This window comes from Halorubrum amylolyticum (assembly GCF_004114995.1).
In the GTDB taxonomy this organism is placed as follows: domain Archaea; phylum Halobacteriota; class Halobacteria; order Halobacteriales; family Haloferacaceae; genus Halorubrum; species Halorubrum amylolyticum.
This window is the reverse complement of the sequence record NZ_SDJP01000001.1, coordinates 336736-393639: the sequence shown is the minus strand read 5'-3', so window position 1 is coordinate 393639 and position 56904 is coordinate 336736. Positions and strand designations below refer to the sequence as shown.

Sequence of the window (56904 nt, the reverse complement as noted above, 5' to 3'; positions counted from 1 at the left end):
GATCGTCCCGCCGGAGAGGTCCTCGACGGCGGCGATGTCGCCGTCCTCCGGCGCCGCGAGGACGAGCCGACAGGAGCCGTACTTCAGGTCGAGCAGGTCGACGAGATCCCCCTCCTCGGCCTCGCTCGCGGTGTCGGCGACGCCGCCGGACTCCGCGGCCTGATCGAGGCCCGTGATCCCCACGTCGGCCGCGCCGTCGCGGACGTACTCGGGGATGTCGGCCGCCCGGGCGAAAAGTACCGTCACGTCGGGGTCGACGGTGTCGGCGTACAGCTGACGGTCGGCGGTCTCCTCAACGTGGAGCCCGGCGCGCTCCAACAGCGAGAGCGTCGGGTCGTGTAGGCGGCCCTTGTTGGGGACGGCGATGCGCATACGGAGAGCGTCGCGGGGAGGCGGGGAAACGTTTTCGTCCCGTGCGGCGGCGACCGTCGAGGCGCGACGCCCCCGCGGACGCCCTCCGCCGCTCGCTCACGGCGGCGGCTCACTGGGGCGCGTTGAAGCTCACGTCGTCGTCGAGTTCGTTCGACATCCGTTCGAGGTACGAGTACACCGCGCCGTGCGGGGCGCCGTCCAACAGCATCCCGACCGCCCGCCGGACCACTTCCAGCTCCTCGGGCTGGCCGACGGCGCCGACCGTCGACCCGTACACGACGACGTTCGCGCCCGACAGCTCCTCGATGAGCTCGCGCGTGCGGCCGTTCTCGCCGATGATCCGGCCCTTCTTGCGCTGGAGGTCGTTGTCGTTACGGGTGTGCTCGGAGAGGTCGAGCAGGTCGAGCGTCCGGAGGTCGTGATCGAGGATCGACAGCGCCGTGTCCGGTTTGAACCCCCGGCCGATCGCCTTGATCACGTCCGGCGCCACCATCGCGGCGACCGGGTCGTCGCGCTCCTCGATGGCGACGCTCCCCGACTCCGAGTCGATGTCGAGCCGCACGTTCGCCCGCTCTTCGATCTCCCGCATCGTCTCGCCGCCGGCGCCGATGACGACGCCGATCCGGTCCTGCGGAACCGTCACATGTTGCATATCACGGAGTACCCGGCGGAGCCTTTTAAGCGTGTTCCGCCGCGGGTGGTGTGTGGCCGCGTGACGGTGGTCTTCGGCCGATTGCGGACGAGCAGTCGGACTCGGTCTACTCGTCGGACGCGCCGTCCGACTCGGAGTCCGACTGCTCGGTCGCTCCCGGCTCTCCGCCCGACTCCGGCTCCCCGCTCGGATCGGGCTCCGGTTCCGTCACGTACTCGTAGAGGTCGTCGGGGTCGATGTCGATCCCCTCCCGAGTGAAGAACGTCGCCACGTTCTCGCAGTCGCGGTCGAGGAACTCCCCGGCGTTCGGGTGGTGGACCGTCACCGCCTGTCCCATGTCGATGATCACCAGTTCGCCCTCGTGGATGATCATGTTGTACTCCGAGAGGTCACCGTGGATCAGCCCGGCGCGGTAGAGCCGGCGCATGTACTCGCGGACGACCTCGTACGCGGTCTCGGGGTTCTCCACGTCCACCTCGTTCAGCCGCCGCGCCCGGTCCTCGGCGTGGCCCACGAGCTCCATCACGAGGACGTTCCGCTGGACCGCGATGGGCTCCGGGACGCGCACGCCGGCCCTGCGAGCGCGCTCGAGGTTCGCGAACTCCTTGCGGGTCCACGCCAGCACGACCGCCTTCTTGTCGCTCGCGATGCCCTCGAACCGCGGGTCGCCCTCCAGGTACTCGCGCATGTGCCGGAAGTTCGAGGAGTTGATCCGGTACACCTTCACGGCGACCTCGCGCTCGGGAGTGACGCCCTCGGGGCCGCCCCCGGCCGCGACAGATCCCGGTTCCGGCCGCTCGCCGGCCTGCCCGCCGAGCGCCTCGAAGACGCTCGCCTCCTTTCCGGTCGAGACCGGGCCGCCGAAGGCGTCGACGTAGCCGTCCTGCACGAGCTTGTACACCGCCGCCAGCGTCGCGTCGTCGAACACCGACTCCTGCAGCTTGAACTGCTCGGTGTCTTTGATCCGCTTGCGGAACTCGTCGAACTCCCGATCCTGCCGGCGGGCGATCCGGTCCGCCTCCGTGTCGGAGACGTCCAGCTGTTCCCACTCGTCGCCGGGCTGGTCGTCGGGCGCTAGCAGGACGAACTCCTCGCTCATTCGCCTCGACGTTCGACGCCGCGAGGGATAAGCGGGTGGGTCCGCGCACCGCGGCGACCGCCTCTGAGCGCGGCCGACGCGGCGGTCACAACACGTCGAGCGCGTCCTCGACCGGCATGTGTCCGTCCCGAACCGCCTCCAGGATCTCTCGGCGCTCCTTCGTTTCGGGGTCGATCCCGTTCTCGCCGTCTCCGCCGCCGCCGCCGCCGACCTCGTCGAGCGTCACCTTCTCGGTCTCGCCGACGAACTCCGGAAAGTCGGTCCCCTCCGCGAGCGCTTTCTCCTTTTTGACCCGGTAGGACCCGGCGTCGGTGGTGTACAGGTCGCCGGGGTGGAAGAAGTACCAGTCCTCGCGGTCGAACCGGACCGCGATCCGGGCCTTCGCGCCGAAGTTCTGCGCGAAGAACAGCAGCGCCTCCACCTCCTCGCCGGTGAGGTAGATCGGGTCGCCCGCGCTCGACTTCGCCTCGATCGCGTAGAACGTCTCGCCGTCGCCCGCGAGCACGTCGGGAAGCTCCCGCTCCGTGGCCGCGCCGCTGGCCGGGGCGCGCATCACGGCGAACCCCGCGTCGTCGAGGGCGTTCACCAGCTCCCGCTCGCGGCGGTCGCCCTTCCGGTTAGCGGACACGGTCGTCGTCACCCGGTTCGGTCATGAGCGTCGTAGACGCGAGCCGGTCAAAAGCCCGGCGGGTCGGCGTGACCACCGCGACCACCGCGCCGTCACCCCCGCAGCCGCTCCGCGTGCTCGACGACGACGCGCCCAAGCGTCTCCGTGCGCCGCCGGAGATCGTCGTCGGTGATCCGCGGGCCGCCGTCGGCGTCCCCGGTCTCGACGACCCGCGACGCCCTCTCGATCCCGACCTCGTGGGGGACCGTCCACGCGTGAACGTTCCGGAACGTCGACCGGAGGTGTTCGAGCGTCCCGCCGTACGACCCGCCGCCGGCGGTCGCGAGCAGCCCCACAGCGGTGTTCTCGTACTCGTCGGAGCCGCAGAAGTCGTGGAAGCTCTTGAACGTCGAGGAGTACGACCCCCGGTAGACGGGGGTACCCGCGAGCACCCCGTCGGCCTCGCGCACGCGACGTTTCAGCGTCTCGCTGTCGCCCTGTGCGTCCTCGTCGGGGTGGTACAGGGGAAGGTCGACCGCGCTCAGATCGATCAGGTCGGTCTCGGCGCCGGCGTCTCCCGCGGCGTCGAGCGCGACCGCCAGCGCGGCCCGCGTGGTGCTGTCCGCTCGGCGACTGCCGGACACCGCGACGACTCGGGTCATACGTCGCGTTCGCGTGCCGGGCGCAAAAGCGCGGCGAGTCGGAGGACGCCGGAAACTGACCGGGAGACGGACACCGGGCATTATTGTCTCCGCCGCCGACGTAGTCCACATGGACGGGATCTCTTTCGGCACGGACGGCTGGCGGGCCACCCTCGACGTGTTCACCGACGAGCGCGTGCGGATCGTGGGACAGGCGGTCGCCGACCACCTCGCGGCGGCGGGCCGCGACGAGCCGGTCGCGGTCGGCTACGACGCCCGCGAGACCTCGGAGGGATTCGCCGAGAGCCTCGCGGAGGTGCTCGCCGGCAACGGCTTCGACGTGCTCCTCCCCGAGCGCGACGCGCCGACTCCGGTGATCGCGCACGCCATCGTCGACCGCGGGCTCGCCGGCGCGTGCATGATCACCGCCTCGCACAACCCGCCCGAGTACAACGGCGTGAAGTTCATCCCGCACGACGGTGCGCCCGCGCTCCCCGAGGTCACGGAGGGCATCGTCGACCGGCTGGCGGAGCCCGATCTGCTCCCGGAGGCCGAGCGCGGCGAGGTTTCGTGGGTCGACCTCGTGAGCGACCACGCCGACGCGGCCCGCGAGGTCGTCGGCGCCGCGACCGGGGGCGACGGCGTCGACCTCGACGGACTCACGGTCGCGTACGATGCGATGCACGGGAGCGGGCGCGGCGTCACCGACGCCCTCCTCGAATCGGCCGGTGCGGAGGTCGTCCGGCTGCGCTGCGAGCGTGACGTGACCTTCGGCGGCGACTCGCCCGAGCCGTCGGCCGAGCACCTCGGCGAGCTGACCGCTCGCGTGACGGACCCCGACGGCGACGTGGACTTTGGGATCGCCAACGACGGCGACGCCGACCGGATCGCGGTGGTCACCCCCGAACGCGGCGTGCTCAACGCGAACCTCTTCTACGCCGCCTGCTACGACCGGCTCTTGGAGCACGACTCCGGGCCCGCCGTCAGGACCGTCTCGACGACGTTCCTCGTCGACCGGATCGCCGAGGCGCACGGCGAGGAGGTGTACGAGACCCCGGTCGGCTTCAAGTGGGTCGCCGAGGCGATGGGCGACCACGACGCGCTGTTCGGCGGCGAGGAGTCGGGCGGATTCACCCTCCGCGGCCACGTCCGCGAGAAGGACGGCGTGTTGATGGCGCTGCTCGCCGCGGGCACCCACGCCGCGGAGCCGTTCGACGACCGGGTCGGCCGCCTGCTCGACGAGCACGGGGCGATCGCGTCCGGGAAGGTGTCGCTCGACTGTCCAGACGACCGCAAGGCGGGCGTCCTCGACGATCTGGAAGAGCACATCCCCGAGTCGATCGCCGGCCACGGCGTCGCGAAGGTGGTCACCCTCGACGGCTTCAAGCTCCTCCTGGAGAACGGCTCGTGGTTGCTCGTCCGCCCCTCGGGCACGGAGCCGAAGCTCCGGGTGTACGCCGAGGCCGACTCCGAGGCGGCGGTCGACGCCCTCCTCGCCGAGGGCCGCGAGATCGTCGAGCCGCTGATCTGAACGCCCCGAGACGCTGGCCGGCTCCGTCCGAGAGCCCGTCCGATCGCCGACGACTTTCAGTTCCGCCTTGCATTCGGCTCGAATACTTATGAATTAACCTCGTATCGTCGCGTGCGGCCGGCGAGTCGGTCGCAGTGGTTCCATGTACGACGAGACCCCCGCACCCCCGACGCCGAGCGGCACGACCGACGCATCGAGCGCGACCGACGGATCTCCCCCGTCTCGGGACGCACGGGACGAGAGCGATCGAGCCGAACCCGATCAGACCGACCTCGCTCGGACCGACCCCGATCAGACCGACCTCGCTCGGACCGACCCCGATTAGACCGACCTCGATCGACCCGTCCCCGATCGAGACGCCGACCGCCCCCGCGACGGCGTCGACCCTCCCGAGGAGCCGGAGCGCACGCGGTCGGAACGCGATCGGGCCGAAAGCGACGAGGACTGCGATCCCGAGCCGGTCGAATATCGGATCGAACGCCTCCGGCTGTTGCGAATCGCGGTCACGCTCGCGGTCGTCGTCGCCCGGCTGATCCGGTCGCTTTGAGCGTTTCCGTGCCGGTCAGATCGGGTGCCTTTTTAGGTGATACCGCCCTAGCCGAACGTATATGTTCAAGGCCATCGTGGGCGCGTCGACGCTACAGGACGCGCTCGATTCGGTGAGCGTGTTGGTCGACGAGTGCAAGATCCGCCTCAACGAGGAGGAGCTCTCCATCCGGGCCGTCGACCCCGCCAACGTCGGAATGGTCGACCTCACCCTCGAGGCGGCCGCGTTCGAGTCCTACGAGGCCGACGGCGGCGTCATCGGCGTCAACCTCGCCCGCTTGGAGGACATCGCCGGCATGGCCAACTCCGGTGACCTGATCCACCTCGAACTCGACGAGGAGACCCGCAAGCTCCACATCGAGATCGACGGGCTCTCGTACACCCTCGCGCTCATCGACCCCGACTCCATCCGACAGGAGCCGGACATCCCCGACCTCGATCTGGCCTCCGAGATCGTCGTCGAGGGCGCCCAGATCGACCGCGGGATCAAGGCCGCCGACATGGTCTCGGACCACATCCGCCTGCGCGTCGACGAGACCGACGAGGCGTTCTTCATCGAGGCCGAGGGCGACACCGACGATGTCGACCTGCGGCTCGCCCGCGAGGACCTCATCGCGCTCACCGCCGGCCCCGCCGACTCGCTGTTCAGCCTCGACTACCTCAAGGACATGAACAAGGCGATCCCCTCCGACGCCGAGGTCACCATCGAGCTCGGCGAGGAGTTCCCCGTCAAGCTCCACTACGGCTTCGCCGAGGGGCTCGGGCAGGCAACGTATATGTTAGCCCCCCGCATTCAGAGCGACTGAAACGGACGAATTCGCTGTTTTGGGAGCTTCCGAAGATTCGGATTTCTCCCGAGTCACGCCTCATCCACAACCGGGATCGACACCCTCACGCGCGTCCCGCGCGGCTCGCAGTCGGCGTAGTCGACCTCGGCGCCGATCGCCGCGGCGCCCCACTCGACGACCCAGAGGCCAAGCCCCGACCCGTGTTCGAGCGCGGTCTCGCGGCCGGACTCGACCGCCTCGACCTCGTGGTCGGGGATGCCGGGGCCGTCGTCCTCGACGACGAGGACGAACCGGGCGTCGTCGGCCTCCCGCCGGAGCGACGCCCGCAGCCACGGGCCGCCGTCCTCGCGTTCGGTCCCCTCGCCGTCGTGGTGGCCGAGCGCGTTCTCCACCGTGTTCTCCACGATCGCTCGGAGCGCGTCCTCCCTGACGCGGGTGGTCCAGTCGCCGTCGGCGATCGCTGACTCGACGGTCGCGTCGGAGTCGCGCTTGCGCGCGTCGGCGACCGCGGACGCGACGACCTCGTCGACCGCGAGGGGGGTCGCGTCGCCGTCGTCGACGAGGCGTTCGACGGTTCCGGCCTTCTCGCCGAGCGCGGCCAGCGCGCCCGCGCGGCGCTCGATCGCGTCGGCCATCCGGACCAGCTCGTCGTCGTCGAGGCGGTCGCGGAGGATCTCCCCGTAGCCCCGGACGATTCCGGCGTCGTTTCGGAGGTTGTGGCGCAGAATTCGGTTGAGCACCTCAAGCTGCTGGCGGCGACGCTCGCGATCGGTGATGTCCGAGAGCACGACCGTGTACCCGACGTGGGTCCCGTTCGGGTCGGTCAGCCGCGAGGTCGACACGGCGTAGGTGCGCCGCCCGGTTCCGGCCGCGGAGTCGATCTCGACCGTCTCGCGGGAGCCGCCGTTGGGGTCCGGATCATCGGGGTCCGAATCGCCCCCTGAGCCGTCTCCCACGCGGACCGGCAGATCGAGGAACTCGGCGAGCGGGCGGTCGCGGGCGGTCTCGGCGTCGACGCGCAAAACCGTCTCGGCGGCGGGGTTGAGCCGGACGACGCGCCGGTCGAGCGCGAGCGCGACGATGGGGTCGGTCAGGTCGTCGATCGCGGTGCGCTCGGCGGCGCGGCTGGTCGTCGGATTGCGGTCGAACATCTCCGCGCGGTTGAACGCGTACGCGTCGAGCAGCATGTGGGGGACGAACATCAGCGGCGCGAGCTGGAGCTGCGGGACCGGGCCGAGTTCCAGCGTCCACGCGACGAGCGCGAACCCCGGCGGCAGCGAGCTCAGCGCGACCGCGGCGCTCTCCCGGCGGTAGAGGGGACCGTAGCTGAGCAGCGTGTCGACCAGCAGGAAGACGGCGCTGGCGACGAGCACGGTCTCGACGGCGACGACGAGGTACGTCCACGGGCCGAACGCGTACGAGACGGTCGCGACGCCGAACGCGGGGTCGAACCCGAACCCGGTCCAGAACGCGCCGTGGGCCGGGTTCGTGACCAGCAGGGCCGTCGAGAGGAGCCCGAAGCCGACGATCGCCGCGAACAGGTGGCTCCGAACCACGTCACTCCGTCCCGTGTACTCCAGCGCGAAGCCGAGGAAGGCGATCCCGGTCCAGACCACGCCGAGCCACATCGTCGCCTCCAGCGCGGCCCGGAGCGTCGGGTCCGTGACGAGGAGTCCGGCCCCGTAGGAGAGACACCACGTCGCCTGCGCGGCGAACACGCCGAGGAACCAGTCGACGCCGGGGCGACCCCGGTGTTCGCGGATCGCCCACGCGAGGCCGAGCGCGCCGGCGCCGCCGGCGAGCGAACCGACGGCGGGCCACGCGGGGACGGCGTCGAGCATGTGTCGGTTACGAGGTGGACACGGAGCGTAAAGGTGTCGTGCTCAGCGGTGTCGCTCGATGACTCGCTTCGCCGACTGTCCCTTCTCCTTCCAGCCGTAGCCCTCGTCGTACACGTGGCGCTTGGCGTCGACGAGCTCCTCCGGGGTCGACTCCTCGAAGCCGCCGCGGTCCCACGCGCCGGACTCGCGGAGCCATTCGATCACGTTCTCGCGCGTCTCGGGCCACGAGAGCCCGACCATCTCGTACCACGCCACCATCGCGAAGACGGCGTTGTCGTGACAGCCCGGGACGGAGCCGTGATCGTAGACGGTCCGCATCGGGTCGCGGGTGGGTTCGGAGACGAGTTCCTTGAACTCCGCGGCGGTGAGCAGGCGGAGTCGGTCGCCGTCCTCGACCACGCGCTGTTCGCGTTCCAAGGCGCCGAGCGCGGCCTTGTGGAGCCCGCCCCACTCGCCGTGGATCGCCTCGCGGAGCGTGGACTCGGCCATCCCGTCCGGCTCGGCGGTGAGGACGGTGAGGAGATCCGTGTACGCCTTCTCGATGGTCGGCCAGCTCACGCCCTCGAAGTCGCAGTCGGCGTCGTGGAGGCTGTTGGTCGTCCGGCAGCCGGGACACGGGTAGCGGAACGTCGGCACTGGGTGAGCGTGCGCGGCCGCGGGAGTTAGGGTTTTCGCGACGGCCCGGCGGGATCGACGCGGAAAATCGCACGGACGTTTGTGAGGTTCCGAAACGTTTACTCGCCGCCCGACCCCGAGTTCACGGTATGACAAAAGTGAGCGTCATCGGTGCGGCGGGGACCGTCGGTGCCGCGGCCGGGTACAACCTCGCGCTGCGGGACGTGGTCGACGAGCTCGTCTTCGTCGACATCCCGGACCAGCGCGAGACGACGATCGGACAGGCGGCCGACACCAATCACGGCGTCGCCTACGACTCGAACACGACCGTCCGGCAGGGCGAGTACGAGGACACCGCCGGCTCGGACGTGGTCGTGATCACGGCCGGCATCCCGCGCAAGGAGGGCCAGACCCGGATCGATCTGGCGGGCGACAACGCCCCGATCATGGAGGACATCGGCTCCTCCATCGCCGAGCACAACGACGACTTCGTCACGGTCACCACCTCCAACCCGGTGGACCTGCTCAACCGCCACCTGTACGAGGCGGGCGACCGCGACCGCCACAAGGTGGTCGGGTTCGGCGGGCGGCTCGACTCCGCGCGCTTCCGCTACGTCCTCTCTCAGCGCTTCGACGCCCCCGTGAAGAACGTCGAGGCGACGATCCTCGGCGAGCACGGCGACGCGCAGGCGCCCGCCTTCTCGAAGGTGCGCGTGAACGGCCGCGACCCGAGCTTCGACGCCGACGAGAAGGAGGAGATCCTCGAAGACCTCCAGGAGTCCGCGATGGACGTGATCAGCCGGAAGGGCGCCACGCAGTGGGGGCCCGCGACCGGCGTCGCGCACACCGTCGAGGCAATCTTAAACGACACCGGCGAGGTGCTCCCCTGTTCGGTCGTGCTCGACGGCGAGTTCGGCTACGAGGACACCGCGCTCGGCGTCCCCGCGAAGCTCGGCTCGAACGGCGTCGAGGAGGTCGTCGAGTGGGACCTCGACGAGTACGAGTCGGAGCTGCTCGACGAGGCCGCCGAGAAGCTCTCCGAGCAGTACGAGAAGATCGCGTAGACGGCCGGCTCGGCTCTCTCCGGTCGCCGACGGCGACGCGATCTCAACACCCCGATTTTTCCGTGACGCCGGTCGAACTCTGTGGCAGTGACGAGTGTCTACTTACACACCGACGTGCGGTGGCGCGCGCCTCCGAGTGGCCGATAGGCCACGAGGAGCGCGTGCGAGGGAGTCAGTTGCCCGGAGCAACGCGGAGGGCGACTGACGAGGCTGGGGAGGCGTGAGGTGCGGGCGCTGTGCGGGGCGGGACTCAAAGGGGCAGTCACGAGGACGACGGCGCGCGACGGAAGCACCGCAGGGAGCGAACAGAGTGAGCGACCGAGGAGCGCAGCGAGCGCACCGAGTCCTCGCGACTGGGGCTTTGGAGGCGTTCACCGCCGATCCGTCGTCAGTCACGTATAGCCGAGCGACTGGGGCTTTGGAGGCGTTCACCGCGCAAGCAACCTCCGAGTACCCGACCGATCGAAAGCGACTCGGCGCCACCGGCCCAACCGCCACGTATGAGCGAGACGGACGCCTCGGGGACCGTCCCCGTCACGGTGTACACCCGCGAGGACTGTTCGCTGTGCGTCGCGGCCCGCGAGACCATCGAGGGGGTCGCCGCAGGCCTCGACGTGGCGATCGACCTCGACATGGTCGACGTCGACGAGGACCCCGAGCTGGCCGAGGCGTACGGCGAGCGCGTCCCTTACGTGCTCGTCGACGGCCACCCCGCGTTCAAGTACGAGGTCGACGAGCGCGAGCTGCGGCTGAAGCTCCTAGCGGCGGCCTGACCGGAAAAAATCCGCTTCCTCACCGACCGCCGCTCTCCGCCGACCTACTCGGCCGAGTCGACCGCCCCGTCTTACTGTCCCGCCTCGACCGTCTCCGCCGCCGCGCCGGGGGCGTTCCGCTTCACCGACGTGACTCCCTCGACCGCGTTCGACCGGGAGGCGTACCCCTGCCCGGAGTCGGCGACGATGTTCCCGTTGCGGTGGCGGAGCCGCCAGCGCCACTCCCCGCCCGCGTCCTCGTAGATCTCGAAGGCGGCGGTGCCGACCTCCAACACGTCGGCGCCGGGCGCGTACTCGCGGACGCGATCGATCGCGTCCCGCGCGCCCGACTCGGAGGCGTACCCCTCGCCGGAGTCGGCGATGATGTTCCCGTTGCGGTGGCGGAGCCGCCAGCGGTACTCCTCGGCCGCGTCCTCGTACAGCTCGAAGGTCGCGTTGGGGGTCCCGCCGTCGCCTTCTTTGCCGTCCTCCTCGCCGTCCGCTTCGAGGGCCGCATCGGCGGCGTTCGACCGCACGCTGTCGAGTCCCTGCCGGGCCTTCGACCGGGAGGAGTACCCCTCGCCGGAGTCGGCGAGCACGTTTCCGTTCTCGTGGATGAGCCGCCAGCGCCACTCGCCGCCCGCGTCGCGGAACACCTCGAAGGCGGTCGGGTCGACCCGGAGGTAGTCCGCGGCGGCGACGTGCTCGCGGACCCGGCCGAGCGCGCGCTTCGCGTTCGACTTGGAGGCGTACCCCTCGCCGGAGTCCGAGATGACGTTCCCGTTGTCGTGGCGGAGCCGCCAGCGCCACTCCCCGCCCGCGTCCTCGAACAGCTCGAAGGTCGCCTTGCTCGCGATCTCCTCGTCGTCGCTCGGGACGGCCACGTCTGGGTCCGCGGCGTCCGCGGGCTCGGCCCCGTCGTCGTCGGCGACCGCCTCGGCCTCCGCGACCGGGGTCTCGATCCGGAGTAGCCCGGCGCCGAGCGCGTTCCGCCTGACGCTGTGGAGCCCCTTCTGGGCCTTGCCGCGGCTGCTGTACCCCTGTCCGGCGGTCGCGATGACGTTGCCGTTGCGGTGGCGGAGCCGCCAGCGCGGCTTGCCGGCGGCGTCCTCGAACAGCTCGAACCGCGCCTTGCTCTCACGCAGCGCCGCGGTCTCCGCGCGGACCGCGTCGAGCGCCGATGACGCTTCCGACAGCTCCTCGGTGGCCGCCGCGAGCTCCGACTCGGTCGCTTTCAGCTCCGACTCGGTCGCCGCCAACTCCTCCCGGGTCGCCTCCAGCTCCGCGCTCGTCTCCTCGCGCTCGGCGGCCGCGGCCGCCGCCTCGCTCTGCATTCGCTCGTAGTCCTCGCGAACCGGGTCGGTCACGAGCGGAACGACCGTCCCCGCGAGCCCGATGAGCCCGAGCCCGAGCCCGTACACGGCGATCACGGCCGGGTCGCCGGAGGCGGTGAACCAGCCGTCAGGGAAGATGTTCACGAACCAGACGACCCCGAGGACGCTGACGGCCGTTCCGAGGTACCCGAGGTACGTCCCTGCCCGCCGGAGCGGGAAGCGGATCACCGCGCCGAGCATGACGAACGGCGGGGCCAGCGCCGCGAGCGCGTATCCGATCCCGCGGGCGGTCGTCGCCGATTCCGTGAGGAAAAAGAGGGCGACTCCGGCCAGTCCGAGCAGCACGCCGAACCCGAACAGCCAGAAGCCGTTCACCTCGTCGTCGGTCATCGGGGTCCCGATGCGTCGAGCGTACAGTCCGCCGGGCGAGCCCGATTGTTTATCGCTTGCCATGAGGATGGAGTCGGCGGCCGCCCGGTTATAGGTGCGGGTGTATGACACAAACTAACACACAACAGACTACCGCGTCCCGAAATCCCCTTCTGACGGACTACCGCGACCCGATCGTTTACGGGTCGAACGCTCCCCTGTGAGAGCATGCACATGATTCGAGGCGGACGAGTGGTCGACGCCGACGGAACCCGCGAGGCGGACGTGGCGGTCGCGGACGGCGAGATCGTCGCGGTCGGGCCGGACGCGGTCGAGGAGATCGGCGGCGAGGGCGCGGTCGACACGGAGACCGACGCGAGCGGGTCGGTGGTCGCGCCGGGCCTGATCGACGCGCACGTCCACGTCATGATGGACGGGCGGCCCGACGTGGCCTCCGCGGTCTCCGACAGCGACTACACCGCGAGCTACCGGGCGGCCGGCAACCTCCGAGACGCCCTCGAAGCGGGGGTCACGACCGTCCGCGATCTGGGGAGCCGCGGGACGCTCGCGCTCGACGCGGGCGAGGCGGTCGCCGCCGGCGACATCGACGGCCCGCGCGTCCTCGCGTGCGGCCGCAACGTGATCATGACCGGCGGCCACGGCAACTGGTTCGGGCGCGAGGCCGACGGCCCGGCCGAGGTCCGGAAGGCGGCCCGCGAGCAGCTGCAGGCGGGCGCGGACGTGCTCAAGTGTATGGCGACCGGCGGCGTCCTCACCGAGGGCGCGGTGACCGGCGCCCCGGAGCTGACCCCCGAGGAGCTCGCGGCGTTCACCGACGCCGCCGCGCCCACCGACACCCCGACCGCGGCCCACGCGCACGGCGAGGTGGGCATCAAAAACGCGGTCGAGGCCGGCGTTTCGAGCGTCGAGCACGGCACCTTCATGGACCGCGAGGCCGCCGAGATGATGGCCGACCGCGGCACCTACTGGGTCCCGACCGCGAGCGCGCTCCGCGGGATCGTCGACCACGGCGTCGAGGCCGGCATTCCGGAAGACGCCGTCCGAAAGGCCGAGGACGCCGCCGACCGCTTCGACGACGCGTGGGACCGCGCGCTGGACGCCGACGTGCCGATCGCGATGGGGACCGACGCCGGCACTCCATTCAACTTCTTCGGGGACATCCCCAAGGAACTGGCGTACATGGTCGACTACGGGCTCTCGCCGGAGGGCGCGCTGGAAGCGGCCACCGTCAACGCCGCCGCCCTGCTCGGGCTCGACGACGTGGGGCGAATCGCGGAGGGGTACCGCGCCGACCTCGTCGTCCTCGACGCCGACCCGACCGAGGACGTGACCGCGTGGCAGGAGCCGGCGGCGGTGTTCGCCGCGGGCGAGCGGGCGGCGTAAGCCGCCGATCTCGCCGTTCATCGCCGGCCCGCCCCCGAACGGTCGCTTTTAACCCGAGCCGACGCAAGGATCGGCCGATGACGAGCGCGCACTCCGGGTCGTCGCCCCGGCACGCGGACCCGGACGAGAACCCCTATGTCGAGTCGCCGCCGACCGACTTCGATCCGGTCGCGGACCTCTCCGACGACGAGGCCGCCGAGCAGGCGTCGCTGCTCCGGGCGGCGGTCCGCGAGCACGACTACCGGTACTACGTGGAGGCCGACCCCCTAATCGCCGACGAGACGTACGACCGGCTGTTCGCCCGGCTGCAGGACCTCGAAGACGCGTTCGACCTGTCGACGGAGAACTCCCCGACCCGCCGGGTCGGCGGCGAGCCGCTCGACGAGCTGGAGACGGTCGAGCACGTCGCACCGATGCGTTCCATCGACAACGCGACCGAGGCGGAGGCGGTCCGCGAGTTCGACGAGCGCGTCCGAAGCGGGGTCGACGCGGCGGGATTCGACCCCGACGCGGTCGAGTACGTCTGCGAACCGAAGTTCGACGGGCTCTCCGTCGAGGTGGTGTACGAGGACGGCGAGTACGTCCGCGCGGCCACCCGCGGCGACGGGACCGAGGGCGACGACGTGACCGAGCAGGTCCGGACGATCCGTTCGGTTCCGGGGAAACTGCGCGGGGACCCGCCGAGCCGGCTCGCGGTCCGCGGGGAGGCGTACATGCCCCGAGACGCGTTCGAGGCGTACAACGAGGAGCTGATGGAGCGCGGCGAGGAGCCGTTCGCGAACCCCCGCAACGCCGCCGCCGGCACCCTCCGCCAGCTCGACCCGTCGGTCGTCGCAGAGCGCCCTCTCGAGATCTTCTTCTTCGACGTGTTGGGGTGGGAGACCGGCGATGAGGAGGGGGGACGAGACGAAGCCGACGCCGACCCCCCCGACCCCCCCGAGCGCCCCGACACCCACTGGGCCGAGTTCGACGCGTTCGACGCCTTCGGGCTCCGGCGCACCGACCGGGTCGAGCGCGCCGACGACATCGAAGGCGCGCTCGACTACCGCGACCGGCTCATGGCCGACCGCGAGAACCTGAACTTCGCGATCGACGGGGTCGTCATATCGGTGGACGACCGCGCCCACCGCGAGGCGCTCGGATCGACCTCGCGGGCGCCGCGCTGGGCGTTCGCGTACAAGTTCCCGCCGCGAACCGCGACGACGACGGTGGAGGGCGTCACGGTGCAGGTGGGCCGGACGGGGCGGCTCACTCCCGTCGCCGAACTGAAACCGGTCGACGTGGGCGGCGTCACCGTGTCGCGCGCGACCCTCCATAACCCGGCCGAGATCGAGGCGCTCGGCGTGAACGTCGGCGACCGCGTGCGGATCTACCGCGCCGGCGACGTGATCCCCTACGTCCCCGAGGTGGTCGAGAAGCGCTCCGAGGGAACCTACGCCTTCCCCGAGACCTGTCCGGTCTGTGATGCCCCGGTCGAGCGCGACGGCCCGCTCGCGTTCTGTACCGGCGGGCTCGGCTGTCCGGCGCAGTTAGAGCGGGCGATCGAACACTGGGCGCGGCGGGACGCGCTCGACGTCGAGGGACTGGGTCCCGAGCGCGTCGAACAGCTCCGGGAGGCGGACCTCGTCGAGTCGCTGCCGGACCTGTACGCCCTCGCGGTCGACGACCTCGCCGCGTTGGAGGGGTGGGGCGAGACGAGCGCCGAGAACCTGATCGCGGAGCTGGAGGCGACCCGCGACCCGCCGCTCGACGACTTTCTCGCCGGGCTCGGGATTCCGGACGTGGGCGCGACGACGGCTCGGGCGTTGGCGGCGCACTTCGGTACCCTCGACGCGGTCCTCGACGCCGACGGGGCGGACCTCCGCGAGGTCGACGACGTCGGCCCCGAGGTGGCCGAGTCGATCCGGACGTTCCTCGACAACGCGGAGAACTGCGCGGCGATCGAGGGGCTCCGCCAGCACGGAGTCGACCCCGAACCGGTCGAGGCCGCGGCCGGCGACGCGCTCGACGGGCTGACGTTCGTGTTCACCGGCTCGCTGTCGACGACCCGGAGCGAGGCGCAGGCGCACGTGGAGGCGCACGGCGCCGACGCCACGTCGAGCGTCTCGGGGAACACCGACTACCTCGTCGCGGGCGAGAGTCCGGGGCGCTCGAAGCGTCAGGACGCCGACGCGGAGGGCGTGCCGGTCGTCGACGAAGAGTCGTTCGCCGATCTGCTCGCCGAACGCGGGGTCGCGTGGCCGCCCGGCGAGTAGCGAACCCGCAACCCTTTATCTGAGGACGCGGAAACGGGGCGGTATGACCGCCATCGAACTGCGAGGCGTGACGAAGGAGTTCGCCGACGTCACGGCCGTTCGTGACCTCGATCTCACCGTCGAGGAGGGAGAGGTGTACGGCTTCCTCGGTCCGAACGGAGCCGGCAAGTCGACGACCATCGACATGGTGCTCGACTTGGTCCGGCCGACCGACGGGACGGTGCGCGTGCTCGGACAGGACGCCACGGCCGACGGAGTGGCGATCCGCCAGCGGACCGGCGTGCTCCCCGACGGGTTCGCGGTGTACGACAGGCTCTCGGGGCGGAAACACGTCGAATTCGCGGTCCGCTCGAAGGAGGCCGACGACGGCCCCGACACCCTCCTCGACCGCGTGGGACTCCTCGACGACGCCGACCGCAAGGCCGGCGGCTACTCGAAGGGGATGCGCCAGCGCCTCGCGCTCGCGATGGCGCTCGCGGGCGATCCCGACCTGCTCATCCTCGACGAACCCTCCTCCGGGCTGGACCCGGCGGGCGCGAAAGAGATGCGCGAGATCGTCCGAACCGAGGCCGACCGCGGCGCGACAGTCTTCTTCTCCTCGCACATCCTCGAACAGGTCGAGGCCGTCTGCGACCGCGTCGGAATCTTACGCGAGGGCGAACTCGTCGCCGAGGACTCCGTCGAGGGGCTCCGCGAGGCCGTCGGCGGGGAAGAGACGCTGGAGATCGCGATCGGCGGGGGCGCAGCCGAGGGGGACGGCGCGCTCGACGGGGGCGTCGACGCGGTCCGCAACCTCGACGGGGTGAGCCGCGTCGACCGCGCCGGCGACACGCTCGTCGTGAGCTGCGTCAACGGGGCGAAGACGCGGGTCATCGGCGCCTTGGAGGACGCCGGCGTCGCAGTCGCCGACTTCCACACCCGCGAGGCGTCGCTCGAAGACCTCTTCTTGGCGTACACCGAGGGCGCCGCGCCGGGCGAGGATGCGGGAGAAGAAGGGACCGCCGACGCCGACGCGGAGGATACCGCCGACGCCGAGGAGGTGAGCCGATGAGCCTCGCCGCCCTCGCCGAGAAGGACTTCCAAGACGCCGCGCGCTCCCGCGGGATGTTTGCGCTCGTGGCGCTGTTCTCGCTCCTCGTCGCGGCGTTCGCCGTCGTCGTCAGACCGGGCGGACAGGGCGGCGAGCAGTTCGCGACCGAGCTGCTGTTGCGCTTCTTCGTCGGCCCCTTCCTCGTGACGACGCTCGTCCCGCTTGTCGGGATCGTCGTCGGATACAACGCCGTGAGCGGCGAGCGCGAGTCGGGCTCGCTGAAGCTGCTCCTGTCGCTGCCGCACTCCCGGGCCGACGTGGTCTTCGGGAAGGTTATCGGGAGAGGCGCCGCGCTGTCGCTCGCGGTCGTCACCGGCTTCCTGCTGCCGGGGATCGTGTTGCTCGCGCTCTCTCAGGTCGGGCAGATCGCGACGTTCAACGTCGGCGCGTTCCTCGGGTACACCGTCTTCGCCGCGGTCCTCGGCGTCGTCTTCGTCGCGATCGCGGTGGGATGTTCGGCGGCCGCCGCGACGCAGCGCCGCGCGCTGATCGGGGGCGTCGCCATCTACGTCCTGTTCGTGTTGCTCTGGGGCGCCGTCACCGGGCAGTTCCTTGACGCCGCGAGCGGGCTGGTCGACCCGCTGCCGGTGTCCCAACAGCAGGTCAGCGTGTTCCTGCGGGTCGCGAACCCGACGACCGGCGTCGAGCTGCTGTCCAACGCGTTCCTCGGCGATCAGCTGCTCTCCGGTGAGACCGTCAATCAGCAGATCTCCGCGGTGTCGATGCTCGTGTTCTGGACGATCGCGCCGCCGCTGGTCGGGCTCTGGAAGTTCGACAACGACGACTTATGAGAGGAGACGGCCGCCTCGCGGTCGGTTACGCCGACGCGCGCTCGATCGCCGCTTCGAGGTCGGCGACGATGTCGGCGGGGTCCTCGATGCCGACGGAGAGCCGCACCATGTCGCCGGTGACGCCGGCGGCCTCCTGTTCCTCCTCGGTCAACTGCTGGTGGGTCGTCGACGCCGGATGGATGATGAGGGTCTTCGCGTCGCCGACGTTCGCGAGCAGGGAGGCGAGGTCCGCGTTCTCGACGGTCCCTTTCGCGGCCTCGTAGCCGCCCTCCAGCCCGAAGGTGATCATGCCGCCGTAGCCGCCCTCTAAGTACTCGCTGGCCTCCTCGTGGGTCTCGTGGCTCTCCAGTCCGGGGTAGTTCACCCACGCCACGTCCTCGTGCTCGTCGAGGTACTCCGCGACGATCCCGGCGTTCTCGCAGTGGCGATCCATCCGCAGCGGGAGCGACTCGGTCTGCTGGAGCGTGTTCCACGCGTCGAACGGCGACTGCTGGTCGCCGAGGTCGCGCAGCCCGCGGGTGACCGCGGCGAACGTGAACGCGGCGTCGCCGAACGCCTCGACGTAGTTGATCCCGTGGTACGCGGGGTTGTCCTGCGCGATCTCGGGGTACTTCTCGGCGTACTCGCTCCACGGGAACGACCCGCCGTCGACGAGGACGCCGCCGACGGTGGTGCCGTTGCCCGTGAGCCACTTCGTCGTCGACTCCCAGACCAGGTCGGCGCCGTGGTCGAGCGGACGGCAGAGGTAGGGGGTCGCGAACGTGTTGTCGACGAACAGCGGAACGCCGCGGTCGTGGGCGATATCGGCGATCCGCTCGATGTCGGGCGTGACGAGCGCCGGGTTGCCGATGGTCTCGATGTGGACGTAGGCGGTGTCCTCGTCGATCGCGTCGGCGTACCCCTCGTAGTCGAGCGGATCGACGAACCGCGTCGAGATCCCGCGGCGCTCGACCGAGTGCGTGAGGTAGGTGTAGGTCCCGCCGTACAGCGCCGACGAGGAGACGATGTTATCGCCCGCGGACGCGAGCATGAACGTCGCCAGATCGAGCGACGCCATCCCCGAGGACGTGGCGACCGCGCCCACGCCGTTTTCGAGGGAGGCGATCCGCTCTTCGAGGGCGGCGTTCGTCGGGTTCATGATCCGCGAGTAGACGTTGCCCGCCTCCTCTAACGCGAACAGCCGGGAGGCGTGGTCGGCGTCCTCGAACTCGTAGGAGGTCGTCTGATAGATTGGCGTGGCGCGGGCCCCGGTCGCCGGGTCCGGGTCCGATCCCGCGTGGACGCTTCGCGTGTGGAACTCGTGATCGGTGTCGTCCTCGTCGGCTGGCATACCTCGCCATGCGCGCGCCGAGCGCTTAAAGCCGCCCGACCGTCGCGGGCGTTTCCGGTATCTCGGAGGCGCCGCCCAAGCGATTTTGGAGACGACGCCCCGAGTGATTCCGGCGAAGACGGCCGTCTCGTGCCAACCGTTAACAGCGTCGGGCCGTAACTGAGGCTATGGGAACACAAGGTCCGCGCGACGACGCCTTCGAGATCGAGGAGGGGACGGGGTCGATCCCGGACGCCGTCTGGCAGTACACGGCGCTCGCCGGCGCGCTCCTCGTCGGCTTCGCCCTCCTCAGCCAGAGCCTCGTCTACGGAGTCGGGGCGCTCGCGGTGTTGGTGGCGGCGGTCACGGTCGTCAGCGCGGTCGAGATCGTCGACGCCTACGACAAGGAGGCGCTCACGGTGTTCGGCGAGTTTCGGAAGCTCCTCGAACCGGGCGTCCACCTGATTCCGCCGTTCGTCTCCCGCACGTACGCGTTCGACATGCGGACCCAGACGATCGACGTGCCGAGCCAGTCGGCGATCACGCGGGACAACTCGCCGGTGACCGCGGACGCGGTCGTCTACATCAAGGTGATGGACGCGAAGAAGGCGTTTCTCGAAGTGGACGACTACAAGAACGCCGTCTCGAACCTCGCACAGACGACCCTCCGGGCCGTTCTCGGCGACATGGAGCTCGACGACACACTCTCCCGGCGCGACCAGATCAACGACCGGATCAACGAGGAGTTGGACGAGCCGACCGACGAGTGGGGAATTCGCGTCGAGGCGGTAGAGGTCCGCGAGGTGAGCCCCTCACAGGAGGTCCAGCGCGCGATGGAGCAACAGACGGGCGCGGAGCGCCGCCGCCGCGCGATGATCCTCGAAGCGCAGGGGGAACGCCGCTCGGCGATCGAACAGGCGGAGGGTGACAAGCAGTCGAACATCATCCGCGCGCAGGGTGAAAAGCAGAGCCAGATCCTCGAAGCGCAGGGGGACGCGATTTCGACCGTCCTCCGCGCGCGCTCCGCCGAATCGATGGGCGAGCGCGCCATCATCGAGCGCGGCATGGAGACCCTCGAAGAGATCGGCAAGGGCGAATCGACGACGTTCGTCCTCCCGCAGGAACTCACCAGCCTCGTCGGCCGCTACGGCAAGGCGCTCTCCGGCTCCGACGTGCAGCAGATGGAGGGGTTAGAGGGGAAGGAGTTCGACGAGGAGACGGAGAAGCTCCTCGGCTTGGAGGACATCGAGAGCGCGCTCGAACAGCTCGACACGGTGGCCGACAGCGACCTTCGGACCGACGAGACCCGGGACGCGGACGCGGCCCGCGACGTCGATCTCGCCCGCCAAGAGGAGGAGGAGGGGGAAATGCGCGAGGCGGACCGCGACATCGAACTTGAGACCGAAAGCGAGCGACCGGGCGACTGAACGCGGGCGACTGGTTGCGGGCGATCGGGCGACTGGTCGCGGGCGACCGAGAGATCGAGGGCGGGCGGTTCACGGCCGCCACGTTTCCGGATCGACCGCCCAGAGGGTCCCAACTGCGAGCGCGCCTGCGGTCCCTCCGGCGGCGAGGGGGAGGGGAGCGTCGGACGCGGACGCGACCGACGCGAGCAGCAGAGCCGCGGCGACGAGCAGCGTGACCGTGTCCTCCGTGGTCGCAGCACGGATTACGGGCGCGATCGCCGCCCCGGCGACGGCGCCGGCCACGATCGTGCCCGGGGGTCCGGCGAGCGCGGTCGCGATCGCCTCCGTCTCGGTGAGCGCAGCTAGAGCCGCCGCGGGCGCGGTGACGATTCCGGCGGCGAGGGCGAATGCGACGACCGCTCCCACGCCGGGCGCGAGGAGAGTCACGCGCGCGGAGGGCCCGGCGCCCGCGAGCGCGCTCCCGCCGGCGACCAGCAGCACCGATCCGACCGCGAGGAGGGCCGGTGCGGCGACCCAAGAGAACGGCGAGGGAGCGATGAGCGACGCGTCGGCCGACGCGGGGGCGACCGTGGGCGCGACGACGACCGCGAGGCCGAGCGCGGCCACACCGGCGACGAGGAGGACCGATCCGAGAAGCCGACTGCGGAGTGACATGGTCGCCCGAACGCGTCGCGGCCACAAAACGATCGCGGGACCGAGTCGAGGCGGAAGTCCCGCGGACCCCGCCCGCGCTCACACCGTGATGCCGGCACGCTCGCCGCCGATGGTGACGATCACCCGCTCCGGCGGGCCGCGCTCGTCCGAGAGCCGCAACAGGAGCGTCTTGACGACCGGGTTGTCGGTCTCGATCTCACCGCGGACCCCCGCTTGGTCGACGGCGACCCGGAGGTCGCGGTCCCCGGTGCGGCTGATCCCGCCGAGCCGCAGCTGGACCTCGGGCGCCGTGAGCCGCTGTGCGACCACGAGGACCGCGTCGCCGCCGTCGTCGACGAAGTCGGTTCGATCGACGAACCGAAGCGTCTCGGCCGTGTCGGGGCGGACCGCGCCGCGGGCCGCCGCCGCGGACCGGAAAGAGGCCGCGTGCGTCAACAGCTCGGCCGGACGGGCGCGGACGCTGCGGCCGTCGACCAGCGGGTTCCCGTCGACGTAGCGGCTCCGGACCGCGAGGTCGCGAGGGGTGGAGGCGGCAATGTCGTGGAGGCGGTCGGTACAGCCCGCGCTGGCGACGGCGAGGCCGGCCACCACTGCGCGGCGCTTCATGTGACGCGTTCCGACGGTCGCGAATAAAAACCCCGTCGTCGCGGGTTTCGGCGCGCGAGAATCGGCGCCGGTGCGAGGACGGTCGCGGTCTAGGCCGCCACGCCCGGCTACTCGTCGATCATCGGGGCCGGCACGCCGTCGTCGCCGCCGTCGAGCTCGAACGCGCGGCGGAGCTCCGCGATCCGGTCGCGGATGTCGGCCGCCAGCTCGAACTCCAGGTTGCTCGCGGCCTCGTCCATCCGCTCTTCGAGCGCCTCGATCTGCGCTTTCGCCTCCTCGAGGCTCTCCACGTCGCCGACGCTGACGTTCGAGGTGTCCGTCTTCGCGCCCGGGAGGTTCGTCTCGCCGACCGGCTTGTCGATGGTGGTCGCCTCGTGGCCGTGCTCGGCGTTGTACTCCAGCTGGATCTCGCGGCGGCGCTGGGTCTCCTCGATGGCCGCTTCCATCGAGTCGGTCGTCCGGTCCGCGTAGAGGACGACCTCGCCGTTGACGTTGCGGGCGGCCCGCCCCATCGTCTGGACGAGGGTCGTGGTGGAGCGGAGGAACCCCTCCTGGTCGGCGTCGAGGATGGCGACGAGGCTCACCTCCGGGATGTCGAGCCCCTCCCGGAGCAGGTTGATGCCGACGAGCACGTCGATGTTGCCGAGCCGGAGGTCGCGGATGATCTCGTGGCGTTCGAGGGTATCTGTCTCGTCATGCATGTACGCCACGTCGATCCCGGCCTCCTCGAAGTACTCCGTGAGGTCCTCGGCCATCCGCTTGGTGAGGGTGGTGACGAGGACGCGCTCGTCGCGCTCGATCCGATCGTCGACCCGCTCTAAGAGGTCCTCGACCTGCCCCGTCGCCTCCGCCACCTCCACCTTCGGGTCGACGAGGTGGGTCGGGCGGACGATCTGCTCGACGATCCGGTCCGAGGTCTCGCGCTCGTAGTCGCTCGGCGTCGCCGAGACGTAGAGGGTCCGGTCCGTCTTTTCCACGAACTCCTCGAACGTCAGGGGGCGGTTGTCGTAGGCGGTCGGGAGCCGGAAGCCGTTCTCGACCAGCGAGTCCTTCCGGGATTTGTCCCCCTCGTACTGCCCTTTGATCTGGGGGATCGTCTGGTGGGACTCGTCGACGACGGTGAGGAAGTCGTCGGGGAAGTAGTCGAGGAGGGTGTAGGGAGCGTCGCCGGACTCGCGGTCGTCCATGTGGACCGAGTAGTTCTCGATCCCCGAGCAGTAGCCCGCCTCGCGGAGCATCTCTAGGTCGAAGGTGGTGCGCTCCTCGATGCGCTGGGCCGCCACGAGGTCGCCCTGCCGCTCGAAGTAGCTGACCCGTTTCTCCATCAGGTCCTCGATCTCCGCGACCGCCTGCTCCAGCTTGTCGTCGGGGATCGAGTAGTGCTCCGCCGGGTGGAGCATGACGGCGGGCTCCTCCGAGACGACCTCGCCGTGCATCGGATCGACCTTGATCATCCGGTCGATCTCCTCACCCCACAGCTCCACCCGGACCGCGTACCGCCCGTACATCGGGTAGATCTCGACGGTGTCGCCCCGCACGCGGAAGGTGCCCTGCGTGAAGTCAACGTCGTTGCGCTCGTAGTTCAGGTCGACGAGCCGGGCGAGCAACTCCTCGCGGCCCACCTCCTCGCCGACCTCCAAGCGGAGCGCCATGTCGCGGTAGTTCTGCGGGTCGCCGAGCCCGTAGATCGCGGACACCGAGGCGACCACGATCACGTCGTCCCGCGTCAGCAGCGACCGCGTCGCGGAGTGGCGGAGGCGGTCGATCTCCTCGTTGATCGACATCTCCTTGTCGATGAACGTGTCCGTCTGCTCGACGTACGCCTCCGGCTGGTAGTAGTCGTAGTAGGATACAAAATATTCTACTGCATTATCCGGGAAAAGATTCCTGAACTCTTCGTAGAGTTGCGCGGCGAGCGTTTTGTTGTGGGCTAACACGAGGGTGGGCTGATCGAGCTCCTCGGCGACCCACGAGACGGTGTTCGTCTTGCCGGACCCCGTCACGCCGAGCAGGGTCTGCTTGTCGGCGCCCGACTCGAACCCCTCGACCAGCTGTTCGATCGCCTCCGGCTGGTCGCCCGCGGGCTCGAACGGGGCGTCGACGCGGAGGGAGCGGTCGACGGTCGGACGGTCCTCGGAGAGGGGGGAGTCGGCGTCGCTCACGATACGCGTCGTTGGCGGCGGAGGCACTTGAGCGGCGCGGCTAGGCGGATGGCAGCGGAAAAGTGATCACACGGACCCTTCTCGTTCCGAGGGCGAAACCCTACGTATTCACCGGACGGACCACCGAACCGTGTCCCTCCAGTTCACGCCCGTCGCCGCGTTCGCCGCGTTCGGCGCGGCCCTCGTGCTGTTCGTCTGGCTCGCGACCGGCGTATGGGTCAACTTCGATGCGCGCGCTCGCGGGAGTGCCCACCCGGCCGTTTGGGGCGTCTTCGCGCCGCTCTCGGGAATCGTGCTGTTCTACTACCTCCTGTGGTGGCGTCGCGGACGCCCCCGCGAGTGGCCGCCGGACCGAGCGGAACGAGCCACCGCCATCGTCGTCGTCGCCGGCCTCGGCGGACTGGTCGCCGGGAACCTCGTGTCGCCGCCCGATCCCACCTCACAGCTGACCGTCTGGCCGATCGCGTTCGCCTGCTGTCTCCCGGTCGCGTACTGGCTGGTTCGGACGAGATTCGACGCCGCCGAAGCTGAATCCGCCGGGCAGCGAAAAGAGCGGAACCCTCCAAAGCCCTAATCGTTCGACTGTGGCGGGACCCCGCGCCTCAACGCTCGATCTGTAGTTCTATATAAACACCCGTGTGAACGCACCGCATACCAACCGATACTCCCCCCACCGTGGTGCGGTTTCGCACGCCACGAGCGATAGGTTTATATAGAATCACAAACAATCAAGGGATGATATGTCCCAGCGACAGCGGATGGGTAACCAGCCGATGATCGTACTTTCCGAGGAGTCGCAGCGCACCTCCGGAAAGGACGCGCAGAACATGAACATCACGGCCGGCAAGGCGGTGGCGGAGTCCGTCCGCACAACGCTCGGCCCGAAAGGGATGGACAAGATGCTCGTCGACTCCGGCGGGTCCGTCGTCGTCACGAACGACGGCGTCACCATCCTGAAGGAGATGGACATCGACCACCCGGCGGCCAACATGATCGTCGAGGTCTCCGAGACGCAGGAGGAGGAGGTCGGCGACGGCACCACCTCCGCCGTCGTCGTCGCCGGTGAGCTCCTCGATCAGGCCGAGGAGCTCCTCGATCAGGATATCCACGCGACCACGCTCGCGCAGGGGTACCGTCAGGCCGCCGAGAAGGCCAAGGAGATCCTCGAAGACGAGGCCATCGATGTCTCCGCGGACGACTACGACACGCTCGTCGAGATCGCCGAGACGGCGATGACGGGCAAGGGCGCCGAGAACTCCAAGGACCTGCTCGCCGAGCTCGTCGTCGACGCCGTCTTGGCGGTCCAGGACGACGACGGTATCGACACGGAGAACGTCTCCGTCGAGAAGGTCGTCGGCAGCTCGATCGACCAGTCCGAGCTCGTCGAGGGCGTCATCGTCGACAAGGAGCGCGTCGACGAGAACATGCCCTTCGCTGTCGAGGACGCCGACGTGGCGCTGTTCGACGGCGCCATCGAAGTGAAGGAGACGGAGATCGACGCCGAGGTCAACGTCACGGACCCCGACCAGCTCCAGCAGTTCCTCGATCAGGAAGAGGAGCAGCTCCGCGAGATGGTCGACCACCTCGTCGACATCGGCGCCGACGTCGTCTTCGTCGGTGACGGCATCGACGACATGGCCCAGCACTACCTCGCGCAGGAGGGCATCCTCGCCGTCCGCCGCGCGAAGTCCGACGACCTCAAGCGCCTCGCCCGCGCGACCGGCGGCCGCGTCGTCTCCAACCTCGACGACATCGAGACGGACGACCTCGGCTTCGCCGGCTCCGTCGCCCAGAAGGATATCGGCGGCGACGAGCGCATCTTCGTCGAGGACGTCGAGGAGGCGAAGTCCGTCACGCTCATCCTCCGCGGCGGCACCGAGCACGTCGTCGACGAGGTCGAGCGCGCCATCGACGACTCGCTCGGCGTCGTCCGCACGACGCTGCTCGACGGGAAGGTGCTGCCCGGCGGCGGCGCCCCCGAGGCCGAGCTCGCGTTGCAGCTCCGCGACTTCGCCGACTCCGTCGGCGGCCGCGAGCAGCTCGCCGTCGAGGCGTTCGCCGACGCGCTGGAAGTCATCCCGCGCACCCTCGCCGAGAACGCGGGTCTCGACCCCATCGACTCGCTGGTCGACCTCCGCTCCCGCCACGACGGCGGCGAGTTCGGCGCCGGTCTCGACGCCTACACGGGCGACGTGATCGACATGGAGGCCGAGGGCGTCGTGGAGCCGCTCCGCGTCAAGACCCAGGCCATCGAGTCCGCCACCGAGGCGGCCGTCATGATCCTCCGCATCGACGACGTCATCGCGGCCGGCGACCTCAAGGGCGGCGGCACCGACGACGGCGGCGACGAGGGCGGCCCCGGCGGCGCGCCCGGCGGAATGGGCGGCGGCATGGGCGGCATGGGCGGCATGGGCGGTGCGATGTAAGCGAGGTTCTGAAAGAACCTCGATACCGAGCGGGGAGCGAGCGGGGTCGACCGAAGAGAGACCCCGAATCGAACGGGACGATACGTCCCGTGAGCGCACGCGACCCGCGAGGCGTACACGTCCGATAGGACACACGCACCCCCAACGCCGACCGCAACCGCTTCGCTGGACCGACCCGCCGACCGACCGTCGCGCGCCCCGTCCGGGCCTCGACGACACGCGATTTTTATCGACGACCGACGCGACGACCGCGGAGCCGCCGGCTCGTCGCTCGACGACCGACCGAGCAGTCGCTCCGTCGACACGAGGATAACACCGATGTCACCCCCCGACACGGGTGTTCGCGAGCCGTTAAGTGTCGGCCGCGCCTCCGATCGACCACGAGACGGGTCCGCCGCGAGCGCGCGAGAGGCGGCGCGGTCCGTTCGATTTCCCATACAATGCCACAGCAGAAAGCCGACTACGCAGACGACGCCGAGATCGACGCGGAACTGGACGACCTCCCCGACGACGCGACCGTCGAGGAGACGGTCGCGAACCTCGAGGAGCGCGGCTTCGATGTCGTCGTCGTCGACTCCGCCGACGAGGCGCTCGACGCGGTACGGTCGCAGATCCCCGCGGACGCGTCCGTCATGAACGGTCACTCGACGACTCTCGAAGAGATCGGGTTCGACGACTTCCTCGGCGAGGGTGACCACGAGTGGGAGAGCCTCCCCGGCCAGATCTGGAGCATCGACGACGACGCCGAGCGACAGACCGCGCGCCGGGAGTCGCAGACGGCCGACTACTTCCTCGGCGGCATCAACGCGGTCGCGCAGACGGGCGAGCTCGTCGCCGCCGACCTCTCCGGCAGCCGGATCGGGGCGTACCCGTTCGCCGCCGGCAACGTGGTCATCGTCACCGGCACGAACAAGATCGTCCCGACGCTCGACGACGCGCTCGACCGGCTGGAGTCGGTCGCGTACCCGCTGGAGAACGAGCGCGCACAGGAGGCGTACGGCGTCGAGTCGGCGCTCGCCAAGCAGCTCATCTACCGCCGCGAGACCGAGGAGGGCCGGACGACGGTCGTCCTCGTGCGCGAACAGCTCGGGTACTGAACGCGGTACCAAACACAGTAGACTCTACTTCGAACCGATCGTTTCTGACGGTGTGGTGAGCCAGACGAATCGTCTTGCGTCCCGATACTGACTCGGTTCAATCGACGGGCCAGATCGAAATGGGGGAGCTAGAGAGAGGTGACGGCGATAGCGTTGATACCACGATCAACGGTTGGAGAGGCCTTCCGAATATGGTTGGGTAAGCTGGAAAACTGCCTGTCGCGCGAACGGGCGTATATCGCCACGGGATGCTGTGTTCGGCTAGATCACAACTCGAACTTCTGTGTGTCGAGGTAGACACTCGCTTCAGAGCTCATCAATTTCGACCTCTTCTTGAACCTATTTGTGTCTTGTGACGGTACATACTAATAGTATGAACAGTAATCCTTCCAATAGCGTGCGACTCGTCTACAGTGGTATTCACAGTACTCCTGTGTCGGTCTGTCGACGAGTCGAAGACTGACAACAGACTAAGAACTATGACGAAAATATGAGTACTATGGCTTTAGCACAAGCGACGAGGCCCGAGACTTCTACCAAGTGGTGGCGGATGGGGAGTGTGACCTATTCTCTTTCATTTCATATTAAACTACATTCACGTCTGTTCCATCTGTCTCCACCGAACTGGTTCGACATGAGCACAACAGACGAACGCTTCGGAAGATCCGAAAAATAATGAATGAGTGTCAAATCCAGTGGAAGCGAATGAAGGGTGTACCGGTGAGCGTGAAATGAAGCCCGATCGCGAAGGAGTTCCTGATCTCGATTGGACTATCATCAAGTCGCTCATGGACGCACAAGCGAATACAAATACATCTCTTGAACGGTATTTGCTGTACGTCACTCACGACGACTTTGATCTCGATGCCGAGCACGTCGATCGCTGTCTCTCGCAGGCAATCGAACATCACGAACGAGCTCTCGAAGACCTCCGAACTGCCCGCGAACTGGTCGCGAGCGGTCACGACGACTGAAACCAATTTCTCTGTTTCGAGCGTCTCTACATGTGAAATTTCTCTCCTCCGTTCACAAGGAATATAGTGGCTCGCGATGAACGACCGGTAATGCGGCTCACCGTCCCAACTGATTTCGAAATTCTACAAATTCTGTCTAACGGGAGGCGAAACAATGCCATCAACATCGCGGCACACCTCGACAAAAACCGGTCATACGTGAACACACGCCTGCCGGTGCTGGCAGATTACGGATTGCTCGAACGCGTTGGACCGGCCCCGAACAGCGGACTTTACGAGATCACCGAACGCGGACGAATCGCGGCGAGTCACCGGGCGGAGTACGAGAATGATGACATCGATTTTGAAGCGCTGATCGAGCGGAAACTGGCGGAACAGAAGTAGCGCGGGACTGGGGGAGCGACTGTGGTGCCGGAGGGCGGCACGCCGGAACTGAAGTTCCAGATCGAGGTGTGTAAACGACGTTCTGGTCCGGTCTCGGTGCGAACTGAGCTGCGGTTGTGTGTCGGGGATTTCGTCAGAGGATATCGTCTATCGAGAGCGTTATTGGTATATACTGTTAGTACCTACTTGGATGTGTGATACCCATCACGAATTCGTTTGATCTGATCGTGTTGCGGTGTCTCTCTAAAAGCGAGAGTAGCAACGCGTCGGAGATCGCGGAGAGATTCGATCGATCGCGCCCGTACGTACGCACACGGCTGATCACACTCGCTGAAACCGGCTACGTGCGGACAATCGGTGTGAACCCGCGTTTTCAGGCGTACGAACTCACCCCAATGGGTGCGGCCGTAGTCCGACGCGTCAACGCGGTAGTTGACTCGTAAGCGAGGATCAGTCACATCCGATGGTCCGATAGGACGGCCACACCCAGACGTTCTCGCTCGAAATCAGCTTCGCCGACGACAACGCAGTTCCGGAAATCCTCGCCGTAAGGTATACGGGCCGGGAGGGATTCGAACCCCCGACCGTCCGGTTAAAAGCCGGACGCTCTCCCTAACTGAGCTACCGGCCCAGACACGAATCCGTACGGCGAGACCACGGATAAACGTTTAGAAACCGCCTGCGGCGAGTGGGTCGCTCGCCGATCCGAAACGGTTTCCGGAGTGCCGCCGTCGCCGACCGCATGGACTTCGACATGCGCGCGTTCGCCGCCGACCTCTGTCGGTTCGCCTCGACGGCCGACGAGGAGGCGGCCGCCGCCGACCTCTGTCGGTTCGCCTCGACGGCCGACGAGGAGGCGGCCGCCGCCGACTTCGTCGCGGCCGAGCTCGACGCGCTCGGCTTCGAGACGTACGCGTGGGACGCCGATCCGGAGCTCCTCGCCGGCCACCCCTCCTTCCCGGACGATCTCGACGAGGCGGACGTGGCGGGCCGGAAGAGCGTCGCGGGCGTGCTCGCGCTCGGCGGGGCCGGAGCCGACGAGGGTGACACGGCCGGCGACGACGCGATCGACCCCGGGAACGACGCCCCCACGGTCGTCTTGAACGGCCACATCGACGTGGTGCCCGCCGAGCCCGCCGAGTGGTCGAGCGACCCGTTCGAGCCGGTGTGGGGGGAGGCCGGCGGCGATGAGGGGGACGACGGCGCCGGCGAGACCCTCACCGCCCGCGGCGCCGCGGACATGAAATCGGGGGTCGCGGCGTGCGTCGGCGCGGCGCTCGACGTGCGGGAGGCGGTCGCCGCCGGCGCGGTCGACCTGCCCGAGGCTGGGCTCAGGGTCGTCGTCGAGGCGGTCGCCGGCGAGGAGGACGGCGGGTACGGGGCCGCGACCGCGGCGCTGGCGAACCCCTATCCCTTCGAGCGCGACGCGGCGATCGTCGCAGAGCCGACCGAGCTGCGTCCCGTGGTCGCCTGCGAGGGGTCGCTGATGGCGCGGATAGCGCTGACCGGGCGGAGCGCCCACGCCGCCACGCGCTGGCGCGGCGAGGACGTGCTCCCGCGGTTCGAGGCGATCCGTGAGGCGTTCGCGGAGTTGGAAACGGAGCGCGGCGAGGCGGTCGAACACCCTCTGTACGGCGAGTTCTCGGTGCCGTGGCCCGTCGTCTGCGGAACGGTCGAGGCCGGCTCGTGGGCGTCGACGGTGCCGGCGACGCTGACCGCCGAGTTCCGGATCGGCGTGGCGCCCGGCGAGACGGTCGACGAGGTGGAAGAGACGTTCCGCGCGCGGCTGGAGGAGGTGGTCGCCGACGACCCGTGGCTCCGCGAGCACCTGCCGACGTTCGAGCGGTTCTCGGTGCAGTTCGAGCCCGCGGAGATCGCCGTCGACGAGCCGATCGTCGAGGCCGCGCGGGCGGGGCTCGTCGAGGCCGGCCTGCCGGACGCGGAGCCGACCGGCGCGACCTACGGCGCCGATTCTCGGCACTACGTCGCGGCGGGAATCCCGACGGTCCTGCTCGGACCCGGGACGATCACGGAGGCGCACTACCCGGACGAGACGATCGCGTGGGCGGAGGTCGAGCGCGGGCGGGAGGCGATCGCGGCCGCAGTCAGCCGGTTCGCGGCGGGGTACGGGTCCGGATCGGAGCGCTACGCCGCGTCCGACTCGGCGAAGTAGTCGTCGAGCGCCTCCGCGACGAGGTCACCGGGGTCGACGTTCCGGTTCGAGGCGCGGCGCCTGAGCTCCACGTAGGCGTCGAGCGGGAGCCCGATCTCGACGTGGCCGAGCTCGACGCCCGCCTCGCGGACCGCGGCCTCGACGTCGCTGCCGTCGTTGACGGCGGAAGCGACGGAGCGGACCTCCCGGACCGTGAGGTCGCCGTCGATAGTCGCCCACGCCAGCAGGTAGCGGTCGGTGCCGCCGAGGCGCGCGACGTGTTTCGCCGCGCTCGGCGCGATCCGCCCGCTCGCGACCTGCCTGCGGATCGCCTGCGGGAGGTCGTGGACGCGGGCCCACTTGCGGATGAACGCCACCGAGACGTCGTCGCCGGCGCGCTCGGCGGCCGCCTTGTACGAGCCGACGCCGCGGACGAGCGCGGCGCAGGCGGCCGCCCCTCGGAGCATCAGTACGTGGTCGTCGTCGCCGACGTCGCCGGCCGCGAAGCGGGCGACCGTCTCGGCCGCCTCGGCGACGCTGTCGGGGTCGTCGGGGTCGAACCCCACCGCCTCGGCGGCGCGCTCGCCCGTCACCGCCGGGTCCGACCGGACGACGGGCTCGCCGACCGGGGAGCGTCTGTCCGCGGGTGACTCCTCGTTCATGTCCTACCTCTTCGGGTCCGCGCACATAAGCGACCGGCACCGGGGCAGGTTTCGCTGACGACGGCGATGATTGAGACGTCGGACCCCCGGCGCGGCGAGACCCCGCACCGACGAGACCCCATGTGCGGCCGACGAGGAGGGATTTTTACCGGCCGGCCGAGACCCCTCGGCATGGACGAACGCGTACGCGAGCACGCGGAAGTGCTCGTCGACTGGAGCGCGCGGGTCGAGGCCGGCGACGACGTGGTCGTGAGCGTCGCAGAGGACGCCCACGAGCTCGGCGTCGCGGTCGCCGAGGCGCTCGGCGAGCGGGGGGCGAACGTCACGACGCTGTACGGGTCGGCCGAGGTCTCGCGGGCGTATTTGAAGGGCTCCGAGGCGGGAGCGGAGGACGGCGACGGCGCGCCGAGCTTCGACGACGACCCCGCGGTCGAGCGTGCGCTGTTCGAGGCCGCCGACGCCTACCTCCGGATCGGCGGCGGCCGCAACACCACCGCGACGGCGGACGTGTCGAGCGAGACCCGGCGGGCGTACGCGACCGCCCGGCAGGCGGTGCGCGAGGCGCGGATGGACACCGACTGGGTGTCGACGGTCCACCCCACGCGCTCGCTCGCCCAGCAGGCCGGGATGGCCTACGAGGAGTATCAGGAGTTCGTCTACGACGCCGTGTGCCGCGACTGGGAGGCGCTCGCCGACGAGATGGCGGCGATGAAGGACGCCCTCGACGCGGGCGAGGAAGTCCGGATCGTCACCGAGCGCGACGACGCCCCCGACACCGATATCGCGATGTCGATCGCGGGCCGGACCGCGGTCAACTCCGCCGCCTCCGTGGCGTACGACTCCCACAACCTCCCCTCGGGCGAGGTGTTCACCGCCCCCTACGACACGGAGGGCGAGGCGTTCTTCGACGTGCCGATGACGATCGACGCGACCCGCGTCCGGGACGCGCACCTCGTCTTCGAGGGCGGCGAGGTCGTCGACTTCTCGGCGGGCGCCGGCGAGGTCGCGCTCGCGAGCGTGCTCGACATCGATGCGGGCGCTCGCCGGCTCGGCGAGTTGGGCATCGGGATGAACCGCGGGATCGACCGCTTCACCGACTCGATCCTCTTCGACGAGAAGATGGGCGACACGGTCCACCTCGCGGTCGGCCGCGCCTACGACGCCTGCCTACCGGAGGGCGAGTCCGGCAACGACAGCGCGGTCCACGTCGACATGATCAGCGACGTGAGCGAGGACTCCCGGCTGGAGATCGACGGCGAGGTCGTCCAGCGCAACGGCACGTTCCGGTGGGAAGACGGGTTCGAGGGGTGATCGAGAGGACTCGTCGGCAGCGAGACGGTTTTTAAACAAACGCGGTGGTGCGGTGGCGTGTGCCTCCGAGCGCCCACCGGGCGCGAGGAGCACGCGCGAGGGAGTCGGTCGCCCGAAGCAACGCGGAGGGCGACCGACGAGGCTGGGGAGGCGTGAGGCTGCGGTGCGATTGCGGGCGGGTGGGACTCAAAGGGGCAGCCGGTGAGGCGGGCGTAGGCGGCGTAAGGACCGCAAGGAGCGAGCACCGCGAGCGACTGAGGACCGCAGCGAGCGTACGCCCGCCTCACCGGCTGGGGCTTTGGAGGTGTCTCCGGTAGAGGTGTCAGTTGCGTTTCGCCGAGCAGTTAGGACTTTGGAGGTGTTCACCGTCGATCCGACATCAACGCCGTATAAACGCCCGACGGCAACCCCAAGATTGAGTCCCTATTTCTGGAGCGCGTCGAGGTGGAACTCGAAGGCGGCGACGGGCACCTCCAGGCCGTGTTCGACGAGCACGGCGGGGTGGACCTCACCGATCACGCCGACCGCCTCGCCGTCGATCACGACCGCGGCGGTCCGGCCGTCGATGAAGGAAGGGTGCTCCGTGCGCGGGGTCTCCGGGTCCGCGCCGAAGTCGTCGCACACCGCCTGCAGGCGGCCCTTCGCGGCCTCGTAGGAGGCGTCGCGGCGGGCGACCGCGCCGGCGACGTGGCGGCGCTCGGCGACGTTGGTGTCCTCCGTCTCGTCGCGCTCGGCCGCGAAGCCGACCTCCGCGACGTCTTGCGGGTACGCGTTGTGGGTGTTGCGTTCGAGCAGCATGAGGAGCGACGGGAGCGCCCACGTGCGGAGCTGGGTGTACTCCTCGCTGTACGGCTCCGTGATCCCGACGGGGTCGCCGCCGCCGAACACGCCGACGCCCGGCTCGTCGCCCTCGGCGACCGCGGCGCCGCCGGTTCCCGGCTCGACGTTCATCCGGTCGTAGTTCTCGGTCCCGCTCGTCATGTGGAAGTTGAGCAGGTCCTCGAAGCCGAGCCCGACGAGACTCGTCCGGACCGCGTCCTCCAGCCGGGAGCGCTCGTGGCGACCCCCGACCGTCCCCACGTCGGGGTAGCGCGGCTCCAGGTTGTCGAAGCCGTACGCGCGCCCCACGTCGTCGACCAGGTCGAGGGGGTGAAGCACGTCGACGCGGTACGGCGGGATCTCCACCTGGTAGGTCACGTCCTCGTCGAGGGTGTAGGAGGCGTCGAGGCCGGCGCGCTCGAAGCAGTCGACGACCTCCTCCGGCTCGAAGTCGACGCCGAGCAGCGTCTCGATCCGGTCGTGGCTCACCGACTTTTCGTCGGTGTCGAGGTTCGGGCGGACCAGCTCCGCGCCGTACTCGCTCGGGGCGGTCGCGCCGTCGGCGTAGTTCACCGTGACCGCCTCGATCGTCGCGCCGCGGGCGGAGAGCGCGTAACAGATGATGTTGCACATCCGGTCGATCGTCCACTGATCGGTGCCGGTGAGCTCGACGAACAGCTCGCGAGAGCCCGTCGTCACCTCGGTCCGCTTCCCGTTGATCACGGGCGGGAACGAAAAGAGACCGAGTTCGTCGTAGATCGCGGGGTACCGCTCCAGATCATCGACGAGGTCGGCGTACGTCCGGCCCGTGTCGTGTTCCTCCAAGACCTCGGCGGGGGTCAGCTCGTCGTTCGCGTCCAGCGGGACGAACGCCTCGCCGTCGGGGTCGACGCCGCGGTAGGTGATCGACGGCTCCGACCCCTCCTGCAGCGGCGCGCCCTTGACCATCGCGAGGTCGTGGATGCCGATGGCACCCTTCGCGCGGCCGCGCCCCATCGTCGCGTGAAGCTTCTCCTGCAGCTGGATCAGCGAATCGAGCGCGCCATCGTCGAGGTCGACGCCGCGGACCACCGCGCCGGTGACGTACGGGCGCTCGTCGGGGACGGACTCGTCGACCTCGATACTCCACTCGGGGTCGTTCGTCTCGGGGATGTAGACGCCGCGGTCGTCGCCGTTGTGGTAGCGCAGCGAGCGCGCGACGCCCTCGACGGAGAGCCGGTCGAGCCGGTCGGGCGCGAACTCGAACTGGAGGAGTCCGTCGTCGGTCTCCCCCTCGAACTCCAACCCGAGCCCGAACAGGTCCTCCGCGAACTCCTCGTCGCTCGTGTCGGTGCGGCCGGTGAGCCCGCGCAGCTCGTCGGTGTCGATGTCGACGACGGGCATCAGTAGCTCACCTCCGCGTCCCGCAGGAACTCGATGTCGGCCAAGGTCCCGTGGAGGTCGCGGATGTCCTCCGCGCCGGTGGTGAGCATGGCGAGCCGTTCTAAGGCGAGCCCCCACGCCATCACGTCGCAGTCGACGCCGAGCGGGCCGGTGACCTCCTCGCGGAAGACGCCCGAGTTGCCGATCTCGATCTCCTCGCCCGTCTCGGGGTGTTCGCCGAACAGCTCGAAGGAGGGCTCGGTGTACGGGTTGTAGTGCGGCTTAAAGCGGATATCGGTGATCCCGAACTGCCGGTAGAACTCCTCGAAGGTGCCCATCAGGTCGCGCACCGAGAGGTCCTCGGCCATCACCCATCCCTCGATCTGGAAGAATTCGAGGAGGTGCGTCGGGTCCAGCGTGTCGTTGCGGTACACCTTCTCGACGGAGAAGTAGCGCTGCGGGGGCTCCAGCTCCGCGCCCGCGATCCCCGAGAGGTAGCGCATCGACAGCGAGGTGGTGTGGCCGCGGAGGGCGACCTCGCGGGCGAAGTCCTGCGACCACGGCGAGTGGTAACCGTCCCCGTCGATCCCCCACCCGTCGCGGTGGGCCGCCTCGACGCGGGCCATCAGCTCGTCCGGAATCCCCTCCATCGGGTCCACGTCCAGCGCGAACCGGTCCCAGTGGGTCCGCGCCGGGTGGTCCTGCGGCATGAACAGGCAGTCGTTGATCCAGAAGTCGCTGTCGGCGTGGGGTCCCTCCATCTCCTGAAAGCCCATCCCGACGAGCACGTCCTTCACGCGGTCCGCGGTCCGGCGGAGGACGTGCTTCCGTCCGCCTCGCGTCGTCGGCGCGTCGGCCTCGACGTTGTACTCGGAGAACTCCACGTCGCGCCACTCGCCGCTGGCGAGCAGATCCGGGGTGAGCTCCGAAACCGTCTCCGTCGCCTCGATGCCCATCATCAGCGCGTCGACGCCGTCGTCGGTGAGCGTCACCGATCGGGTCACCGACTCGCCGCGGTCGACGAGCCCGCGGGAGTCGAACTGGTCGAGAACGGACTCGTCGGCCGCGGGGTCGTCGCCGTCGGCGAGCGCCGCGAGCGCGGCCGCCTCCGGGTCGGCGTCGGGGTCGGCGTCCGGATCGACGGTCAGCTCGCCTGAGTCGATCGATCCGAAGCCCTTGCGCGCGAAGTTCGAGAGCGCGATGTCGACCTCTGGGCCGTCGAGGCCGGCCTCGCCGATGACCTGCCCCATCGAGACCGCGTCCTCGTCGGCGCCGAGCGCGAGCCCGGCGTGATAGAGCCGCGTCTCGGGGAGCCCGTCGTCGACGTACCGCCGGCCCTCGTCGGCGAGATCGAGGGTCTCAGAGGGTGTCTCGGCGACGAAGAGGAGCCCCTCGTCGCGGAGATCGAAGGCGGCGCCGGTGACCGTCTCGGGCTTCAGGCCGGTCTCCGCCGCGATCTCGTCTATCGTCCGTTCGTCCGTCGCGCTCGCGGCCTCGAGGACCGCGAGCTGTCGTTCCGGGAGTCGCATTCGAGTTATCTCTATAGGCGTCTGGCTGGTTGGTAACGGTTCCGGCACGTCGCCGTCGCGGGGCGAGCGAACGGGATGTTTCCGTCTCCGTCGCCGCGACGCCGGCCGATCCCCCCGGTTTCACCGTCCCGCCGCGGTACGGATCCGCCGCGCGCGACTCACGCGAAGAAGAACCCGAACGCGTCGCCGTCGGCTCCGGTGGCGATGCCCGCTTCGGCGCGTTCGAGTGCCATGGTACCGCGTGGCTATCGCTCCGGCATCGGTGTTTCGCTCGTCGCTGAAAATTTCAATACCGATAGACGTGTGCGATCCTTTATACGGGCGTTCGACGCCGATCCGGATATGAGCAGCGTAACGTCGAATTCCCCGGGCGGCGAGTCGGGTTCGGAGGCGGTCCGCGTCGAACACGGCGACGACGACGGTCCGGCGCCGAGCCACGCCGTCGTCGAGGCCGTCGCCGGCGCCGCCGGCGTCGACCCGATCGATCTCGCCGACGAGGCGGGGATCCTCCTCTACGATCACATCGACTTGGAGGCGCTGGACGCGCTCGTGGCCAGCCATTCCGGGGCCGACCTCGGCGTCTCGCTGTCCGTCGCCGACTACGAGGTCAGCGTCGACGCGACGGCGGTCGTCGCCGAGCCCGTCCGGTAAGCGTTCCACCCGGCTTCCGTCGAGAGGGAGGCTACGATGCCCCGTCCGACCCCGCTCGCTCCCGCAGCGCCGCGATCCGATCGCCGAGCGGCGGCTGCACCTCGAACCACGTCGACCAGTCGCCGGTCTCCGGTTCGACCCCGCGGATCGCCGCCACGCGCTCGAACGCGTCGGCGACCCGGCCCGCGCCGACCGCGTCCGCCGCGCGGTCGTCGGCCGCGTACTGCACCCGCCGTCCGACCCAGAAGGCAGCGAGCCCGACGGCGACGAGCGACGCGAACCCCGCGTCGAACGCCACCGTCGCGGTGACGATTGCCGCCAACACGCCGACCACCGCCGCGACCGAGACGGCCCGGAACTCGCCGTAGTACGTCTCGACGCGGCCGGCCTCGGCCGCGAGGAGGCCGATGGCGACGTCCTCGTCCACGTCGTCGAGCACGGCCTCCGAGAGGAACAGCACGCGCCGACGGGGCGGGCCGCGGACCGCCACCTCGATGCGGCCGACGCTGTCGCTTCCGGGGTCGTCCCCGTCGGCTTCGTCCCCGCCGACTTCGCCCCCATCGCGGCACTCGATCGCGATCCGATCGACGTCGAGCCCGGCGGTCTCGCGGAGGTAGTCGAGGCGACCGCGCTCGGCGGGGGTCGGCTCCCGGAGGTCGCGGAACCGGTCGGCCGCGTACAGCGGACCGATCTCGACGGCGAGAAACGTTAGAACGGTGACCCCGACGAGCAAGGCGACCGTGAGCATCGTCCGCGGGTCCGTTCCGGAGCGGTAAAAAGACGTGACTTCGCGGTCAGGCGGGGCACCGAGGGTCGTCACGGCGTCACCGCCCGTCAGCGGGGACCCGCCGAGCGAGTTCCCGGACCGCTTCCGCCGCGGCGCTGTCGGGCGCGCCGTCGACGATCGGTCGCTCGTCGACGACCGAGCGCCCGACGCGCGGGTCGGCGGGGACGACGGCCGCCGGCGCTCCGAGCGCGTCGGCGATCGCGTCGGTCGGCGGCTCCTCGGTCACTCGGTTGACCGCGCAGCCGACGAGTCCGGCGTCGAGCTCGCGGGCGAGCTCCCGGGTCCGGACCGCGTCGGCCAGCGCGAACGCCCGCGGCGACACGACGAGCAGGCAGGCGTCCGCGACCGCGAGCGGCACGCCGGCGTCCGCGCGCCGCCCCGCCGGACAGTCGAGCACGACGGTACCGCGCTCCCGCTCGATCGTCGCCACCGCGGCTTCGAGCCGCCGGAGGTCGGCCGCTCGCGCGCCGGCGAGAGTCCGACCGCAGGGAACGACGTCGACCGGACCGGCGCGCAGCGTCTCGATCGGGTCGGCCTCGCCGGCGAGCACGTCGTGGAGGTCAGGTCCGCGGCCGCCGGGCAGATCCGCCATCCCGAGGTCGGCGTCGACGACGACGGCGTCGAGCGCGGCGGCGACGTTGTACGCGAGCGTCGTCTTCCCGACGCCGCCCTTCCCGCCGGCGACCGCGAGGATCACGCGAGCCGCTCCAGCGCCTCGACCGGCGCGTCTGTCGCCTCCGCGCGCGTCGCAAGGGTCGACGCGCGCTCGCTCAGCTCCCGGAGCCGCGACGCGTCCGCGGCGACGCGCTCGTCGAGCCCGGCGACCCCTCCGAGCCCGCCCGCCTCCGCGACCGCCTCCGTCGCGGTCGCCAGGTCTGCGTCGGTCAGCCGCTCCGCCCGCCCGATCCGCGCCTCGATCCCGTGGAGCCACGCTTCGACGCCGGACTCCCCGTCGGTGTCGGCGCCGGCGGGGGCACCGGCGCCTCGATCGGTCGGCGGTCCGGTGTCCTCGCCGCCCGTCCCGTCCGCGCCGTCGGCCTCGGTCGCCCCGCCTCGGTCGCCGACGTCCACTCCTCTCCCGATGTCAACCTCTCCCCCGACGACCCCGTCCCTCGGCGGACGGTGGTCCCCGAGGTTCCGTAGGGCTTCGGCCGTCGCCGACGCCGCCCCTTCCGCCGCTCGTTCGGTCGAGGGACGGCCCGCCGCCGGTTCCACCGTTTCCACCTCGCGGATCTCTACCGGCGGGTTCGCCGGCGAGGCGCGGGCCGCGAAGCCGATCGCCCGTCGCTCGCCCGGCTCCAGGCGGAGCGTCACGCCCGACTCGTCCCAGCCGACCTCCGGCGCCCCGGCCCGGCGCGGCGGGAGCACCGGGCCGTCAAGCAGGCTCTCGATCCGAACGCGTCGCCCGACCGCGTCGCCGTTGCGAATCCGACACCGCACCAGCGACACGCCGCCTTCGCGGTCGACGCTCCAGGTGAGGTCCATACGCCCGGTGTCCGCGGCATCGCACTTAACCTGTGACCCGTCGTCACGCCCGCGGCGGCCCGTGCGGTCGGACGACCGGGGCGTCGACCACCGCCTCCGGCGGGCATCGGCGGCGGTCGGCGATCCGGCGGACCGCCTCCTCGCCCAACGCGACCGGCCTGTCGAGGTCGGCGATCCGAACCGCCGCCAGCGACGCCGCGAGAGGCGGGCCGTCGTACGCCGCGGGCCTCGCGCCGGCGTCGGCGGGATCGGCGCCCGGAACGACCGATAGCGCGTCGCGGAACGCTGGGTGCATCTCCCGCGCGAGCTCTCGGCGCGCGTCCCGGCGTCGGTTCCGTAGGCGATCCCGGAGTTCGAGCCGCCGCTCGCGGGCGTCGCGGATGTCGGCAGCCCGGTCGCGGGCGCGCTGAAGCGCCTGCTCGGCCGCGATCCGCTCGCTCTGTGCGGCCGACAGCTCCGCGGCCGCCGACTCCAGGTCGCCGAGCGCCTCGTCGGTCTCCGCCTCGATCTCTCGGCGCGCTTGCACGGCCCCGCGGAGGGCCGCGACGCGCTCCTTCAGCCGCTCCTCCTCGCCGCTCGCGGCCGCGACCCGGCGCCGGGCCGCGTCGAGGTCGACCGGTTCGACCTCGATCGCCGCGACGCGCTCGCGGACCTCGATCAGTTCCGCCTCGATCGACGACGACAACCCGAGCGTCCGGGCCGCCGCCGCGAGTTCGCGCCGGAGGCTCGCCCCCGTCGGCACGCGACCGATCACGGCGGCCGGCTCTGGGATCGCCGGCTTTGGGGCCGCCGGCTCGGGAACGACCGCGCTCTCGTCGCTCTCGGGCGCTTCGTCGGGCTCCACCCGATCGCGCCGTCCTCCCGCACCGGTCACAGCTCGTCGCCCCGCATCGAGTCCGGGTCCGGGTGGTCCGTCCCGGCGGCGAACGCGGCGTACGGCGTCGCCTTCGCGTCGCGGTTCGCGTACGCGCTCGCCGCCTCGCGGACCGAGTCGTCGAGCGCGACGAACTCGTTGAACGGCTCCGTCCGTTCGATCTGTACGTCTCCGCCGTGCGACTCGCGCAGTCGGAGCGCGAGAAACGCGGCGTACACCGTCCCGTCGAGCAGCGCCGCCCGCCCGAACCGTCGCGCGACCGTCTCCTCGTGGCGGCGACACAGGTTTCGGAGGCCGGTGCGAGCCGCCGTCGAATACGTCACGACCAGCAGCACGAACGCGCCTGATCGACTCTGAAACTTATCGGTTCCGAACTGATACGGCGATCACACTCGTTCCACGTCGAATTCGGGGACTGAGCCGGTGTCAATATCTGTCGAATCTCCTAAACTATCCTCCCCGGAAAGCGCGAGCACGCGCTCTCGCGCCGCGGGCGCCGAAGGCGCGACCACGATCGTTCCGTCGACCGGCTCCTCGCCGACCGCGCGGAACACGTCGTCGTCGCCGTCGAACTCGGTGGCGTACGTCCGGAGGACCGCCGCCACGCGCCGCTCGGTGTCGGCGAGGTCGGCGTCGCCGCTCTCGAACGCGCGGAGCGCGTCCTCGACGTTCCGTATCGCGGAGATCCGGTCCATCTACGTCGTCCGGAGGTGACCCTGCTTGGGTTCGTACACTTCGCCCTTCGTCCGGAGCTTCTCGATCTCCCCTTCGGCCTTCCCCGGGTCCATCCCGATCTCGCCGGCGCGGTCGAGCACCTCGTCGACGGGCGCGCCCTCCTCGAACTCCTCTTCGATGTCCGCGATGAGCCCCTTGATGTTCTTGATGCGGTCGCGCTGGCTCTTGGAGGTACCCGTCTCGACCACGTCGGCGTCGAACTGCCCCGTCTCCGGATCGACGCCGATGTCCTTGAGACACGACTCGACGATGTCGGTCGCGCGGTCGGCGTCCTCGCGCTCGACGGTGTCCGAGAGCCGGACCCGCGCGCTCGCCTCCGAGAGCCGCACCATCGCCTCCAGCTTCCGGGCGGTGACCGGGACCGGGGCGTCCTCGTCCGCGCCCTTCGAGCGCAGGTCGACGTAGAACTCCTCTATGAGCTCCTTCGCCTCCTCCGTCATCGTCGGGTAACAGGAGCGTTTCGCGTGGGCGATGTACTTCCGGAGCAGCTCGGCGTCGATCTCCGGGGCGACCTCTTGGGTCACCTCCGCGACCTGATCCGAGGTGAACTCCGAGCTCGCCAGCTCCTCGCGCTGGGTGTTCAGCTCCCCCGCGTAGTTCGTCTTGATGATGTGTTTCGCCAGCCGGGAGTCGTGTTCGGGGTCCGGGCTGTCCGTCACCGTGAAGATCAGGTCGAACCGCGAGATGAGCGCGGGTTCGAGGTCGATCTGCTCGCCGATCGGCTCGTACTGGTCGAACCGGCCGTACTTCGGGTTCGCGGCGCCGAGCAGGGAACACCGCGCCTTCAGCGTCGCGTTGATCCCCGCCTTCGAAACGGAGATCTTCTGCTGTTCGAGCCCCTCGTGCATCGCGGAGCGGTCCGAGGAGTTGTGGACGACGAGGCCGCTCGCGACGAAGTTGTGCGTCCCCTCGACGGTCAGGTCGTACACCTTCGGGGTCCGTCCGTCCTCGATCCGAGCGAAGAGCGAGCGCAGCTCCTGCTTGACGGCGTCGACTTCGCCTCCGATCGCTTCGCGGAGATCGCCGAGCCGGTCAGTCTCGACCGATCCGGACAGCCACCGGGAGACGGTCGCCTGATCCACGTCGAGCGACGACGCGACGTCGGCCTGACTGACGCCGTACGCGTCGAGCGCCCCCACCTTTTCCTCTCGCGTTTCCCCGATCGGATCCCGTTCGAGAAGGTTCCGAGCGCGTCGCTCAACGGTTTCTACGGGGCCGCCGAGTACGTCCGCGAGCCGCTGGCGAAGCACCTCGCGGCGGTGCTCGGTCGACTCCGTCGGGACTGTCTCGACCGACTCGACCCGGCGCCACTTCACGTCTCCGCGGACGAACTCTCGCAGGTCACCGAGGTCGGTCTCGGCGACCGCCGTGAGGACCTCTCGCAGTCGGCCGATCACGGTGCGGCGAACCTCGCTGCTCTCGCCCCACTCGCGGGAGATCTGCTGTTGTGACAGCGCCGTTCCCTCGGCGAGTTCGGACTGGGAGACGTGGTACCGATCGCGTATCTCGGTGAGAAGTTCCCACGTCGGCTCTCCATCGAGCGCGCGGCGGTCCTCGGCTGCTGCCTCCAGTCTGTCCTCGAATGCGGCGAGTATCTGGCACGCTCGATGGAGTGACACGTTCGCAGTTCCACTCTCGAAGTCGTGATACGTGCCCGCGTCGAGCCCGCACTCGCTCTGGTGAAGCCGAAGTGACCCGCGACACCGCGCGAGGGTGTCGTCGACCTCCGGAATTACGTCGAGGATCGTGCGGTCGCCGTCGGCGGCCTCGACCACTCGGTCGAGCGCCTCCGCCTTCCGAGTCGCGGTGAATCCGATGGCACGGTGGAACGCCCCGAGCGAGTCGGCGTCGGTCACCGTGAGGTAGTACACATCTCGGCCTCCGTTTCGTCCGCGACGCTGCAACTGGCTCGACACGCCGAACTGTAAGAGGAGGGTCCGCGTGCCTCGAAGCAGGCCCCGGCTCGCCGACGCTATCCGAACGTTGCCAGCCGATTCGTCGACGTGGCCCTCGCTGTCCGCGAGCGCGCGGACGAACGCGGCCTTCGCCGCGCGGTTTCCGGTCGAAACCGGGGTCGGGAAGCACTTCTCGTCGTACCGACCGAGATTCATCCCGGCCTCGAGGACGCCGTCCGCGTACCCCTTTCCGGTGACGCGGACCGTCTCGACGCCGCCCTCACCCTTTTCGCTTGGCGGGCGAACCGGCTCCGCGCCGAACGCCTCCCGCGCCGCCCGCTCGAAGTCGGCCAGCAGTTCGTCGTCGGTGTTGGTGAACCGGACGCCGTAGACGCCCTCCTCGCGGTCGTAATATACGTTCCCGTCGCCGGAGAGGTACCCGAGGACGCTCGCCATCGCGGTGTCGACTCCTTCTCCGTCGTCGGCCGATCCGGTATCGGCGAACTCGGCGTCGGCGGCACCGTTCTCCGTCGTCACCGCTCCGGCGCCGTCCGCGGCTTTCGTCGGAACCGCACGAGGGACGTACACCCAGTCGCCCGCGTCGAGCGCGGCCGCCTCGCGCTCGACGCGCTCCCCGTCGTCGAGGACGAAGAACGGGTGATCGGCCGTCGCGGTCAGCGACTCCCCGGTCTCCATCGTCACGCGGGTCAGCTCCGACGGCGCGTCGTACTCGTGGACTGAGCAGACGGGACGCTCGACCAGCCGCCCGTCCTCGTCCATCGACCAGACGTCGAGGTCGACGCCGCGGATTCGTCGGCCGTTCGAGAGCTCCTCGATCTCGCCGTCTTCGGCGGCCTCTCGTGCCAGTTCGTCGATGCGTTCGACGCGTCCGTTGGCGAGCGAGACCAGCGTGTCACCGGTGACGCAGTCCATCTTGTCGAGCTCGTCGACTGCGGCGATCCCCTTGTCGGCGAGCACGAGCGCGCCGGCTTCGAGCGACCACTGCTGGCCGTCGCCGAAGTCGTCGCGGACCGCCGCAGCGGTGTTGTGTGTCACGAGTCCGTTCCCGAGGAAGTTGTGCGTGTCCGGAACCGTTAGGTCGAACACCTCTTTCTCGCCGGTGTCCTCGGCGTCAACGACTTCGTCCCAGACGAGATCCGCGTTGGCTACCTCCTCTACGACGGGGCCAACATCACCGAGATCGAGGTCATCGATCATCGAGAGAGTCCGATCGCGACTCGGGTCCTCGCCACGGTTCAGATTCTGCCAGTATTCACCTGCGCCTCCATCGGCACGAGCGAGAGTACTACCGATAGGCAGGAATTCGCCGCGTCGAGGTGCGTCGTTGACAATCTTGTCCAACGCACCGGACTTGTTCGTCGACCGGAATCCGATCTGGCCGGCAAACCGATCGAGCTCCTTCCCGTATATTGCTAGATGCGTTTGAACCGATGTCGACTCGATCTCGTGGCCGTCGGCACGTTTGTAGGTCCCGCGGCGATCGCGCTCGCGTGTCCGAGACCGTACGCCGTACGTTTCCAACATCAGCTGAACCTGCTCGGCGAGTTCGCTACAGACGGTCGAAAACTGAACGCTGGATCCCCCGTTATCGCGTCCACACACGGATCCGTCAACATCGAACAGGCCCCGTAGGAAGGCGTCGGCGTGTTCGGCGGTCGTGAGCTTCGGATCGAGGGCGATATCGTCTTTTGGCGACTCGACGCCGACGTTGCTGAAGAAACGGGCAACCGTCGCACTGTGAAGTCGAACACAGGGAACACGATCCTCCTGATACTCGATATCGACAGACTTGCCGAACTTCGTCTCGATGATGTCTGCGGCACGTTCCAGCAGCTCCTCGTCGGAGTTCGAAATACGGACGTGACCGCGATTTCCACCACGACGGGAAACCATCACGTCACCGTCGCCGAAGACGAGTCCGATCAAATACATCAGATTCGCGTCGAACTCATCGGGTATCGTAACTCCGCCGCCGTGGCGGAGCATCACACGATCGATGTCGATATCATCGATAGCGGTACCGATCGCCGCGAGAACCGTGTCTAATTTATCGAGTGGTATGTGTCGATTTGAGAGCGTGTCGTACACGAAGTCCTCGGAAAGGCCGAGTTCGGCTGCGGCGTCGCGGAGCGTTCCGAACTCTTCCGTGAGTTCGTCGCGAAGGAACTCAACCGATTCAGCCGTCGGCTTGATCTTCTCCTCCGTGAATTCGACGTACTCACGGACTGGTGGGGACGAACGATCGATGTCGGTGTACTTCGGTACCCCGATGTGGTCGCCAGCGTCGACGTCCGAGATCGACTTCCACTCGATCCCGTTCTCGTCGCAGACGAGGACGGGCGTGTTGACAGATGCTTCGAGATCCTTTCCGTGCGCGGTCTCGATTCGCCGACACGGCTTCTCCGGCATCCGCCAGACGTGGGAACTTTCGGTGAGATCGATCCTTCCAGACGCTCGATCGAAGGTGTAGAGATCGTGTTCTGCGGTGCTACTCGTCTCCACATCGACCGGTTTCGTATGATACTCTGTCGCGATCTCGCGGATCGGTACGAACCCGTCTGAAGTGTGTATTTTCGTATCGCCGGTGACACACAGTCCTGCGGCAGATGATCCCTTTCCTGAAGTATAAACTGATCTTGGGGCAATATTCTCGACATAACTGATCATCTGAGACTTCCCTGTACCCGGGTCACCGATGAGAAGCATATGCAGGTCCCCGCGGATCCGCGACCCGTCGGGGAGGTGTTTGGTGACGCCGGAGAACAGCTGGAGGATCATCGCGAGCTTCTCCTCCTCGTAGCCGTAGATGGCCGGGGCGATGGAGTCGACCATCGCGTCGTAGATGTCGTCGCGGTTAGAGAGCTCGATGATCTCGCGTTTGTCCGCCTCCGTGATGTCCATGTCCTCGAACTCCTCGTCCTCGATACCGATGGAGACGCCGTCCATGTACAGGTCGAAGATGGCGGACTTCTCGTTGCCCTGTTCGACCTGCTCGATGTGGAGGACGCCGACGCAGGTGACGTGGTCGCCGGGGCTCACCTCGCCGGTGATGTCGTCGACGATGTCGATGTCGATGCTCTGGGGCGTCTCGCCGCCGCGGAGCCCCTCGGGCGACTCCTGGATGCGGAGCTTCTGGGAGTCGATGAACTCCGACTGGTCGAAGTTGACGCGGAAGGGGCCCTGTCGCTCGCAGCCCTGACACTCGTGGGGCTCCTGGAAGCCGCCGTCGCTCTGGGGGATGTACGTCATCGTGCCGCAGCGCTGGCACTCGAAGGCGGCCTCGGTCACCTTCGGGCGGACGTCCGTCGCCTTGCGGACGATGCCCTTGATCGAGACGAGCTTGCCGATGTGGTCGTCGTGGACGCGGATGCCGCGAATGTCGATGCTCTCGGGGAGGTTCTCGATCCGGACGTGCGCGCGCCCGAGACTGACGTCCGCGGGAAGGTCGTAGAGCCGCAGCGCCTCCTCGGCGTACTCGCGCATCTGCTCCGGTTTCGTGCGGAAGTCTTCGGCGAGGTCGCGGTCGAACTGGTAGAGGTCGTCGTACTCGACGTACAGCGAGCGCTGTTCGTTGGGGTATCGCTGCGCAAGCTGTCCGATCTCCTCACGGTAGTAGTTACGGTAGAACTGAATGAACCGCTCCGTGAGGTCCTGATTCCCGGCCTGAGCCATTACGAAACCACTTCGTCGCCATGACGTATGAACCTCATGCTCGGAGCGGAGGTGGATCGCGACCGCTCCCGTTCGACCGAACACCCGGTCTTGCTACGCCTTCGTCACGAACGTCGCGTCGGCGGAGGTGCGGCCGTCGTTGAAGGAGAGCACCTTCGCCCGGATTACGTCGCCCTTCGCCACGTCGCCGGGGATGTCCTCGGTGAAGACGACGAACCCCTCGACCTTGCCGACGGCGACCTCCTCGCCCGAGTGGTGGTCGGTGAGCTCGGTGACGCCGAACTCGTACGTCTCGCCGATCTCGACCGGCGGCTCGCGCGCCTGTGCGGCCTCGTGAGCCCGTTTTGACTCGCGAGCGTCCGGTGAGGGGGCGCGCAGGCGGCGCACGACGACCAGCAGGACGAGCAGGACGATCACGGCGGCGGCACCGATGACGACCGGCGACGACGGTATCATACCGGGCGGTCGACCCGCTGTCACGTAAACGCTCGGGGTCGCCGGCGAGCCGGACGGGACGGACCGACCGTCCCCACCGCCCGCCTCGGTCGGGCCGGCCACATGAGAAACGCCTTTGCGCTTGAAGCCCCCCGTTCGACGTGATGCGAACGACTCTCGGTCGCCGTCGAGTCGCCCACGGGCGTGGTGCGGCGTGAAGGTCGCGGACGCGGTGCCGGAGTTCGCCGACGCCTTCGGGTTCGAGGAGTTCAACCGGATGCAACGCGAGGCGCTGCCGGGGATCTTGGAGACCGACCACAACGTCGTCGCGTCGGCGCCGACGGCCTCCGGAAAGACCGCGCTCGCCGAGCTCGCGATCTGCAAGACCCTCTCGGAGGGCGGAACGGCGCTCTTCGTCGCGCCGCTCCGCGCGCTCACCAACGAGAAGGAGAGCGAGTGGGAGCGGTTCGAGGAGCTCGGCTACTCCGTGTACGTCGTCTCCGGCGAGCGCGACCTCAACCCCCGCCGCGCCGAGCGCGCGGACGTGCTCGTGACGACCCCGGAGAAGGCCGACAGCGCCACTCGGAAACACGACTCCGGGCGTTATTCGTTCATCACCGACGTGGACTGCGTCGTCATCGACGAGGTCCACCTGCTCGACAGCGAGAAGCGCGGCGCGGTGCTCGAAGTCACCGTCTCGCGGCTCCGCCGCCTGCAGGACCCCCGCGTCGTCGCGCTCTCGGCGACGATGCCGAACATCGCGGACGTGGCCGAGTGGCTCGACGCGCCCGCGGAGACGACCTACGAGTTCGGCGAGGAGTACCGCCCGGTCGACCTCGAAACGGGCGTCAAGACGTACTCGCACGGGTCGAACGCCTTCGCCGACAAGTACCGCCGACTCTACCGCGCGCTCGATCTGGCCGAGCCGCACGTACGCGAGGACGGGCAGGCGCTCGTGTTCGTCTCCTCGCGACAGGACACCGTACAGGCCGCCAAGAAGGCGCGCGACGAGATCACCGACCGCGACATCCCGATCGACTCGCGGGGCGACTACGACTTCCACAACGAGGCGAAGGAGTTGACCAACGACACCCTCCGCCAGTCGGTCACCGACGGCGTCGGCTTCCACCACGCCGGACTCGGGAAGGAGGACCGCGACCGCGTCGAGGAGTGGTTCAAGCAGGGGAAGATCAAGTTCCTCTTCTCGACGTCGACGCTGGCGTGGGGGGTGAACCTCCCGGCGCGCTGTGTCGTCATCCGTGACACGAAGTACCACGACCCGCTGGAGGGCGAGACCGATATATCGCCGCTCGACGTGCTCCAGATGCTCGGGCGCGCGGGCCGCCCCGGCTACGACGACGTGGGGTACGGTTGGGTGGTCTGCGACCGCGCGGACGCCGACAAGTACCGCACGCTGCTGAAGGAGGGCAAAGAGATCGAATCGCGGCTCGCCGCCGAACTGGAATCGCACCTCAACGCCGAGATCGCGATGGGCACCATCCGCGGGCTCGAAGACGTGATGGAGTGGTTGGAGACCACCTTCTACTACGTCCGCGCCGAGTCGAAGCCCGACGAGTACGAGTTCGCCACCCTCCGCGACCGCGTCCGCGACACCCTCGAATCGCTCGTCGACGACGGGTTCGTCGCGGCCGACGACGACCTCGCGATCGAGCCGACGGCGCTGGGGAGACTCGCCTCGAAGTACTACCTGCGGCTCGACACCGCGCGCCGCTTCCGGCGGCTCGCCGACCGGGAGACGCTGACGGTCGATTCGGTACTGGAGACGGTCGCGTCGGCCGGCGAGTTCGACTCGGTCTCGGCGCGGTCGGCCGAGTCGGACGCGATCGACCGGGTCCTCGACGGCCGCGACACCGACCTGGAGGACGGCCACCGCAAGGTGTTCGCGATCCTGCTCGCCGGGATGGCCGACTCGATCCCCTCGGACCTGCGCTCGGACGCGTGGGTGATCCGGCAGAACGCGCTCCGCCTGCTCGCCGCGCTCTCGGAGTTCCTCGACCGCTTCGCCGGGCCCCGCGCCGCCAACCTCGCGTGCCGGGTCGAGGCGCGCGTCGAGCACGGCGTCTCCCGCGAGGCCGTCGCGCTCACCGCGATCGACGGGGTCGGCTCCGGCCGCGCCGAGCGGCTCGCGGACGCCGGGCTCACCTCGCCCGCCGAGGTCGTCGACGCCGGCGCGAGCGAACTGGAGAACGCCGGCATGAGCGGCTCCGTCGCCGAGCGCATCGTCGACGCCGCGGGGGACTGCCCCCGGATCGACGTCGACTGGGGCGACTTCCCCGACGCCATCGCCGCCGGCGAAAACGAGATGCGCGAGGTCGCCGTGGCCGCCGTCTCCGGGAGCGCTCGCGCGGGCGTCCGCGTTACCGTCAACGACGTGGAGATGACCGCGACGACGACGTACCTCGACGGGGAGACGACGGTCCCGGTCGGCGTGTTCGGGCCGCCCGACGCCGCCGAGCTGGAGTTCGTCGTCGAAGTCGTCTTCCCCGACCTCCCGCTGATGCCGGTGCGGGCCACGCGGACGGTTCGGGTGGCGTAGGCCCGTCGGCGTCGGGACCCGGTCTCCGTGGGTCGCCGACGGCGACGACGTATCTCACGGGCGACGACACCGACGGAGACACCGGTCGCTCACGAGCGAGAGCGGACTGAGGGGAGTAAGCCCCCTTCGGTTCGTCCCGACATTCGGCTGAGCGTCCGCGCCGTGGCCGGACTACCTTGTGGCGCGGACTTGCACCGGCGAGGATTCGCCGTTCCATCCGTTCCCGCCCGTCTGTAACGTGGCGAAGCCACGCCAACGTGGCGAAGCCACGCGCCCTCACCGGGTTAACTCCCTTCCCTTGCGGGTCGGTTCGCGCGGATCATCGGTCGGGGCGGGGGGTGTCGTTGCTGTTCCAGAGCCAGCCGTCTCCGACTCCGGGCGTGTGCCCGGTCGCCTGTCCGGCCGGTGGGGGGACTTTCCTCATGCCAGCGGCACGGGAGTCGGGCTCCCTCTGTCCGTTCCCGTCTAGCCGACGCCCGTGAATAAGGGGTTCGGTCGGCGAGAGACCGCGGCGGTCGCCGGCGGCGACACCGATCCGCGCCGTCCCAGATCCCCCCGTCGCGAGGGCGCGAGCGGCCGGGTTCGCAAGGGAAGCGTTCAAGTCGTCAGCAACGTAAGGGACTATCATGTCCGAGGCTCAGACCGTTCAGCTGTCGTACGACGACGGTGCACGAGCGGTCGAACTCGCGCGGGAGGCGGTCGAGTCGTTCGTCCGACACGGGCAGCGCGAACAACCCGGGAGCATGCGCGAGGCGTTCTACGCCCGCACTGGGGCGTTCGTCCGGCTGGAGTCCACGAGGGGGAGAGGGCGGCTCCGCGGCTGCGCCGGCGCGTGGGAGACCTCCGACCAGCTCGGCCACGCCATCGTCGAGGCCGCCATCAAGGCCGCCTCCGACGACTCCTGTGGCTCCGAGGTCGAACCGAAGGAGCTCGACAACATCACCGTCTCCGTGTTCATCGTCTCGAACACGGTGCTCACCAACGACCCCCTCGCCGACCTGAAGGTCGGCACCCACGGCGTCGCCGTCGACGGCGGCAACTCCCACGGCTGGCTTTACCCGACGGTCCCCGTCGAGAACGGCTGGTCCGGCGCCGAGTTCCTCTCGCGCGCCTGCCGGAAGGCGAAGCTCGCGCCGAACGCGTGGGAGGACGAGGAGACGATGGTGACCCTCATCGAAGGGCAGGTGTTCCGAGAGCGCGCCGACGGCGGCGCGGTCGAGGAGCTGTAGTCGACCCGCACGAACGACCCGCTTTTCAGCCGCTCCGTTACTCCGCCCCGTACCCCACAGCCTCCGCGTCGGCGATCGCGCGCTCCGCCGCGGCGTCGATGTCGAACGCGTCGTCGTCGACCACGTCGCCGCCCCGGATCACCGGCTCCATGAGCGACTCGGCGCCCTCGGGACCCGAGCGGTCCGCCAGCCCGACCGCGTGGGCGCCGTCGGCGGTGCGGTACACGTCCTTCGCGCCGGAGAGCTTGCCGCGCTTGGCGGCCGGCTCCCCCCCGACCTCGACCACGTCGAGCGCGAAGTCGACCGGGTCGGCGTTCGAGACGTAGCCGCCCACGCCGAAGCCGTCGACCACGTCGCGGAGCCCCCGGAGGTCGCCGGGACCGAGACCACCGGAGACGTACACGTCGATTTCGTCGTGGCCGCGAACGTCCAGTTCCCACCCGACCTCCCGAACGATGTGTCTGAAGTCGCCGCGGCGCGAGCCGGTGGTGTCGAGCCGGACGCCGTCGAGCCGGTCGCCGAGCGTCTCGGCCGCACGCAACACCTCGTCGACCTCGTCGGAGTAGGTGTCACACAGGGCGATCCGCGGGACCGACTCGTCGACGCCCTCGTCGAAGGCGCGCCACGCCGCCTCCTGCTCGCCACGCCCGAAGCAGATGGCGAGCGCGTGCGGCATCGTCCCCGACGCCTCCCGGCCGATCAGGTCGCCGGCGGCGACGTGCGAGAACCCGTCGAGGCCGGCAACGAGCGCCGAGCGCTCGACCGCGGCGGTCATCGACGGGTGGACGTGGCGCGCGCCGAACGAGAGCACCTGCGAGTCCGGCGCCGCGACCCGACAGTCGAGCCCGGCGGTCGCGATCCCGGAGGCGTGCGAGAGGAAGCCCAACAGCGAGGTCTCCAGCCGCCCGAACGCGAGGTACGGTCCCTCGATCCGCATCACCGGGCCGCCGTCGAACAGGCGCCCCTCGGGGATCGCGTCGACGTCGACGTCGCGTCCCTCCAGGAGCGCGACCGCGTCCTTCAGCCCGGCGAACAGCTCGAAGTCGCCGTCGGGGAACTGATCGGCGGTGACCTCGGCGACGACGCGGGGGTTCCGCCCCGCGTGCTCCAGGGCGGTCTCGGTCTGCTCGAAGTACGCGTCGGTCGCCCGGCCATCGCGGATCGCGGCCGCGTCGACGATGTCGAACTCGGTCATGCCCGACGGTTCGGCCGCGGGGGAGGAAAAGCCACCCGGGTCGGACGGGGGCGTCTCTCCGGACGATACCGATCGCGACCGACCGCCGTCAGGGCCGCACGCGGGCCGCGAAGAGGGTCACCGCCGCGAGCAGGCCGACGACCGCGACGGGGAGGCCGAATCCGGGTACGCCGTCGTCGGTGGCGGCGTCGGGACCGGGAGAGCCGTCGGGGTCGCCGCCGAGGTCGTCGTCCCCGTCGGCGTCGCTCCCGTCGGTCACGTCCGCGTCGTCGCCGTCGGTCCCGTCGTCGCCGTCGGTCCCGTCGTCGCCGTCGGTCCCGTCGTCGCCGTCGGTCGCGTCCGCGTCGTCCCCGGTGGAGGGGCGGTCGAGGTCGGCGTCGGGCCGGAGGTCGAGCACGTCGGCGGGCTCCGGGGCGTGCGCGATCGTCACGGTGGTCCCGTTCCGCTCGACGCCGTAGGCCCCGCGGAAGTCGCCGTCAGCGACCTCGTACACCTCGCCCTCGGCGTAGTCGTCGCCGCCGTGGGCGGTCAGCATGCGCAGGTACGTCTCGCGGAACTCGGTCGCGTCCGCGGCCGTCTGCCACTCGGTCACCCAGACGTAGCCGTCGTCGCCGGCCGTCGCGTTCGCGTCGTCGCCGGCCGTCGCGTTCGCGTCGTCGCCCGCGGTGGCGTTCGCGTCGTCGCCCGCGGTGGCGTTCCCGCCCGCGGTGGCGTTCCCGTCGTTCCGATAGGGGTACAGCTCGTCGCCCGCCCAGCCGTCGGTGGACTCGTGGGCGTAGTTGTAGTTCGCGCGGGTCCGGAGCCGCTCGTCCGGCTGCGTGTGGATCTGCACATTTTCCCGAATCGTCGCGTCCGGGTCCAACACCGCGTGGCGATACTCGTAGCTCTGGTACCAGAACATCACGAACATCGACGCCTCGCCGGCGGTGTCGGAACCGTTGACTCCTCGGTCCGAGTACGTCTCCCACCCGCCGGTCGCCGTGTCCTCGAAGGCGACCTCGCCGGTCTCGTAGTCGGGCTCGCGGTGGATCACCTCCGAGGTCGCGGTCGGCGGCGCGTTCATCGTCTCGTTGACGGCGCTCCACCCCTCCTCGTCGACGAGTTCCTCGACGTAGAGCGCGCCGTCGGCGTACGGCTGGAGCACGGTCTGGAGAATCCCGAAGTTGTAGTCGGACGCCGGCCCACCGCCCCCACCGGCGGAGTCGGGCGGGGCGAGGCAGGTCCAGTTGGCGGCGCAGCGCGCGTCGTACGCCTCCTCGACGTGGACCGCCTCGCCCTCCACGATCCCGTCCACCGCGAGGTCGGCGTCCTGCGTGGCGCCGACGTATCGGGGTCGGGTGAGGTCGTGGTACTGGTCCTGCATCGCGTGGACCAGCTCGTGCGCCAGCGTCGACGGGTCGATCTGGGGGTCTTCGCCCTCCGGGACGACGAGGACGATCCGGTCTTGGCCCGGCGAGTAGAACCCGGTGACTGCCCCGCCGTAGACGCCGTCGATCGCGTCGGTCGCGTTCCCGTCCTCGCCGACGACGAACAGCGCCTTCCACACCTGGTCGTTCCAGCGTCGGTACTCGGGCTCGGAGCCGCCCGAGCCCCCGCTCGCGGAGCCGTTCGTGAACTCGGAGCGCGTGACGGTCTCGACCGGCACGTCCTCGCGGAAGGGGCGCTCGCGGACGTGCTCGACGCGGGCCATCGTCAGGTGGGTCAGCTCCTCCAACTCCGACTCGGTCAGCCCGTCCGTCTGGTTGAACGCGAGCGCCTCCTCGTAGTGCGTTCCGTTCCAGCAGCCGACGGTGTCGGTCCCGGCGCCGGCGTCGCACTCCGCGGCGGTCGCGCTGGCCGGGGCGTCTCCCGGGATCGCGGCCGCCGGTCCGGCGGCGACGGCCCCGCCGACGCCGATCGAGAGGAGGGCTATCGCGGCCGCGACGAACGAGACGGTGAGAACCCGTCGCATAGGTGCGATTACGGCCGACCCGATAAGTAGTTTGTCGGTGCGGTCGCGGCAACGACGCCGGACTGCGAGCGGCGCTGCGGTGGCATCGGGCTGCGAGCGGCGCCGCGGTGGCACCGGACCGCGAGCGGCGCCGGTGGTTTTTGAGTTCGGGCGTCCAATCGCCGCGCATGCCGTACGATCCGACCGAGACCGCGGTGATCGTCGTCGACATGCAGAACGGGTTCTGTCACCCCGACGGGAGCCTCTACGCCGAGCCGAGCGAGGCGGCCGTCGAGCCGGTGACCGCCCTCGTCGACCGCGCCCGCGACGCCGGCGCGAGCGTCGTGTACACTCGGGACGTACACCCGCCCGAGCAGTTCGACGAGACGCACTACTACGACGAGTTCGACCGCTGGGGCGAACACGTCGTCGAGGGGTCGTGGGACGCCGAACTCGTCGGCGACCTCGACGTGCGCGACGGGGACCACGTCGTCGAGAAGCACACGTACGACGCCTTCTACCGGACGGATCTGGAGGGGTACCTCGACGCGCACGGGATCGACGACCTGCTGATCTGCGGGACGCTCGCGAACGTCTGCGTGCTCCACACCGCCGGCAGCGCGGGCCTCCGCGACTACCGCCCCGTCGTCGTCGAGGACGCGCTCGGGTACATCACCGAGGAGCACCGGGAGTACGCGGTCGACCACGCCGACTGGCTGTTCGGCGAGACGGCGAGCCGCGAGTCGATCGCGTTCGGAGAAGCGTAGGAGTTGCATACGGGAACAGACACCGAGAGTAACACCGGTCGTCTCCTTCAGCAGAACTCATCTCAGCGCGTGTAAGCCTTTGTGTAATACGATAGAACCAGTTCCGAGGCGGTTCCGGCCGGCTTCCCGACCCCGTTATCACCCGCGTGAATCGGCGTGAAACCCTTTTTACCGCCGACGGGGACCGTCGCGTATGGAACTCTCTCGACGCGGCATGCTCGGCGGGCTCGGGGCCGCGCTTGCGGTCGGGGCCGTCGGGTTCGCCGGCGCCGCCTCGGTGACCGACGGCGACGCGAGCGGCGGCGGTCTCGGCTCAGACGGGGGCGCGGTCGGAGCCGGAGGGGCCGGCGGCGACCGGTCCGAGTCGGTCGCGGCGGACCCCGAAGCCCCGTTCGAGGCGCGCCTGCTCCGCGACGGCGAGGACGACCGGCGGCTCTTCGGGGCCGGCGACTTGGACCGCGTTCAGGGCGTGATCGCCGAGGGCGACGAGTACCGCGTGTACGTCTCGCTCGACGACGCGGGGATCGAGGCGTTACGGACGGGGCTGGCGGACGCCGGGGCGACGGACGAGCCGGATCGGTTCGCGGTGTCGATGACGCTCGACGGGACCGAGGTCAGGCGGGTCGAGCTGGACGAGGCGACCGTCTCCGCGCTCACCGACGAGGAGTGGGGCGGCGTGTTGACGCTCCCGTTCGGCGAGGAGCGGGTGGCGGAGTCGGTGTACGACTCGCTGGCCGACGAGTGACCCGCACGCTCCGCTCTGCGCGTTTCTCCGCCGAGGACAGCGGTTATGGCGGACGCGCCCGTTCGACCCGGTATGAGCGACGCCGAGAGTGAGATGACGGCCGACGCCGGCGGGCGGCCCTGTCCCCTCTGTGAGACGCCGATGTACCACCGCCACTGCAAGTACGTCTGTCCGGACCACGGGGTCGTCTACGACTGCTCTGACACCTTCTACTGACGCCGGGGATCGCGACCGGCGAGCCCCGCCGTCGGGCGCCGAACCACGCTGTGCGAACTGTTATGTTTTTGCAGGCCGACCCGTATGTTATGATTGGCGACCCGCTCTCGACCCCCGCTGCCGACTGTCAGAGGTCAGCATGGTAGAGGAGACGCAGGTTGCCCGGGGGAAGCGAATTCAGCGTCGGACCGGGAAGACGTTCCACGTCGCGACCCGGCTGCTTCCCGAGCGCATCCGTCACCCGACGTACGTGCTGTACGGCTTCTTCCGGATCGCGGACGAGGTCGTCGACGCCGCGGACACCGCGCCGCCGGACGAACAGTGGGCGGAGCTGGACCGGCTCCGCCGGGCCGGGCTGGGCGAGGCGGAGACCGATGACCCGGTGTTGGCGGCGTTCGCCGCGGTGTGCGACGAGCACGACATCCCGGACGGAGACGTACACGCGTTCGTCGACGCGATGGCGAGCGACATCGACACCGACCGGTACGAGACCTACGAGGAGCTGGAGTCGTACATGGACGGCTCCGCGGCCGCCGTCGGTCGGATGATGACGGCGATCATGGAGCTCGACGAGGAGGCCGAGGCGAAGGCGCTCCCCCACGCGACGAAGCTCGGCGAGGCGTTCCAGATGACGAACTTCATCCGGGACGTGCGCGAGGACGCGGTCGAGCGCGACCGGGTGTACCTCCCGCTGGAGACGCTCCGGCGGCACGGCGTGAGCGAGGAACAGATCCTCGATCTGGAGTTCGACGACGACGTGGCGGCCGCGGTCCGCGAGGAGCTTTCTCGGGCCGAGCGGCTCTACGAGGAGGGCGTTGCGGGGATCAAGTACCTCCCCGAGGACTGCCAGCTGGCGGTGCTGCTCGCGGCGGTGCTGTACGCGGACCACCACCGGCTGATCCGGGATCTGGGGTACGACACGGTGTCGACGACGCCGGAGCTCTCCTTCGTCCGCAAGATCTCCCTGCTCGTCCGGACGCGCTGGAAGTGGCAGTGGAACAGAGACCCCGAGGCGGTGTTCTACGAGATGTGCGGCGGCTTCGACGCCGCCAGCGAACACCGCGAGCACGGGCTGCACGGGCCGG

The 56904-nt window shown here is 69.5% G+C and carries 50 protein-coding genes, 1 tRNA gene and 1 other RNA gene (2 of these 52 cut by a window edge); 25 read left to right on the top strand and 27 right to left on the bottom strand.

All coding sequences use genetic code 11. The features are described from left to right. The 5 genes from hisG to ESO89_RS01840 form a co-directional block, all read right to left on the bottom strand. Positions 1 to 372: the 5' end (the start) of an ATP phosphoribosyltransferase gene (gene hisG, locus ESO89_RS01860; protein WP_128903976.1), read on the bottom strand. It extends 519 nt beyond the left edge of the window; the window shows 372 of its 891 coding nt (coding positions 1-372); the start codon lies at positions 370 to 372; the stop codon falls past the left edge of the window. Between the two features lie 109 nt (positions 373 to 481). Further along, the gene (locus ESO89_RS01855) at positions 482 to 1024 is read right to left on the bottom strand and encodes a KH domain-containing protein (RefSeq protein WP_128903975.1); all 543 of its coding nucleotides are present in this window, start codon (positions 1022 to 1024) and stop codon (positions 482 to 484) included. Between the two features lie 106 nt (positions 1025 to 1130). Continuing rightward, complete coding sequence (rio1, locus tag ESO89_RS01850) at positions 1131 to 2123, bottom strand: serine/threonine-protein kinase Rio1 (protein WP_128903974.1); 993 nt, start codon at positions 2121 to 2123, stop codon at positions 1131 to 1133. A gap of 85 nt (positions 2124 to 2208) precedes the next feature. Further along, positions 2209 to 2763, bottom strand: a complete 555-nt coding sequence (hjc, locus tag ESO89_RS01845; RefSeq protein ID WP_128903973.1) for a Holliday junction resolvase Hjc — start codon at positions 2761 to 2763, stop codon at positions 2209 to 2211. A gap of 80 nt (positions 2764 to 2843) precedes the next feature. Beyond that, complete coding sequence (locus tag ESO89_RS01840) at positions 2844 to 3392, bottom strand: NADPH-dependent FMN reductase (RefSeq protein WP_128903972.1); 549 nt, start codon at positions 3390 to 3392, stop codon at positions 2844 to 2846. A gap of 109 nt (positions 3393 to 3501) precedes the next feature. On the opposite strand from ESO89_RS01840, the gene ESO89_RS01835 reads away from it, so the two are divergent. The 3 genes from ESO89_RS01835 (at position 3502) to ESO89_RS01820 (ending at position 6254) form a co-directional block, all read left to right on the top strand. Beyond that, positions 3502 to 4902, top strand: a complete 1401-nt coding sequence (locus ESO89_RS01835; RefSeq protein WP_128903971.1) for a phosphoglucomutase/phosphomannomutase family protein — start codon at positions 3502 to 3504, stop codon at positions 4900 to 4902. A gap of 142 nt (positions 4903 to 5044) precedes the next feature. Beyond that, positions 5045 to 5227, top strand: coding sequence for a hypothetical protein (locus ESO89_RS18855; protein ID WP_164932729.1), 183 nt, complete (start codon positions 5045 to 5047; stop codon positions 5225 to 5227). Between the two features lie 283 nt (positions 5228 to 5510). Beyond that, entirely contained in the window at positions 5511 to 6254 is a 744-nt protein-coding gene (locus ESO89_RS01820; RefSeq protein ID WP_128903970.1) for a DNA polymerase sliding clamp, read from the top strand. 53 nt (positions 6255 to 6307) lie between these two features. On the opposite strand, the gene ESO89_RS01815 is transcribed toward ESO89_RS01820, so the two are convergent. Further along, entirely contained in the window at positions 6308 to 8077 is a 1770-nt protein-coding gene (locus ESO89_RS01815) for a sensor histidine kinase (RefSeq protein WP_128903969.1), read from the bottom strand. 42 nt (positions 8078 to 8119) lie between these two features. Further along, the gene (locus ESO89_RS01810; RefSeq protein ID WP_128903968.1) at positions 8120 to 8713 is read right to left on the bottom strand and encodes a DUF7474 family protein; all 594 of its coding nucleotides are present in this window, start codon (positions 8711 to 8713) and stop codon (positions 8120 to 8122) included. 128 nt (positions 8714 to 8841) lie between these two features. On the opposite strand from ESO89_RS01810, the gene mdh reads away from it, so the two are divergent. Then, the gene (gene mdh, locus ESO89_RS01805) at positions 8842 to 9756 is read left to right on the top strand and encodes a malate dehydrogenase (RefSeq protein WP_128903967.1); all 915 of its coding nucleotides are present in this window, start codon (positions 8842 to 8844) and stop codon (positions 9754 to 9756) included. 500 nt (positions 9757 to 10256) lie between these two features. After that, a complete protein-coding gene (locus tag ESO89_RS01800) occupies positions 10257 to 10529 on the top strand; it encodes a glutaredoxin family protein (RefSeq protein ID WP_128903966.1) in 273 nt (90 codons plus the stop codon). Between the two features lie 71 nt (positions 10530 to 10600). Here ESO89_RS01800 and ESO89_RS01795 read toward each other — a convergent pair whose 3' ends face one another. After that, positions 10601 to 12295, bottom strand: a complete 1695-nt coding sequence (locus tag ESO89_RS01795; RefSeq protein WP_128903965.1) for an HVO_2922 family protein — start codon at positions 12293 to 12295, stop codon at positions 10601 to 10603. Between the two features lie 144 nt (positions 12296 to 12439). Here ESO89_RS01795 and ESO89_RS01790 point away from each other — a divergent pair, with 144 nt between their 5' ends. The 4 genes from ESO89_RS01790 (at position 12440) to ESO89_RS01775 (ending at position 17751) form a co-directional block, all read left to right on the top strand. Beyond that, positions 12440 to 13615: a metal-dependent hydrolase family protein gene (locus ESO89_RS01790; RefSeq protein ID WP_128903964.1), complete on the top strand. Its 1176-nt coding sequence runs from the start codon at positions 12440 to 12442 to the stop codon at positions 13613 to 13615. Positions 13616 to 13692: 77 nt separating this feature from the next. Beyond that, positions 13693 to 15870 carry an NAD-dependent DNA ligase LigA gene (ligA, locus tag ESO89_RS01785; protein ID WP_128903963.1) on the top strand — a complete coding sequence of 726 codons (2178 nt, stop codon included), beginning with the start codon at positions 13693 to 13695 and terminating at the stop codon, positions 15868 to 15870. A gap of 43 nt (positions 15871 to 15913) precedes the next feature. Continuing rightward, positions 15914 to 16921 carry an ABC transporter ATP-binding protein gene (locus ESO89_RS01780; protein ID WP_128903962.1) on the top strand — a complete coding sequence of 336 codons (1008 nt, stop codon included), beginning with the start codon at positions 15914 to 15916 and terminating at the stop codon, positions 16919 to 16921. Further along, positions 16918 to 17751: an ABC transporter permease gene (locus tag ESO89_RS01775; protein WP_128903961.1), complete on the top strand. Its 834-nt coding sequence runs from the start codon at positions 16918 to 16920 to the stop codon at positions 17749 to 17751. Before ESO89_RS01780 ends, ESO89_RS01775 begins: the two co-directional genes overlap by 4 nt. A 25-nt stretch (positions 17752 to 17776) precedes the next feature. On the opposite strand, the gene ESO89_RS01770 is transcribed toward ESO89_RS01775, so the two are convergent. Beyond that, positions 17777 to 19081, bottom strand: a complete 1305-nt coding sequence (locus ESO89_RS01770; RefSeq protein WP_128903960.1) for an O-acetylhomoserine aminocarboxypropyltransferase/cysteine synthase family protein — start codon at positions 19079 to 19081, stop codon at positions 17777 to 17779. A 167-nt stretch (positions 19082 to 19248) separates the two neighbouring features. On the opposite strand from ESO89_RS01770, the gene ESO89_RS01765 reads away from it, so the two are divergent. Beyond that, positions 19249 to 20487, top strand: a complete 1239-nt coding sequence (locus ESO89_RS01765) for an SPFH domain-containing protein (protein ID WP_128903959.1) — start codon at positions 19249 to 19251, stop codon at positions 20485 to 20487. Positions 20488 to 20556: 69 nt separating this feature from the next. On the opposite strand, the gene ESO89_RS01760 is transcribed toward ESO89_RS01765, so the two are convergent. The 3 genes from ESO89_RS01760 to uvrB form a co-directional block, all read right to left on the bottom strand. Beyond that, entirely contained in the window at positions 20557 to 21141 is a 585-nt protein-coding gene (locus ESO89_RS01760; protein WP_128903958.1) for a hypothetical protein, read from the bottom strand. A gap of 78 nt (positions 21142 to 21219) precedes the next feature. After that, positions 21220 to 21747, bottom strand: a complete 528-nt coding sequence (locus ESO89_RS01755; protein ID WP_128903957.1) for a hypothetical protein — start codon at positions 21745 to 21747, stop codon at positions 21220 to 21222. 107 nt (positions 21748 to 21854) lie between these two features. Further along, a complete protein-coding gene (gene uvrB / locus ESO89_RS01750; protein ID WP_128903956.1) occupies positions 21855 to 23909 on the bottom strand; it encodes an excinuclease ABC subunit UvrB in 2055 nt (684 codons plus the stop codon). Between the two features lie 130 nt (positions 23910 to 24039). Here uvrB and ESO89_RS01745 point away from each other — a divergent pair, with 130 nt between their 5' ends. The 6 genes from ESO89_RS01745 to ESO89_RS19325 all read left to right on the top strand — a co-directional run bounded on the left by ESO89_RS01745 (position 24040) and on the right by ESO89_RS19325 (position 29233). Further along, on the top strand, positions 24040 to 24483 hold the full coding sequence (locus tag ESO89_RS01745; RefSeq protein WP_128903955.1) for a hypothetical protein: 444 nt from the start codon (positions 24040 to 24042) through the stop codon (positions 24481 to 24483). 199 nt (positions 24484 to 24682) lie between these two features. After that, positions 24683 to 26335, top strand: coding sequence for a thermosome subunit alpha (thsA, locus tag ESO89_RS01740; RefSeq protein ID WP_128904104.1), 1653 nt, complete (start codon positions 24683 to 24685; stop codon positions 26333 to 26335). 440 nt (positions 26336 to 26775) lie between these two features. Continuing rightward, complete coding sequence (locus ESO89_RS01735; RefSeq protein ID WP_128903954.1) at positions 26776 to 27432, top strand: lactate utilization protein; 657 nt, start codon at positions 26776 to 26778, stop codon at positions 27430 to 27432. Positions 27433 to 28127: 695 nt separating this feature from the next. Further along, complete coding sequence (locus tag ESO89_RS01730; RefSeq protein WP_128903953.1) at positions 28128 to 28406, top strand: hypothetical protein; 279 nt, start codon at positions 28128 to 28130, stop codon at positions 28404 to 28406. A gap of 90 nt (positions 28407 to 28496) precedes the next feature. After that, on the top strand, positions 28497 to 28790 hold the full coding sequence (locus tag ESO89_RS01725; RefSeq protein ID WP_128903952.1) for an ArsR family transcriptional regulator: 294 nt from the start codon (positions 28497 to 28499) through the stop codon (positions 28788 to 28790). Between the two features lie 194 nt (positions 28791 to 28984). Then, complete coding sequence (locus ESO89_RS19325) at positions 28985 to 29233, top strand: helix-turn-helix domain-containing protein (RefSeq protein ID WP_128903951.1); 249 nt, start codon at positions 28985 to 28987, stop codon at positions 29231 to 29233. A gap of 114 nt (positions 29234 to 29347) precedes the next feature. Here ESO89_RS19325 and ESO89_RS01715 read toward each other — a convergent pair. Then, positions 29348 to 29421, bottom strand: a tRNA-Lys gene (locus tag ESO89_RS01715). 111 nt (positions 29422 to 29532) lie between these two features. On the opposite strand from ESO89_RS01715, the gene ESO89_RS01710 reads away from it, so the two are divergent. After that, positions 29533 to 30963, top strand: coding sequence for a M20 family metallopeptidase (locus ESO89_RS01710; protein WP_394345363.1), 1431 nt, complete (start codon positions 29533 to 29535; stop codon positions 30961 to 30963). On the opposite strand, the gene ESO89_RS01705 is transcribed toward ESO89_RS01710, so the two are convergent. Continuing rightward, a complete protein-coding gene (locus ESO89_RS01705; RefSeq protein WP_128903950.1) occupies positions 30936 to 31604 on the bottom strand; it encodes a DUF7119 family protein in 669 nt (222 codons plus the stop codon). The genes ESO89_RS01710 and ESO89_RS01705 overlap by 28 nt on opposite strands. A gap of 171 nt (positions 31605 to 31775) precedes the next feature. Between ESO89_RS01705 and ESO89_RS01700 the strand changes: the two genes are divergently transcribed. Next, on the top strand, positions 31776 to 32915 hold the full coding sequence (locus ESO89_RS01700; RefSeq protein WP_128903949.1) for an aminopeptidase: 1140 nt from the start codon (positions 31776 to 31778) through the stop codon (positions 32913 to 32915). 423 nt (positions 32916 to 33338) lie between these two features. On the opposite strand, the gene pheT is transcribed toward ESO89_RS01700, so the two are convergent. Next, positions 33339 to 35117, bottom strand: a complete 1779-nt coding sequence (gene pheT / locus ESO89_RS01695; RefSeq protein WP_128903948.1) for a phenylalanine--tRNA ligase subunit beta — start codon at positions 35115 to 35117, stop codon at positions 33339 to 33341. Further along, positions 35117 to 36625 (bottom strand): phenylalanine--tRNA ligase subunit alpha, encoded by a 1509-nt coding sequence (pheS, locus tag ESO89_RS01690; RefSeq protein WP_128903947.1) that lies wholly within the window; start codon positions 36623 to 36625, stop codon positions 35117 to 35119. The genes pheT and pheS overlap by 1 nt, the downstream gene beginning before the upstream one ends. Positions 36626 to 36967: 342 nt before the next feature. Here pheS and ESO89_RS01685 point away from each other — a divergent pair, with 342 nt between their 5' ends. Continuing rightward, on the top strand, positions 36968 to 37276 hold the full coding sequence (locus ESO89_RS01685; RefSeq protein ID WP_128903946.1) for a HalOD1 output domain-containing protein: 309 nt from the start codon (positions 36968 to 36970) through the stop codon (positions 37274 to 37276). A gap of 31 nt (positions 37277 to 37307) precedes the next feature. Here the strand turns inward: ESO89_RS01685 and ESO89_RS01680 are convergent, their stop codons facing one another. From ESO89_RS01680 to ESO89_RS01645, 8 genes are all read right to left on the bottom strand, one after another. After that, positions 37308 to 38024 carry a M48 family metalloprotease gene (locus ESO89_RS01680; protein ID WP_128903945.1) on the bottom strand — a complete coding sequence of 239 codons (717 nt, stop codon included), beginning with the start codon at positions 38022 to 38024 and terminating at the stop codon, positions 37308 to 37310. 76 nt (positions 38025 to 38100) lie between these two features. After that, positions 38101 to 38760, bottom strand: coding sequence for a nucleotide-binding protein (locus tag ESO89_RS01675; protein WP_128903944.1), 660 nt, complete (start codon positions 38758 to 38760; stop codon positions 38101 to 38103). Further along, on the bottom strand, positions 38757 to 39548 hold the full coding sequence (locus tag ESO89_RS01670; protein WP_128903943.1) for a DUF7857 domain-containing protein: 792 nt from the start codon (positions 39546 to 39548) through the stop codon (positions 38757 to 38759). Before ESO89_RS01670 ends, ESO89_RS01675 begins: the two co-directional genes overlap by 4 nt. A gap of 43 nt (positions 39549 to 39591) precedes the next feature. After that, positions 39592 to 40422: a DUF7856 family protein gene (locus ESO89_RS01665; RefSeq protein ID WP_128903942.1), complete on the bottom strand. Its 831-nt coding sequence runs from the start codon at positions 40420 to 40422 to the stop codon at positions 39592 to 39594. Next, positions 40419 to 40757 carry a DUF7855 family protein gene (locus ESO89_RS01660; RefSeq protein WP_128903941.1) on the bottom strand — a complete coding sequence of 113 codons (339 nt, stop codon included), beginning with the start codon at positions 40755 to 40757 and terminating at the stop codon, positions 40419 to 40421. Before ESO89_RS01660 ends, ESO89_RS01665 begins: the two co-directional genes overlap by 4 nt. Before the next feature lie 51 nt (positions 40758 to 40808). Then, the gene (locus ESO89_RS01655; RefSeq protein ID WP_128903940.1) at positions 40809 to 41117 is read right to left on the bottom strand and encodes a DUF7854 family protein; all 309 of its coding nucleotides are present in this window, start codon (positions 41115 to 41117) and stop codon (positions 40809 to 40811) included. Further along, the gene (locus ESO89_RS01650) at positions 41118 to 46745 is read right to left on the bottom strand and encodes an LAGLIDADG family homing endonuclease (protein ID WP_128903939.1); all 5628 of its coding nucleotides are present in this window, start codon (positions 46743 to 46745) and stop codon (positions 41118 to 41120) included. It abuts the gene before it with no gap. Positions 46746 to 46838: 93 nt separating this feature from the next. Further along, positions 46839 to 47201, bottom strand: a complete 363-nt coding sequence (locus ESO89_RS01645; protein WP_128903938.1) for a hypothetical protein — start codon at positions 47199 to 47201, stop codon at positions 46839 to 46841. Between the two features lie 193 nt (positions 47202 to 47394). On the opposite strand from ESO89_RS01645, the gene ESO89_RS01640 reads away from it, so the two are divergent. After that, on the top strand, positions 47395 to 49737 hold the full coding sequence (locus ESO89_RS01640) for a DEAD/DEAH box helicase (RefSeq protein ID WP_128903937.1): 2343 nt from the start codon (positions 47395 to 47397) through the stop codon (positions 49735 to 49737). 104 nt (positions 49738 to 49841) lie between these two features. Here ESO89_RS01640 and rnpB read toward each other — a convergent pair. After that, an RNA gene (gene rnpB, locus ESO89_RS01635) (RNase P RNA component) lies at positions 49842 to 50193 on the bottom strand. A gap of 170 nt (positions 50194 to 50363) precedes the next feature. Here rnpB and ESO89_RS01630 point away from each other — a divergent pair. Continuing rightward, positions 50364 to 50966, top strand: coding sequence for a TIGR00296 family protein (locus ESO89_RS01630; RefSeq protein ID WP_128903936.1), 603 nt, complete (start codon positions 50364 to 50366; stop codon positions 50964 to 50966). A gap of 37 nt (positions 50967 to 51003) precedes the next feature. On the opposite strand, the gene ESO89_RS01625 is transcribed toward ESO89_RS01630, so the two are convergent. Then, positions 51004 to 52161 (bottom strand): nicotinate phosphoribosyltransferase, encoded by a 1158-nt coding sequence (locus tag ESO89_RS01625; RefSeq protein ID WP_128903935.1) that lies wholly within the window; start codon positions 52159 to 52161, stop codon positions 51004 to 51006. 88 nt (positions 52162 to 52249) lie between these two features. Further along, the gene (locus tag ESO89_RS01620; protein ID WP_128903934.1) at positions 52250 to 54112 is read right to left on the bottom strand and encodes an Hvo_1808 family surface protein; all 1863 of its coding nucleotides are present in this window, start codon (positions 54110 to 54112) and stop codon (positions 52250 to 52252) included. A 167-nt stretch (positions 54113 to 54279) separates the two neighbouring features. Between ESO89_RS01620 and ESO89_RS01615 the strand changes: the two genes are divergently transcribed. The 4 genes from ESO89_RS01615 to ESO89_RS01605 all read left to right on the top strand — a co-directional run. Then, positions 54280 to 54858, top strand: a complete 579-nt coding sequence (locus ESO89_RS01615; protein ID WP_128903933.1) for a cysteine hydrolase family protein — start codon at positions 54280 to 54282, stop codon at positions 54856 to 54858. Positions 54859 to 55051: 193 nt separating this feature from the next. Continuing rightward, the gene (locus tag ESO89_RS01610; protein WP_128903932.1) at positions 55052 to 55603 is read left to right on the top strand and encodes a preprotein translocase subunit SecD family protein; all 552 of its coding nucleotides are present in this window, start codon (positions 55052 to 55054) and stop codon (positions 55601 to 55603) included. 93 nt (positions 55604 to 55696) lie between these two features. Then, entirely contained in the window at positions 55697 to 55819 is a 123-nt protein-coding gene (locus tag ESO89_RS18365; RefSeq protein ID WP_394345365.1) for an HVO_2523 family zinc finger protein, read from the top strand. 139 nt (positions 55820 to 55958) lie between these two features. Further along, positions 55959 to 56904, top strand: the 5' portion of a protein-coding gene (locus ESO89_RS01605; RefSeq protein ID WP_128903931.1) for a phytoene/squalene synthase family protein. Its footprint extends 20 nt past the window's final position; only the first 946 of its 966 coding nucleotides appear in the window; it begins with the start codon at positions 55959 to 55961; the stop codon falls past the right edge of the window.

Bases quoted from the DNA above. Each gene is read 5' to 3' on its own strand.
- ESO89_RS01610 (WP_128903932.1), top strand. From the start codon at position 55,052: ATGGAACTCTCTCGACGCGGCATGCTCGGCGGGCTCGGGGCCGCGCTT.
- ligA (WP_128903963.1), top strand. From the start codon at position 13,693: ATGACGAGCGCGCACTCCGGGTCGTCGCCCCGGCACGCGGACCCGGAC.
- ESO89_RS01770 (WP_128903960.1), bottom strand. From the start codon at position 19,081: ATGCCAGCCGACGAGGACGACACCGATCACGAGTTCCACACGCGAAGC.
- ESO89_RS01790 (WP_128903964.1), top strand. From the start codon at position 12,440: ATGCACATGATTCGAGGCGGACGAGTGGTCGACGCCGACGGAACCCGC.
- mdh (WP_128903967.1), top strand. From the start codon at position 8,842: ATGACAAAAGTGAGCGTCATCGGTGCGGCGGGGACCGTCGGTGCCGCG.
- ESO89_RS01765 (WP_128903959.1), top strand. From the start codon at position 19,249: ATGGGAACACAAGGTCCGCGCGACGACGCCTTCGAGATCGAGGAGGGG.
- ESO89_RS01835 (WP_128903971.1), top strand. From the start codon at position 3,502: ATGGACGGGATCTCTTTCGGCACGGACGGCTGGCGGGCCACCCTCGAC.
- ESO89_RS01685 (WP_128903946.1), top strand. From the start codon at position 36,968: ATGAGCAGCGTAACGTCGAATTCCCCGGGCGGCGAGTCGGGTTCGGAG.
- ESO89_RS01670 (WP_128903943.1), bottom strand. From the start codon at position 39,548: ATGGACCTCACCTGGAGCGTCGACCGCGAAGGCGGCGTGTCGCTGGTG.
- pheT (WP_128903948.1), bottom strand. From the start codon at position 35,117: ATGCCCGTCGTCGACATCGACACCGACGAGCTGCGCGGGCTCACCGGC.
- ESO89_RS01760 (WP_128903958.1), bottom strand. From the start codon at position 21,141: ATGTCACTCCGCAGTCGGCTTCTCGGATCGGTCCTCCTCGTCGCCGGT.
- thsA (WP_128904104.1), top strand. From the start codon at position 24,683: ATGATCGTACTTTCCGAGGAGTCGCAGCGCACCTCCGGAAAGGACGCG.
- ESO89_RS01795 (WP_128903965.1), bottom strand. From the start codon at position 12,295: ATGGCAAGCGATAAACAATCGGGCTCGCCCGGCGGACTGTACGCTCGA.
- ESO89_RS01615 (WP_128903933.1), top strand. From the start codon at position 54,280: ATGCCGTACGATCCGACCGAGACCGCGGTGATCGTCGTCGACATGCAG.
- ESO89_RS01820 (WP_128903970.1), top strand. From the start codon at position 5,511: ATGTTCAAGGCCATCGTGGGCGCGTCGACGCTACAGGACGCGCTCGAT.
- ESO89_RS01840 (WP_128903972.1), bottom strand. From the start codon at position 3,392: ATGACCCGAGTCGTCGCGGTGTCCGGCAGTCGCCGAGCGGACAGCACC.
- ESO89_RS01800 (WP_128903966.1), top strand. From the start codon at position 10,257: ATGAGCGAGACGGACGCCTCGGGGACCGTCCCCGTCACGGTGTACACC.
- ESO89_RS01650 (WP_128903939.1), bottom strand. From the start codon at position 46,745: ATGGCTCAGGCCGGGAATCAGGACCTCACGGAGCGGTTCATTCAGTTC.
- ESO89_RS18365 (WP_394345365.1), top strand. From the start codon at position 55,697: ATGACGGCCGACGCCGGCGGGCGGCCCTGTCCCCTCTGTGAGACGCCG.
- ESO89_RS01630 (WP_128903936.1), top strand. From the start codon at position 50,364: ATGTCCGAGGCTCAGACCGTTCAGCTGTCGTACGACGACGGTGCACGA.
- ESO89_RS01680 (WP_128903945.1), bottom strand. From the start codon at position 38,024: ATGCTCACGGTCGCCTTGCTCGTCGGGGTCACCGTTCTAACGTTTCTC.
- ESO89_RS01755 (WP_128903957.1), bottom strand. From the start codon at position 21,747: ATGAAGCGCCGCGCAGTGGTGGCCGGCCTCGCCGTCGCCAGCGCGGGC.
- ESO89_RS01625 (WP_128903935.1), bottom strand. From the start codon at position 52,161: ATGACCGAGTTCGACATCGTCGACGCGGCCGCGATCCGCGATGGCCGG.
- ESO89_RS01775 (WP_128903961.1), top strand. From the start codon at position 16,918: ATGAGCCTCGCCGCCCTCGCCGAGAAGGACTTCCAAGACGCCGCGCGC.
- ESO89_RS01710 (WP_394345363.1), top strand. From the start codon at position 29,533: ATGGACTTCGACATGCGCGCGTTCGCCGCCGACCTCTGTCGGTTCGCC.
- ESO89_RS18855 (WP_164932729.1), top strand. From the start codon at position 5,045: ATGTACGACGAGACCCCCGCACCCCCGACGCCGAGCGGCACGACCGAC.
- pheS (WP_128903947.1), bottom strand. From the start codon at position 36,625: ATGCGACTCCCGGAACGACAGCTCGCGGTCCTCGAGGCCGCGAGCGCG.
- ESO89_RS01725 (WP_128903952.1), top strand. From the start codon at position 28,497: ATGCGGCTCACCGTCCCAACTGATTTCGAAATTCTACAAATTCTGTCT.
- ESO89_RS01655 (WP_128903940.1), bottom strand. From the start codon at position 41,117: ATGGACCGGATCTCCGCGATACGGAACGTCGAGGACGCGCTCCGCGCG.
- ESO89_RS01855 (WP_128903975.1), bottom strand. From the start codon at position 1,024: ATGCAACATGTGACGGTTCCGCAGGACCGGATCGGCGTCGTCATCGGC.
- ESO89_RS01620 (WP_128903934.1), bottom strand. From the start codon at position 54,112: ATGCGACGGGTTCTCACCGTCTCGTTCGTCGCGGCCGCGATAGCCCTC.
- rio1 (WP_128903974.1), bottom strand. From the start codon at position 2,123: ATGAGCGAGGAGTTCGTCCTGCTAGCGCCCGACGACCAGCCCGGCGAC.
- ESO89_RS01705 (WP_128903950.1), bottom strand. From the start codon at position 31,604: ATGAACGAGGAGTCACCCGCGGACAGACGCTCCCCGGTCGGCGAGCCC.
- ESO89_RS01780 (WP_128903962.1), top strand. From the start codon at position 15,914: ATGACCGCCATCGAACTGCGAGGCGTGACGAAGGAGTTCGCCGACGTC.
- ESO89_RS01815 (WP_128903969.1), bottom strand. From the start codon at position 8,077: ATGCTCGACGCCGTCCCCGCGTGGCCCGCCGTCGGTTCGCTCGCCGGC.
- ESO89_RS01645 (WP_128903938.1), bottom strand. From the start codon at position 47,201: ATGATACCGTCGTCGCCGGTCGTCATCGGTGCCGCCGCCGTGATCGTC.
- ESO89_RS01700 (WP_128903949.1), top strand. From the start codon at position 31,776: ATGGACGAACGCGTACGCGAGCACGCGGAAGTGCTCGTCGACTGGAGC.
- ESO89_RS01735 (WP_128903954.1), top strand. From the start codon at position 26,776: ATGCCACAGCAGAAAGCCGACTACGCAGACGACGCCGAGATCGACGCG.